At 62.5% G+C, this 57,671-nt stretch carries 46 protein-coding genes and 1 tRNA gene (2 of these 47 only partly in view); 16 read left to right on the top strand and 31 right to left on the bottom strand.

Annotation, left to right across the window (positions count from 1 at the left end):
- Positions 1–787, top strand: partial view of an alpha-glucosidase gene (locus tag IEV88_RS01915; RefSeq protein WP_188160510.1) — the final stretch only. The gene continues 806 nt to the left of window position 1, outside the view; 787 of the gene's 1,593 nt are visible here — the last part of the coding sequence; the start codon falls outside the window, past its left edge; it ends in the stop codon at positions 785–787.
- 17 nt (positions 788–804) lie between these two features.
- Here the strand turns inward: IEV88_RS01915 and IEV88_RS01910 are convergent, their stop codons facing one another.
- The 4 genes from IEV88_RS01910 to IEV88_RS01895 form a co-directional block, all read right to left on the bottom strand.
- On the bottom strand, positions 805–1,815 hold the full coding sequence (locus IEV88_RS01910) for a LacI family DNA-binding transcriptional regulator (RefSeq protein ID WP_188159604.1): 1,011 nt from the start codon (positions 1,813–1,815) through the stop codon (positions 805–807).
- Positions 1,816–1,896: 81 nt separating this feature from the next.
- Positions 1,897–3,489 carry a sodium:solute symporter gene (locus IEV88_RS01905; RefSeq protein WP_188159603.1) on the bottom strand — a complete coding sequence of 531 codons (1,593 nt, stop codon included), beginning with the start codon at positions 3,487–3,489 and terminating at the stop codon, positions 1,897–1,899.
- A 114-nt stretch (positions 3,490–3,603) separates the two neighbouring features.
- Entirely contained in the window at positions 3,604–4,698 is a 1,095-nt protein-coding gene (locus IEV88_RS01900) for an aldose epimerase family protein (protein WP_188159602.1), read from the bottom strand.
- 71 nt (positions 4,699–4,769) lie between these two features.
- The gene (locus IEV88_RS01895; RefSeq protein WP_188159601.1) at positions 4,770–6,341 is read right to left on the bottom strand and encodes a sodium/sugar symporter; all 1,572 of its coding nucleotides are present in this window, start codon (positions 6,339–6,341) and stop codon (positions 4,770–4,772) included.
- 314 nt (positions 6,342–6,655) lie between these two features.
- Here IEV88_RS01895 and IEV88_RS01890 point away from each other — a divergent pair, with 314 nt between their 5' ends.
- Genes IEV88_RS01890 through IEV88_RS01880 form a run of 3 tightly spaced genes read left to right on the top strand, consistent with a single transcriptional unit; the run spans position 6,656 to position 12,600 of the window.
- Positions 6,656–8,083 (top strand): TolC family protein, encoded by a 1,428-nt coding sequence (locus tag IEV88_RS01890; RefSeq protein WP_188481188.1) that lies wholly within the window; start codon positions 6,656–6,658, stop codon positions 8,081–8,083.
- A gap of 53 nt (positions 8,084–8,136) precedes the next feature.
- On the top strand, positions 8,137–9,366 hold the full coding sequence (locus IEV88_RS01885; RefSeq protein WP_188159599.1) for an efflux RND transporter periplasmic adaptor subunit: 1,230 nt from the start codon (positions 8,137–8,139) through the stop codon (positions 9,364–9,366).
- A 36-nt stretch (positions 9,367–9,402) separates the two neighbouring features.
- Positions 9,403–12,600: an efflux RND transporter permease subunit gene (locus tag IEV88_RS01880; protein ID WP_188159598.1), complete on the top strand. Its 3,198-nt coding sequence runs from the start codon at positions 9,403–9,405 to the stop codon at positions 12,598–12,600.
- 9 nt (positions 12,601–12,609) lie between these two features.
- Here the strand turns inward: IEV88_RS01880 and IEV88_RS01875 are convergent, their stop codons facing one another.
- Positions 12,610–13,425: a sterol desaturase family protein gene (locus IEV88_RS01875; RefSeq protein WP_188159597.1), complete on the bottom strand. Its 816-nt coding sequence runs from the start codon at positions 13,423–13,425 to the stop codon at positions 12,610–12,612.
- Between the two features lie 46 nt (positions 13,426–13,471).
- Here IEV88_RS01875 and crtY point away from each other — a divergent pair, with 46 nt between their 5' ends.
- Genes crtY through IEV88_RS01860 form a run of 3 tightly spaced genes read left to right on the top strand, consistent with a single transcriptional unit; the run spans position 13,472 to position 17,182 of the window.
- Complete coding sequence (crtY, locus tag IEV88_RS01870; RefSeq protein ID WP_188159596.1) at positions 13,472–14,680, top strand: lycopene beta-cyclase CrtY; 1,209 nt, start codon at positions 13,472–13,474, stop codon at positions 14,678–14,680.
- A 6-nt stretch (positions 14,681–14,686) separates the two neighbouring features.
- Entirely contained in the window at positions 14,687–16,207 is a 1,521-nt protein-coding gene (locus tag IEV88_RS01865) for a phytoene desaturase (protein WP_188159595.1), read from the top strand.
- A gap of 6 nt (positions 16,208–16,213) precedes the next feature.
- Positions 16,214–17,182, top strand: coding sequence for a phytoene/squalene synthase family protein (locus IEV88_RS01860; RefSeq protein WP_188159594.1), 969 nt, complete (start codon positions 16,214–16,216; stop codon positions 17,180–17,182).
- Here IEV88_RS01860 and IEV88_RS01855 read toward each other — a convergent pair.
- Genes IEV88_RS01855 through IEV88_RS01845 form a run of 3 tightly spaced genes read right to left on the bottom strand, consistent with a single transcriptional unit; the run spans position 17,179 to position 20,262 of the window.
- Positions 17,179–18,351 (bottom strand): ABC transporter permease, encoded by a 1,173-nt coding sequence (locus IEV88_RS01855; protein WP_188159593.1) that lies wholly within the window; start codon positions 18,349–18,351, stop codon positions 17,179–17,181. The genes IEV88_RS01860 and IEV88_RS01855 overlap by 4 nt on opposite strands.
- On the bottom strand, positions 18,351–19,319 hold the full coding sequence (locus tag IEV88_RS01850) for an ABC transporter ATP-binding protein (protein WP_188159592.1): 969 nt from the start codon (positions 19,317–19,319) through the stop codon (positions 18,351–18,353). Before IEV88_RS01850 ends, IEV88_RS01855 begins: the two co-directional genes overlap by 1 nt.
- 10 nt (positions 19,320–19,329) lie before the next feature.
- Positions 19,330–20,262 carry a polyprenyl synthetase family protein gene (locus IEV88_RS01845; protein WP_188159591.1) on the bottom strand — a complete coding sequence of 311 codons (933 nt, stop codon included), beginning with the start codon at positions 20,260–20,262 and terminating at the stop codon, positions 19,330–19,332.
- A gap of 127 nt (positions 20,263–20,389) precedes the next feature.
- On the opposite strand from IEV88_RS01845, the gene fni reads away from it, so the two are divergent.
- Positions 20,390–21,436, top strand: coding sequence for a type 2 isopentenyl-diphosphate Delta-isomerase (gene fni / locus IEV88_RS01840; protein WP_229731393.1), 1,047 nt, complete (start codon positions 20,390–20,392; stop codon positions 21,434–21,436).
- A 740-nt stretch (positions 21,437–22,176) separates the two neighbouring features.
- Here fni and IEV88_RS01835 read toward each other — a convergent pair.
- The 6 genes from IEV88_RS01835 to IEV88_RS01810 are packed head-to-tail and all read right to left on the bottom strand — an operon-like array spanning position 22,177 to position 28,947.
- Positions 22,177–23,982: an acyl-CoA dehydrogenase gene (locus tag IEV88_RS01835; protein ID WP_188159589.1), complete on the bottom strand. Its 1,806-nt coding sequence runs from the start codon at positions 23,980–23,982 to the stop codon at positions 22,177–22,179.
- On the bottom strand, positions 23,983–25,161 hold the full coding sequence (locus IEV88_RS01830; RefSeq protein WP_188159588.1) for an acetyl-CoA C-acyltransferase: 1,179 nt from the start codon (positions 25,159–25,161) through the stop codon (positions 23,983–23,985). It abuts the gene before it with no gap.
- Complete coding sequence (locus tag IEV88_RS01825; protein WP_188159587.1) at positions 25,158–26,093, bottom strand: SDR family oxidoreductase; 936 nt, start codon at positions 26,091–26,093, stop codon at positions 25,158–25,160. The genes IEV88_RS01830 and IEV88_RS01825 overlap by 4 nt, the downstream gene beginning before the upstream one ends.
- Positions 26,094–26,109: 16 nt before the next feature.
- The gene (locus IEV88_RS01820) at positions 26,110–26,580 is read right to left on the bottom strand and encodes a MaoC family dehydratase (RefSeq protein WP_188159586.1); all 471 of its coding nucleotides are present in this window, start codon (positions 26,578–26,580) and stop codon (positions 26,110–26,112) included.
- A complete protein-coding gene (locus IEV88_RS01815) occupies positions 26,577–27,716 on the bottom strand; it encodes an acyl-CoA dehydrogenase family protein (protein ID WP_188159585.1) in 1,140 nt (379 codons plus the stop codon). Before IEV88_RS01815 ends, IEV88_RS01820 begins: the two co-directional genes overlap by 4 nt.
- Positions 27,717–27,744: 28 nt before the next feature.
- Positions 27,745–28,947, bottom strand: a complete 1,203-nt coding sequence (locus IEV88_RS01810) for an acyl-CoA dehydrogenase family protein (protein WP_188159584.1) — start codon at positions 28,945–28,947, stop codon at positions 27,745–27,747.
- 204 nt (positions 28,948–29,151) lie between these two features.
- Here IEV88_RS01810 and IEV88_RS01805 point away from each other — a divergent pair, with 204 nt between their 5' ends.
- On the top strand, positions 29,152–30,966 hold the full coding sequence (locus IEV88_RS01805) for an autotransporter assembly complex protein TamA (RefSeq protein WP_188159583.1): 1,815 nt from the start codon (positions 29,152–29,154) through the stop codon (positions 30,964–30,966).
- On the top strand, positions 30,966–34,895 hold the full coding sequence (locus tag IEV88_RS01800) for a translocation/assembly module TamB domain-containing protein (protein ID WP_188159582.1): 3,930 nt from the start codon (positions 30,966–30,968) through the stop codon (positions 34,893–34,895). The genes IEV88_RS01805 and IEV88_RS01800 overlap by 1 nt, the downstream gene beginning before the upstream one ends.
- Here IEV88_RS01800 and eda read toward each other — a convergent pair.
- The 5 genes from eda to zwf are packed head-to-tail and all read right to left on the bottom strand — an operon-like array spanning position 34,892 to position 40,612.
- Positions 34,892–35,527 carry a bifunctional 4-hydroxy-2-oxoglutarate aldolase/2-dehydro-3-deoxy-phosphogluconate aldolase gene (gene eda / locus IEV88_RS01795; protein WP_188159581.1) on the bottom strand — a complete coding sequence of 212 codons (636 nt, stop codon included), beginning with the start codon at positions 35,525–35,527 and terminating at the stop codon, positions 34,892–34,894. The two genes, IEV88_RS01800 and eda, sit on opposite strands and share 4 nt — an antisense overlap.
- Positions 35,527–36,495 (bottom strand): glucokinase, encoded by a 969-nt coding sequence (gene glk / locus IEV88_RS01790; RefSeq protein ID WP_188159580.1) that lies wholly within the window; start codon positions 36,493–36,495, stop codon positions 35,527–35,529. Before glk ends, eda begins: the two co-directional genes overlap by 1 nt.
- 36 nt (positions 36,496–36,531) lie before the next feature.
- Positions 36,532–38,367 carry a phosphogluconate dehydratase gene (edd, locus tag IEV88_RS01785; protein WP_188159579.1) on the bottom strand — a complete coding sequence of 612 codons (1,836 nt, stop codon included), beginning with the start codon at positions 38,365–38,367 and terminating at the stop codon, positions 36,532–36,534.
- 12 nt (positions 38,368–38,379) lie between these two features.
- Complete coding sequence (gene pgl, locus IEV88_RS01780; protein ID WP_188159578.1) at positions 38,380–39,117, bottom strand: 6-phosphogluconolactonase; 738 nt, start codon at positions 39,115–39,117, stop codon at positions 38,380–38,382.
- Positions 39,107–40,612, bottom strand: coding sequence for a glucose-6-phosphate dehydrogenase (gene zwf, locus IEV88_RS01775; RefSeq protein WP_188159577.1), 1,506 nt, complete (start codon positions 40,610–40,612; stop codon positions 39,107–39,109). Before zwf ends, pgl begins: the two co-directional genes overlap by 11 nt.
- Before the next feature lie 214 nt (positions 40,613–40,826).
- Between zwf and IEV88_RS01770 the strand changes: the two genes are divergently transcribed.
- Positions 40,827–41,810, top strand: a complete 984-nt coding sequence (locus tag IEV88_RS01770; RefSeq protein ID WP_188159576.1) for a fatty acid desaturase family protein — start codon at positions 40,827–40,829, stop codon at positions 41,808–41,810.
- Positions 41,811–41,830: 20 nt separating this feature from the next.
- Here the strand turns inward: IEV88_RS01770 and IEV88_RS01765 are convergent, their stop codons facing one another.
- Positions 41,831–42,769, bottom strand: coding sequence for an alpha/beta hydrolase (locus IEV88_RS01765; protein ID WP_188159575.1), 939 nt, complete (start codon positions 42,767–42,769; stop codon positions 41,831–41,833).
- A gap of 184 nt (positions 42,770–42,953) precedes the next feature.
- On the opposite strand from IEV88_RS01765, the gene IEV88_RS01760 reads away from it, so the two are divergent.
- Positions 42,954–44,369 (top strand): sensor histidine kinase, encoded by a 1,416-nt coding sequence (locus IEV88_RS01760; RefSeq protein ID WP_188159574.1) that lies wholly within the window; start codon positions 42,954–42,956, stop codon positions 44,367–44,369.
- 162 nt (positions 44,370–44,531) lie between these two features.
- On the opposite strand, the gene IEV88_RS01755 is transcribed toward IEV88_RS01760, so the two are convergent.
- The 7 genes from IEV88_RS01755 to IEV88_RS01725 form a co-directional block, all read right to left on the bottom strand.
- The gene (locus IEV88_RS01755; protein WP_188159573.1) at positions 44,532–45,980 is read right to left on the bottom strand and encodes a class I SAM-dependent methyltransferase; all 1,449 of its coding nucleotides are present in this window, start codon (positions 45,978–45,980) and stop codon (positions 44,532–44,534) included.
- A 228-nt stretch (positions 45,981–46,208) separates the two neighbouring features.
- Positions 46,209–47,075 carry an HpcH/HpaI aldolase/citrate lyase family protein gene (locus IEV88_RS01750; RefSeq protein WP_188159572.1) on the bottom strand — a complete coding sequence of 289 codons (867 nt, stop codon included), beginning with the start codon at positions 47,073–47,075 and terminating at the stop codon, positions 46,209–46,211.
- A complete protein-coding gene (locus IEV88_RS01745) occupies positions 47,075–47,536 on the bottom strand; it encodes a MaoC family dehydratase (RefSeq protein WP_188159571.1) in 462 nt (153 codons plus the stop codon). The genes IEV88_RS01750 and IEV88_RS01745 overlap by 1 nt, the downstream gene beginning before the upstream one ends.
- 117 nt (positions 47,537–47,653) lie before the next feature.
- Positions 47,654–47,938, bottom strand: coding sequence for a hypothetical protein (locus tag IEV88_RS01740; RefSeq protein ID WP_188159570.1), 285 nt, complete (start codon positions 47,936–47,938; stop codon positions 47,654–47,656).
- 62 nt (positions 47,939–48,000) lie between these two features.
- Complete coding sequence (locus IEV88_RS01735; protein WP_188159569.1) at positions 48,001–48,444, bottom strand: phage holin family protein; 444 nt, start codon at positions 48,442–48,444, stop codon at positions 48,001–48,003.
- Between the two features lie 22 nt (positions 48,445–48,466).
- The gene (locus tag IEV88_RS01730; RefSeq protein ID WP_188159568.1) at positions 48,467–48,805 is read right to left on the bottom strand and encodes an ElaB/YgaM/YqjD family protein; all 339 of its coding nucleotides are present in this window, start codon (positions 48,803–48,805) and stop codon (positions 48,467–48,469) included.
- Between the two features lie 150 nt (positions 48,806–48,955).
- Entirely contained in the window at positions 48,956–50,392 is a 1,437-nt protein-coding gene (locus IEV88_RS01725; protein ID WP_188481186.1) for a TolC family outer membrane protein, read from the bottom strand.
- A 266-nt stretch (positions 50,393–50,658) separates the two neighbouring features.
- On the opposite strand from IEV88_RS01725, the gene IEV88_RS01720 reads away from it, so the two are divergent.
- From IEV88_RS01720 to IEV88_RS01710, 3 genes are all read left to right on the top strand, one after another.
- Positions 50,659–50,735, top strand: a tRNA-Met gene (locus IEV88_RS01720).
- A 189-nt stretch (positions 50,736–50,924) separates the two neighbouring features.
- A complete protein-coding gene (locus IEV88_RS01715) occupies positions 50,925–51,533 on the top strand; it encodes a trimeric intracellular cation channel family protein (protein WP_188159566.1) in 609 nt (202 codons plus the stop codon).
- A 226-nt stretch (positions 51,534–51,759) separates the two neighbouring features.
- Positions 51,760–52,188: a PRC-barrel domain-containing protein gene (locus tag IEV88_RS01710; protein WP_188159565.1), complete on the top strand. Its 429-nt coding sequence runs from the start codon at positions 51,760–51,762 to the stop codon at positions 52,186–52,188.
- 101 nt (positions 52,189–52,289) lie between these two features.
- Here IEV88_RS01710 and IEV88_RS01705 read toward each other — a convergent pair whose 3' ends face one another.
- The gene (locus IEV88_RS01705; RefSeq protein ID WP_188159564.1) at positions 52,290–53,666 is read right to left on the bottom strand and encodes an NAD-dependent succinate-semialdehyde dehydrogenase; all 1,377 of its coding nucleotides are present in this window, start codon (positions 53,664–53,666) and stop codon (positions 52,290–52,292) included.
- Positions 53,667–53,813: 147 nt separating this feature from the next.
- Between IEV88_RS01705 and IEV88_RS01700 the strand changes: the two genes are divergently transcribed.
- Positions 53,814–55,646 carry an ABCB family ABC transporter ATP-binding protein/permease gene (locus tag IEV88_RS01700; RefSeq protein ID WP_188159563.1) on the top strand — a complete coding sequence of 611 codons (1,833 nt, stop codon included), beginning with the start codon at positions 53,814–53,816 and terminating at the stop codon, positions 55,644–55,646.
- A 307-nt stretch (positions 55,647–55,953) separates the two neighbouring features.
- On the opposite strand, the gene IEV88_RS01695 is transcribed toward IEV88_RS01700, so the two are convergent.
- The 3 genes from IEV88_RS01695 to IEV88_RS01685 all read right to left on the bottom strand — a co-directional run.
- Positions 55,954–57,069: an NAD(P)/FAD-dependent oxidoreductase gene (locus IEV88_RS01695; protein WP_188159562.1), complete on the bottom strand. Its 1,116-nt coding sequence runs from the start codon at positions 57,067–57,069 to the stop codon at positions 55,954–55,956.
- Between the two features lie 10 nt (positions 57,070–57,079).
- Positions 57,080–57,448: a YkgJ family cysteine cluster protein gene (locus tag IEV88_RS01690; RefSeq protein ID WP_229731392.1), complete on the bottom strand. Its 369-nt coding sequence runs from the start codon at positions 57,446–57,448 to the stop codon at positions 57,080–57,082.
- A gap of 98 nt (positions 57,449–57,546) precedes the next feature.
- Positions 57,547–57,671, bottom strand: partial view of a hypothetical protein gene (locus IEV88_RS01685; protein WP_188159561.1) — the 3' end only. Its footprint extends 262 nt past the window's final position; 125 of the gene's 387 nt are visible here — the last part of the coding sequence; its start codon lies off the right edge, out of view; its stop codon occupies positions 57,547–57,549.

Raw genomic sequence — 57,671 nt, 5'->3', positions numbered from 1 at the left:
TTCGCTCGCCGAGATGAAGATGTTCACCGAGGGCGAGACCCGCCTCAACTCCGCCTACAGCTTTGAATACCTGTATGCAAAATCGCTGAGCGCCGAGCTCGTCCGTACAAAGACGCGGGACTGGCGCGAGGGCGATGGCTGGCCGTCCTGGGCGTTCTCGAATCACGACGCGCCGCGCGCCGTCTCGCGCTGGGCCGGCACCGTGCCGGTGGAGGATTATGCCCGCTTTGCCATGCTGCTGCTGATGAGCCTGCGCGGTAACGCCTTCCTCTATCAGGGCGAGGAGCTGGGCCTCGTCCAGGCCGATGTGCCGTTCGAAAAACTTCAGGACCCGGAAGCGATCACCAACTGGCCGGAAACGCTGGGCCGCGATGGCGCCCGCACGCCGGTGCCGTGGGACAGCGCCAGGCCCCATGCCGGCTTCTCCAGCGCGGAGCCATGGCTGCCAGTCGATCCGGCTCATGTTCCGTGTGCGGTCAACGAGCAGGATACCAATCAAGATTCCATGCTGAACTTCACGCGCCGGCTGATCGCCCTGCGCAAGATGGCGCCTGCCCTGCTCCATGGTTCGATCCGCTTCTTGGAGACACCGGGCGCAATCGTCGCCTTCATCCGCACATCGCATTGCGGCGATGAAATGCTGTGCGCGTTCAATCCGTCGGAAAAGACTGTTGAGTGGCAGGCGTGCGATGGCTGGACCATCGAGATGGCGGTCAATATCGGCGATGGTACGCACCCGCCGCAGCAATTGCCGCCAGCCGGCGGCTTCATCGCCCGGCGCGGCTGATCCTCACGGGCAGTCCGTCACGACCCGCAGCTGTCGCGTACGATCAAATCGGTCGGCAGCCGCTCCGACAGGGCGTTGCTGGTCGAGGCTGAGTTGAGCAGCTTCGACACCATCAGCCGCCCGGCCTTGGCCATGTCCTGGGCGATGGTCGTCAATGGCGGACTGGAATAGCGCGCGATCTGGATATTGTCGTAGCCGACTACCGCGATGTCGCTCGGCACCTTGCGCCCGGCCCGGCGGATCGCCCGGATCGCGCCAACGGCGATGAGGTCGGAGGCGGCAAAGACCGCGTCGAATTCCTGGCCGCTGGCAAACAATCCGTCCACGCCTGATTCAGCCGCCTCGATCTCGACCGGCCCGGACACGACGAGACCCTTGTCGACATCCTTGCCCGCCGCTGACAGCGCCGATTGATAGCCCTGGAAGCGCTGGGCGATTTCCGGCGCGTCGAGGTCGCCGATAAAGGCGATACGGTCGTGGCCAAGACGCAGGAGATGGTTCGTCGCCTTCTGCCCTCCCTTCACATTGTCCGATCCGACCGAGCAATATTGCTGGCCCGGCAACTCAGCGCCCCAGACGACGAAGCGGTTACCGTCGTCGGCGAGGCGGTTGAAGCGCTCATGCAGGAAACTCTGACCGAGGAAGATCACCCCGTCGGCCCGGTTGGCGGCGACGAGATTGCTGAGATCGTCATAGTTCTTCGGCGCCAGATGGGAGATCAGCACATCGCTCGAGACTTCGCGGGCGGCCTGGCTGACACCGCCGATCAGTTCCAGATAGAACGGGTCCGCCGTTCGCGTGTCGCGGCCCGGCTGCATCGGGATGACGATGACGATGGTCGATGAGGCGCCGGACAGCACTGCCGGCATGTGCGGGCGAAAGGAATAGTTCAACTCCTGCGCCAGCCGCCAGACCCGCTTCTTGGTCTCCTGGTTGACGTTCGGGTTGTCGTTCAGCGCCCGTGAAATGGTCGCCGTCGACAGCCCCGCCGCTTTTGCCAGATCCTGCAGCCTCGTCGATTTCGTCATCAGTCTTTTCCGGTCATTACGTTATCTGGCGTGACATTGCCTCAGTTCGAGCAAGAATTGCAATAATTTGCAAAGATTTTCCTACCGGAACAGGAAGACCAGCCCCAACGTTGCGGCAACCAGTGCCGCCGTCAGCACGTAATGGTTCTGCCAGAACGGCCTGCCTTCCTGACGCGCCAGATCGGCTTTCAGTTCATCGGCAGTCCAGATCAGCGTGCCGACATCCTCCGGCTGGCGCGTGTCTGGCGTCATCAGGCTGACGATGATCAGCGCCGCCGCCGAAATCACGAACAGGTAGAACGCCATGATCAGGAAGTGGATATCCATGATGCCGAGGATCTCGATCAGCACGAACAGCACAATGCCGCAGCCCGTGCCGGCGACAAGCGAGGCGATGGCGCCGTTGGAATTGGCCCGCTTCCAGAACCCGCCGACGAGGAACAGCGCGACGATCGGCGCGACCGTATAGGACAGGATCGTCTGGAGATATTTGAACAGCGAGCCGAAATTTTCGATCTGCGGCGCCCACAGGACCGACAATACCAGGAAAACGACGGTCACGACACGGCCGACCTGGCCCATCTGTTTCTGTGTCATCTCCGGATGGCGTGTGCGGATGAAGTCCATGGTGACAATGGTCGACGAAGAGTTCAGGGTCGAATCGATCTGCGACATGATCGCGGCGAGGAAACCGGCGAGAACCAGCCCGAGCACACCGGCCGGCAACAGGTCGAACATCAGCGTCGGATAGATCAGATCGCCATTCTCGAGGCCCGGATAGAGCAGGATCGCGGCAGTGCCCGGCAGCACCATGATGAACAATGTGGGAAGCTTCAGCGCACCGGCGAACAGCGCGCCCCAGCGGCCATGGTCCTCGTTCTTGGCTGACAGCACGCGCTGGACCATGAACTGGTTGGTACACCAGAAGTAGAAGCCGATCAGCGGCGCGCCGGTGATCAGCCCCAGCCATGGCACGCCGGGATCGTCCATCGACTTGATCAGGCCGAGCTTCTCCTGCGGCACGGTGTTGAGCACGGTGTCGAGCCCGCCCGCCGCATTGAAGGCGAAGATCGAGATGAGGATCGACCCGCCGATCAGGATCACCGCCTGGATCGCATCGGTAATCATGACCGCCGACAGGCCGCCCAGCACCGTATAGGCGCCGGCGACCAGCGCCAGCCCGGCGATGATGGTCCAGACCGGAATGCCCGGGAAGATCATCTGCAGGATCAGTCCGCCCGCGAACAACGTCGCCGCCGTGTCTACGACGATGGTCAGGAACAGGGTCAGAATGGAGAAGTAATAGCGCATGCGCCGGTCGTATCGCCGCTCCAGATATTCCGGCATGGTATAGACCCGGGCGCGCAGGATGAACGGCATGATGAAGATGGCAAAAAAGGCGAGGATAATCGCCGCAAGCCATTCATAATTGTAGACCGAGATACCCGTCGAATAGGCCTCGCCTGCCAGTCCGACCAGCGTGGTGCCGGAAATATTGGACGCAAACAGCGACAGGCCGATGATCGGCCAGGTCGAGCGCCGGCCCGCGAGGAAATAATCCTCCGCTGACTGATTACGACCGGCAACGGCAATGGCGATCACCGCCATCAGCACGATATAAAGACCGATGACCGCAAGGTCGATCGTCGACAATGTGAAAGTCAGATCGCCCATCTGGCCCCTCCCCGGGTATTGTTTTCATGAGCTTGCGGGAAGCAGTCTAGGCGAGATCGCCTGCAAAAAATACTGATCTTTTGCAGAAATTTGCAGTTGGTCTGCCGCATGCGCTCAGCGGCGGTTCTTCACCGTCGAGAAACGATAGAGCGTCTGCGAGCGCAGGGTGTCGCCGCGCTTCAGGATGGTCGACGGGAAATCAGGCTGGTTCGGTGAATCGGGGAAATGCTGGGTCTCGAGACAGAACCCGGTCCGTTTGCCGAACACCGTGCCTTTCCCGCGATAGCTGTCATCAAGGAAGTTGCCCGAATAGAACTGCACGCCGGGCTCTGTCGTCAGCACCTCCATTCGCCTGCCTGACTTCGGCTCCTCTACTTCCGCAGCCAGCTCAAGCCCCTTGCCCTTGCGGTTCAGGACGAAATTATGGTCATAGCCGGCACCATGGGACAGCTGCTCATCGCTGGCGTCGATTTCCTCGCCGATCGCACGCAGACGGCGGAAATCGAACGGCGTTTCCTTCACCGGCGCCAGGTCGCCCGTGGGGATCTGCGTCTCATCGGTCGGGGTGAACCGGTCCGCTTCCAGTCGCAGCAAATGCCCGGTGATCGGCGAACCCAGATCGCCGGACAGGTTGAAATAGGCGTGCTGGGTCAGTGCGACAGGCGTCGCCTTGTCCGTCGTCGCCTTGTAGTCGATCTGCAGCTCATTATTGTCTGACAGGAAATAGGTGACGCTGACGCTGAGCGTGCCGGGAAAGCCTTCATCGCCATCGGGGCTGACATGGCTGAGGGTCAGGCCCTGCCCATTGTCGGCAACAAACGGCACTGCATCCCAGACGACGCCGTGAAAGCCGGTCTTGCCGCCATGCAGCGTGTTCTCGCCCTGGCTCTTGACCAGCGCATAGGTCTTGCCGTCCAACGTGAAGGACGCGCCGCCGATGCGGTTGCCATAGCGCCCGATCAGCGCGCCGAAATAGGGCGAGTTGTCGATGTAGTCCTGCAGTGTGTCATAGCCGAGAACGACATCCGCGAACCGTCCGTCTGCATCGGGCGCAAAGAGATGGGTCAGGATACCGCCATAATTGGTGATCCTCGCCATCATCCCGGCCTTGTTGGTCAGGGTATAGAGGGAGATCTCCCTGCCGCCGGCCTCGCCGAACGGTTCAATGATCACCGATTTCGCCGCGTCTGGCGCTGTTTCGTTTGCCATATACCGGATGTCTCCTGCCCGTCCGACCGCGTGCAACGGGCGACGCGTCGGCGCCGCCCGTCTTCAGTGACTTACCACCAGACGGCGTATAGCACGATCAGGATGATCGTCACGATGATGGCGCCGATATTGAAGCCGGGGCCGGTCTTGAACGAGATGTCGCCGAGGCGGACGGTCTTGTCGTCCGGCTGCTGCTTTTGCAGGAACGACAGGACGATGCCGAGGGCCAGACAGATCAGGAAGACGAAGCCGACCCGGTTCATGAACGGCATGTCGGGGAAGATCATCGGCCAGATCACCGACAGCACGACCGAGGAGATCACCGCCGCAAGCCCGCCGATCTCCGTCGCCCGTTTCCAGAACATGCCGAGGAAGAAGATCGCGACAATGCCCGGGGTGAAGAAGCCGGTCCAGTTCTGGATGTTCTGGAACACCTGTCCCGACGCGCCAAGCAGCGGCTGGGCGAGGAACACGGCAATGACCAGCGCGACGAAGGATGCGATCCGTCCGATCATGACGAGGCGCTTCTCCGGCGCGTCTTTCGCCAGCAGCGGCTTGTACAGGTCCATCGTAAAGATGGTCGAGATCGAGTTCATCATCGAGCCGACGGACGAGACGATCGCCGCAACCAGCGCCGCAAAGATCAGCCCGCGAATGCCGACCGGGGCATAGGTCATCATCGTCGGATAGGCCTGGTCGGGCTTGCTGATGTCCGGGGCCAGCATGACCGCAGCAATGCCCGGCACGACGACGATGAACGGTACGATCAGCTTGAGGAAGGCGGCGAACATGACGCCGCGCTGGGCTTCCCTGATGTCCTTTGCGCCGAGGGCGCGCTGGATGATGTACTGGTTGAAGCCCCAATAGGACAGGTTCATGATCCACATGCCGCCGATCAGCACGCCGATGCCAGGCAGGTTCTGGAAGTCCTCCGGCCGGGTTTCCCGGTCGATGATCATGTCAAAGCGTTCGGGCAGTTCGGCCACCAGGGTCTGGAACCCGGCCACCGCGCCGGCGTCGCCGCCCAGCTCGCCGAGCACGATCCAGGTGATCAGCGCCCCGCCGAACACCAGCAGCACGACCTGGATGATGTCGGTCAGCGCCACGGCTTTCAGCCCGCCATAGATCGAGTATGCCGCGGCAAAGGCAGCGAGCGCCAGCATGCCGTAGAACATCTCAAGCCCGGTCAGCGTGTTGATTGCTGTCGCCCCCAGCCACAGCACCGTGGTCAGGTTCACGACGGTGTAGAGCACAAGCCAGAACACCGACATGACATATTTGACCGAGGAGCCGAACCGGCTCTCAAGGAATTGCGGCATGGTATAGATGCCGCGCTTGAGGAAGATCGGCAGGAAGAACTTGCCCACGATCACAAGGGTGATCGCCGCCATCCATTCATACGACGCGATCGCCATGCCGATGGCAAAGCCGGAGCCGGACATGCCGATGATCTGCTCGGCGGAGATGTTCGCCGCAATCAGCGAGGCACCGATCGCCCACCAGGGCAGCGCCTTGCCGGCGAGGAAGTAGTCTTCCGTATTTTTCTCGTGGCCCGCCTTCTCGCGCGAGACCCATGTGGCGATTCCGATCAGCGCCAGCGCATAGCCAGCCACGATCACCAGATCGATCAATTCAAGAGACATCCGGTCTGCCCTCCCGTTGATGGCGGCTTTCTTGCCGCACTGTTCCTCTACCTGTCAGGCCGACTGTTTCGCCCGAATCCCCCGGTTTTCAAACAGGTTTCTGCGTAATGGACCGACCGCACAGGCTGTTTTTCCGACCGTCTGGATGACGACGCCCCGGCGGCGCACAGACCCGGCAGATTAATACCACAATAAGCCCATTGACAACCGGTGCCGCGCCGCCGATTGCGACGCAGGCGTCGGACTTGCGTTGTTACGCCGCATTCTTCTTTCCCGTTCAATTGTTTGTGAGAAATCCGTCATTAAAGGCCTGTATGCATTTCTGCTATATCTACGTCGACATGAAGAGATTTTTTGCCACCACCGCGCTTGCCAGCATCGCGGCCAGTCTCACGGCGTGCACGTCTGTGCCGCCGGCAAATGATATGGTGCCCGATGCCGGGCAGTATTCCTTTCCGGCGGCGGCGACCGAAACCCGACCGGGTTCGCTGGATCAGTCATCGCTCAGCAGCCCCTGGTACGAAGCAGCCGTCGCACCGGAGCTGGCCAGCCTGCTGCAGATCGCTGCCGAACAAAGCCCTGCCATCCGCATTCAGGCCAAGCGCGTTGAACAGGCCGAGGCAAACCTTCAGTCCGCTGAAGCGAGCCGGTGGATCGACGTCGTCCTGAGCGGCAATGCCAGCGCCGATTACGATCTCGACAGCAATGACAGCACGGACTCCCGGCGCGCAGCGCTCGGGCTCGACCTGCCCCTCGATGTCAGCGGACGCCTGCGCACCCTGCGCGATGCAGCGCGCTATAATCTCTATACCAGCGCCGCAACCTACGACCAGACGCGCAACACCGAGCTGCGCGACCTGTCGCTGAACGTTATCGATGCCTCGGAATCTGCCCTGCTCTACCGGCTGATCGAGGAACAGATCGAGACGAGCCGCACCCTGCTGCAACTGACGGAGCTGCGCTTTGCCCAGGGCCAGGCTTCGATTGTCGATGTCCTCCAGCAGCGTGACCAGATCGCCTCGCTCGAACAGCAATTACCGCCGCTGCGCGCAAACCGCGTCAGCGCCATCGACGCGATCGCCACCGCGACCGGTACGCCGCCCGCTGAAGACGACATGCCGGCCCTGCTTGCCGATATCCCCGTCATCACGCCGGTCGATGCCTATCCGCAGGCCGACGTGCTGTTCGACACGCGGCCGGATCTGCGCGCATCGGTCTACGCCCTGCGGGCCGACAATGCGACCTATACCGCGGCCATTCTCAACCGGCTGCCGTCCTTTGGCCTTTCAGGGTCGGCCGTCTCTTCCCTCGTGTCCGGCAATGCCAGCGAGTTTGTGACCGCAACGGTGTCCGGCGCCCTGACGGTGTTTGATTCCGGCGCGAAGGATGCGGCCATCGATTTCAGCCGCGCCCGGTATGAAGAGAGCGGTATTCTGCTGCTGCAGGACTGGCTGGATGCCCTTGCTGAGATAAACGGGTTGATAAGCAGTGAAAATGAGGGGCTGGAGAATATCCGCCTGACCCAAGACAGACTGGAAACATCGCGGCAGCTGCTGGAATCGGCCCGCCGCCGCTATCGCCAGGGCGCCAGTGATTATCTACCGGTACTCGATGCCCTCAGTTCGATTCAGACACAGGAACGCCGTCTGATCAACCTGCAGGCGGAACAAGCTAGAATTCGTATCAGGCTGCATGCCGCTCTAGGCCTGCCTGCGCAGACAATGACCGAGAGGACGATTTGATGAACGGGGATCACCAACAGGGCGCAGAGAGAAAGAAGAGCCGGTTTAGGCTCATGACGGTATTTCCGGTGGTGCTCGCCGTGGGCTTCGCCGTCGCCATCCTGTTTCTCTATGCGACCCAGCCGCGCACCCGGATGCAGCAGCCGGAAGCGAAAAGACCGGTTGTCGAGGCGCTTGCCCTGCGGACGGAAACACGGGACGTCACCACGTCGGCCCAGGGCGTCGTTGCGGCGGCGAACGGTACCGTCGAATTGAGACCGCAGGTCAGCGGCGATGTCATCGCCACCCATCCGAATTACAAGCCAGGCGGATATATTCCGGCTGGCGAGACGCTTCTGCAGATCGATCGCACCGATTACGAGCTTGCGCTCGCCGATGCCCGCGCGGCCCTGAATCAGGCCAGGGCGACAGTCGATATCGAGAAAGGCCAGCAGCGCATCGCAGAAGCTGAATTCGAATTGCTCGAAGGCGATATCGAGTTCGATACCGCCTCTCGCGCCCTAGCCCTGCGCCAGCCGCAGCTGCAGCGAGTCGAAGCAGATTATGAAGCGGCGCTCTCTGCCGTGGATCGTGCCCAGCTGAATCTGCGCCGCACCTCGCTGAGCCTGCCCTATGATGTGGTGGTTCTTGGTGTTGACGCGATTGAAGGTGAATATCTGGGTGCACGGGAAGTTGCTGGCACCCTCGCCCGCGCCGATGAATTCTGGGTGGAATTGCGCGTCCGGCACGATGTCCTGGCACGACTGGATACGCGCAGCGCGGACGGCACAGGCTCTGCCGTGCGCCTCTCGCTGAATGGCACCGAATATCCCGGTGAAGTCATCCGCATACGGGCGGATGTTTCCGAGGAGACACGTCTCGGCGGGGTCTATGTCGGCGTCGACGACCCGCTTTCCATGCGCCCGGAAAACGAAGACCGCCCGCCGCTGCTGATTGGCTCCTATGTCGCTGCGACCCTTCAGGTAGGCAGCGTCGACGATGTCATCGTCATGCCGCGCCGGGCCCTGCAGGATAACAACATGGTCTATGTCGCGACGGCGGAGGACCGTCTCGACATTCGTCCCGTGCAGATAGCCTGGGAACTGGATGACGAGGTCCTGGTCCGCCCGACCTTCGAGGCCGGCGACCGGATCATCACAAGCCGCGTTTCAGGCATCGCTCCGGGCACGGAATTGCGCGTCCGCTTGAACGGGACCGAGACCGGCGGCAATGGCGAGGTTTCCGCCGTTGACTCGGCAGGCGATAGCGGCGCTGGCAGCACCGCGACCAGCGGCAGCAACTAGAGTTAGACGACGAGATCACCAGCGGAGACGGAACACATGGCTGAAACCAGCGGGGCGCCGGTAAAAAAGAGCAAGCACGGCTTTGTCGGCTGGATGGCGGATAACCATGTCGCCGCCAACCTCTTGATGCTCGCACTCGTTCTGGGTGGCATCTATTCCATGATGAACGTGCCAAAGGAAATCTTCCCGACCTTCGCGCCGAATTCCGTCGCCGTGTCCGTTTCCTATCCGGGGGCCAGCCCCGAAGAGGTCGAGGAAGGCATTGTCCTGCCGATCGAGGCCGAGCTGCGGTCCATCAGTGACATCACCGAGATCAATTCCACTGCCAGCGAGGGCTATGGCCAGGTCACGGCTGAACTGGCCGAAGGCGCCAGCATCGACCGTACCCTGCAGGATATCCGCAGCGCCGTTGACCGGATTACCTCCTTCCCGGACGATATCGAACCACCGCGTGTGCGCTATGATCAATGGACCCGCTCCGTCGTCGAGCTTGGCATTACCGGCGATATCTCCGAACAGGCGATGTATGACCTGACCCAGCGTGTGCGGGACGAACTGCTGATGATCGAAGGGGTTTCCGGGGTCAATATCAGCGGGCTGAGGGAGCCGGAAATCTCCATCGAGATCTCGCAACGCCAGCTGCGTGCTCTCGGTCTGACGCTGACGGACGTAGCCTCGATCGTGCGCAGTTCCGCCCGGGACGTGCCGGCGGGCGGGTTCGAGACCAATGAAGGCGAATATCTGCTGCGCACCGAAGGCCGCAAGGAACGCGGTCTCGAATTTGCAGAAATCCCGCTGAAGTCCGATGGTGACGGTTCCGTCGTGCGCCTGAAGGATGTCGCCAATATCAATGACGGCTTCACCGAAGCCTGGCGCTTCTATCGCTTCAACGGACAGCCGGGTGTCCGCCTGTTCGTGACACAGGCAGAGGGCGGCAATCCGGTCGATCTGGCGAACAGGGTCAAGGCCTATCTCAAAGAGGTCAACCGATCCCTCCCTGACGCGGTCCAGATCCAGGTCACGGATGATGACTCGGAGAATTATTCCGATCGCGCAAAGCTGCTGATCGGCAATGGTGTGGGCGGTTTGCTGCTGGTCATCATCACCCTTGGCCTGTTCCTGAACCTGCGTCTCGCCTTCTGGGTGTCGGTCTCGATCCCGGTGGTGATGATCGGGTCTTTCGTCCTGCTATGGCCCACCGGCCAGTCGCTCAACATCCTGACGATGATGACCTTCATCCTGACGCTGGGTATCGTCGTCGACGATGCGATCATTGTGGGCGAGAACATATACGCCAAGGCGCAACAGGGGCTGCCGACAAATCAGGCCGTGCTGGAAGGCACGAAGGAGATGGTGGTTCCGGTCACTTTCGCGGTCATCACCAACATCATCGCCTTCATCCCGCTGATGTTCATTCCCGGCGAGACAGGCCAGTTCATGAAGGCTCTGCCGATTGTAGCGTGTACGATCTTTTTCGTATCGCTCGTCGAATCGCTTCTGGTCCTGCCATCACACCTCAATGGCAAGGCGTCGCTTGCTGGCGGCAATCAGGCAAAGAGCTCGAACAGGACGTGGCGCCGTGTCGGCCTGTTCCGCCAGCGAGTCGCCCGCACCATGGACGATCTGCGCGACACGCATTACCGCAACGGCCTGGTCTGGGCGCTGAAGCACCCGGCCAGCATTATTGTCGGCTTCCTCGGCTTCGTCGCCGTGATCTTCGTCTGGTATTCCACCGACCGGATCGAACTCGGGTGGTCGCCACGCATCGCCTCCGACCGTGTTGACGGCGAACTGGAAATGCCGACGGACGCTACCTTCGATGAAACGCTGGAAGTCGCCCTGCGCCTCGAGGCAGCAGGCTTGCGTGCCCTCGACCAGCTCGGCGGCCGCGACCAGATCGAAAGCTGGGAAGTCTCCTCCGGCTGGGGCGGCTACACCCAAGCCGACGTCACCTTCCAGCTTAAACCCGAGACGGAGCGCAATTTCACCCAGGCCGAATTCACCAATCTCTGGCGCCAGGAAATGGGCGAAGTCCCCGAAGCCAAAATGCTGCAATTCGAATTCGTCTCCGGTCCGGGCGCCGGCAAGGCGCTGCGTTTTGCCCTGTCCCACCCCGACGAAGACACGCTTGAAGCCGCCGCCCGCGAACTTGCCGCCGGGATGGAGAATTTCGCCGGCGTGTTCGATGTCGCCGACGGCACGGCCGAAGGCAAGCGCCAGATCCGGTTCTCGCTGACGCCGGAGGGCCGCGCCCTCGGCCTGACGGAAGCATCGCTCGGCCAACAGATCCGGGCGACCGGGTATGGCGCCGAAGCGCTTCGCATGCTGCGCGATGGCAGCGAAGTGCGTGTCTTCGCCCGCCTGCCGCGCGAGGAGCGCCAGTCGATCAATAACCTGTCGGAATTCGTGGTCTTCGCGCCCAATGGCACGGAAATCCCGCTGCTGCAGGCTGCTGATATCGAGAACACGCGCGCCTTTACTGATATCCGCCGCGAGAATGGCCAGCGTGTCATCCGCGTCACCGGCGGCGTCAATGAGAGCGTGACCTCGATCACACTTGCCCGCCAGGGCATCGTCGATGGCCCGTTGCAGGATATTCTCGCAAAATATCCGGGCCTGTCTGCCGACGTGGATGCAGGCTTTGGAGGCCGCGGTGACCGCGACCGCGTGTTTGGCGCCATCTTTGCCGGGGTCGGCGGTATGCTGATCATCATCTATGCGATGATGGCCGCCCTCTTCCGCAATTACATACAGGGCCTGATCGTGGTACTGACGATCCCGTTCTCTGCCAGTGCCGGTATCGCCGGGCATATCCTGATGGGGTATGACATGGCCGCGACTTCCGTTTTCGGGATGATTGCGCTGGGCGGGCTCGTGGTCAACGGATCGCTCGTATTGACCACCCGATTCAACGAGGCGCTCAAGCAGGGCATGCCGCTGCAGGAGGCGATCATCGAGGCCTCGATCAGCCGCTTCCGTCCGATCGTCCTGACCTCCATCACGACGACGGTCGGCCTCATGCCGCTGCTGTTCGAGACATCGGGCTCGGCGCGCTGGCTGGTGCCGATGGCGATTGCCCTGTCCTTTGGCACGGTCTTTTCGACCTTCGTGACCCTGTTCCTGATCCCGGTCCTGCATGAACTGCACCAGAAGCTCAGCAATATGCTGGCGAACCGAGCCGGACTGGGCGAAGCCGTCGAGGAAATCGACCCGGACAAGCTGCTGGCCGAGTAAGGCCCGAGACTATTCGGCAGGCGCTGTTTCAGGCGTCTCGCCTTTGGTCGATACCGGCTTCTTCCTGACCGCGACGTCCATCGTGTCGGTGCCCATCACCTGGTCCCAGAACCGGAAATAGAGCCCGTAATTCCACGAGAACCGCGTGTGGTGCAAATTGTGGTGGGTCGCGGTGATCATCTGACGGCCTGGCAGGGAGGTCATCCACCAGCGCGGGAAGATTTCCCAGCCCGCATGATTGGTGATGCCGACGACGGTCATCAGCGTCAGCAGGAACAGCACGACGCCGATATGGATCGGAATGAAGACGGCGCAGAGCGGCAGCAGCCACGCCGTCGTCAGCGCCTCGGTCGGGTGGAAGGAAAACCCCGCCCAGGGCGTTGGCTGGATCGATTTGTGGTGGGTACGGTGCATCACCTCGAACAGCGCCGGATGGTGCATCGCCCGGTGGGTCCAGTAGAACCACGTGTCCTGGATCGCCATGTAGAGGAAGGCGCTGAGCGGCAGGTAGAGCCAGCCCCACAGCCCTGCAGGCATGCCGCCATAGATCGCCGTGCCGCCTGCCTTCCACATTTCCAGTACGAAGGCCGCCGGCGCGGCATAGATGAACGCCGAGATCAGCGACATGATGATCTCATGGCGCACCACGTCCCGCTTCGGACTGATCCGCGCGAGCCTGACCGCCCTGACCTTGTCCTCAGGCCTGCCCCAGAGCAGCCAGTGAAACAGCCCGGCAATGGCGACATAGCGCAACTGGATGATCAGGGTCAGCCCGATATAGCTGACCAGAAATCCGCCAAGTGTGACTGCGCCCAAACTCTCCATGAAACTGTTCTAGCATGGCCCGGCGCCACAGGGTAAGACTGAAACCATGACCGACGGGCAGGATCTGCGCCACAACACCATCACCGCCGATGTCGCCCTTGCCGGCGGCGGCCTTGCCAATGGCCTGATCGCGTGGCGGCTGGCACAGGCCCGGCCGGACCTCTCCATCCTGATCGTTGAGGCGGGCGAGACCCTCGGCGGCAATCACACCTGGTCGTTTCACGAGACCGATGTCACCCCCGGCCAGCACGACTGGCTGGAGCCATTCATCGTCCATCGCTGGGACAGCCAGCTGGTGAGCTTCCCCAAGAGACGGCGGCGTCTGGAAACCGGCTATCGCTCGATCACATCGGAACGGTTCGACGACGTCCTCCGCGGCGTGCCCAATATCAAGGTGATCTCCGGCACGCCGGTCGACTGGCTCTCGGCCGACGCCATCGGGCTGGCCGACGAACGCCGCATCGAGTCAGCGCTGGTCATCGACGGGCGCGGCTATGCGCCGTCCCCGCACCTGCAGCTCGGATGGCAAAAATTTCTCGGCCAGCATGTGCGCCTCGAACAACCCCACGGGCTCGACGCACCGGTGATCATGGACGCGGATATTCCCCAGGAGGGCGGCTATCGCTTCATCTATCTCCTGCCGTTCAGCGACACCGAAGTGCTGATCGAAGACACCTACTATGCCGATGACGACGCGCTCGACACGGATGCCCTGCGCCAGCGCATCGCCTCATATGCTCAGGCCCGCAACTGGCAGATCGCCGAGGTGATCCGCGAGGAGGACGGCATCCTGCCGATCACGCTGGGCGGCGATATCGAGGCCTATTGGGCGGACTACCTGAAAGCGCCGCCAGCGGGCCTGCGGGCGGCGCTGTTTCATCCGGTCACAGGCTATTCCCTGCCCGATGCGGTGCGCGTTGCCGACCTTATCGCTTCACGGCCGAGCCTGGCCAGCAAGGATGTCGGGGAGGCCCTGCGCACTTATGCCATCGAGACATGGCGCTCGCAGCGCTTCTACCGCCTGCTCAACCGGATGCTGTTCTGGGCCGCAAGGCCGACGGAACGCTACAAGGTGCTGCAGCGCTTCTATGGCCTGCCGCCGGGTCTGATCGAGCGCTTCTATGCCGGGCAGAACACGCTTGCCGACAAGATCCGCCTGCTCGCGGGCAAACCCCCTGTGCCGATACACCGCGCCCTGCCCTGCCTTGCCGGACGCCACCCCGACGGTATATCTCCCCCTATAGAGAGGGCATGATCTGATATGACGACAGCAGCAGTAATCGGCGGCGGCTTTGGCGGCCTCGCACTCGCCATAAGGCTCCAGGCCGCAGGCGTTCAAACCACCCTGATCGAGAAGCGCGACAAGCTCGGCGGGCGGGCCTATGTCTACGAACAGGACGGCTTCACCTTCGATGCCGGCCCGACCGTCATCACCGACCCGTCGGCGCTGGAAGAACTGTTCGATATCTCCGGCAGGAAGCTGGAAGACTATGTCGAATTGCGTCCGGTCGCACCGCTCTACCGGCTGCACTGGGAAGACGGCTTTTCCTTCGACTACACTCAGGATTCCGAAGGTCTGGAAGCGCAGATCGCGAAGAAATCGCCCGGGGATGTCGAGGGCTATCGCAAATTCTATCAGTATTCAGAGGAAGTATTTCGCGAAGGCTATCTGAAGCTCGGCCATGTGCCGTTTCTGAATTTCTGGTCCATGGTCCGCGCCGCGCCGCAGCTGATGATGCTGCAGTCCTTCCGCTCGGTCTATGGCCGGGTGTCCGACTTCATCAAGGACCCGCATCTGCGCCAGGCGTTCTCATTCCATACGCTGCTCGTCGGCGGCGACCCGTTCAAGACCTCGTCCATCTATGCGCTGATCCACGCGCTGGAGCGCAAATGGGGGGTCTTCTTCCCCAAGGGCGGCACCGGCGCGCTGGTCGCCGGCATGGGCCGGCTGTTCGAGGATCTTGGCGGTACGATCCGGCTCGGCGATCCGGTCAGCGCGATCGAGGCTGACGGCGACCAGGTCAAGTCCGTCACGACGCAAAGCGGCTGGCACGGCGAGTTCGATGCCATCGCCTCAAACGCAGACATCGTACATACCTATGGCAAGCTGCTCGGCAAGTCCGACCGCGGCCCGACGCGCGCCCGGCAACTGACCGGCATGCGCTTTTCCAACTCGCTCTTTGTCGCTTACTTCGGCCTGAAGAAGCGCCACGACAACGTCGCCCATCACTCGATCCTGTTTGGCCCGCGCTATCGCGAGCTGATCTCGGAAATCTTTTCCGGCCCGGCCTTGCCGGACGATTTCTCGCTCTATCTCCACCGCGCCACGGCGACGGACCCGGAGCTGGCGCCGGAAGGCTGCGATGGTTTCTATGTTCTGTCCCCCGTGCCAAATCTCGGCAAGGCGGAGATCGACTGGTCGGTCGTTGGTCCTCAGTACCGGGACAAGATTTTCAGATATCTGGAGGAGCACTATTTGCCCGGCCTGACAGAGGATCTCGTCACCCACCGCATTTTCACGCCGGACGATTTCGTGACCGAGCTGAACGCCCATCTCGGCTCGGCCTTCTCGCTGGAGCCGGTGCTGACCCAGAGTGCCTATTTCCGCACTCACAATCGCGACGACAAGATCGGCAATCTCTATTTCGTCGGCGCCGGCACCCATCCGGGCGCAGGCATTCCCGGTGTCGTGGGATCCGCCAAGGCGACAGCGGGTCTGATGCTGGAAGATTTCGGTCTCGACCGCAGCAATGCGCCGAAGGCTGCGAAAGGCGCTGCCTGATCGATCATGGCTGGGCACGGGAAACATCTGGCCGATCAGAGCCGTCAGGCGATCGAACAGGGCTCGCGCAGCTTTGCCCTCGCCTCGCTGCTGTTCACGCCGGACATGCAGCGCGACGCCCACATGCTCTATGCCTGGTGCCGCCATTGCGATGATGTCATCGACGGCCAGAATCTCGGCTTCTTCGACGGCGACCCGTCAGCGCAGGACGACACGCCGGAAGCGATGCAGGCCCGCCTCGCCCATCTTCAGGTCCAGACCATCGCCGCGCTGAATGGCGAACCGGTGGAGGGGCCTGAATTCGCCGCCTTCCAGCAGGTCGCGCTGGCCCATGACATGCCCCACCAGCACCCGCTCGACCTGCTCGAAGGCTTCCGTATGGATGCAACCGACTATCAGTACACGACGCTGCAGGACACGCTCGACTATTGCTATCATGTCGCCGGTGTCGTCGGCGTGATGATGGCGATCATCATGGGTGTCGACAGGCAGGACGAGGAGACGCTGCACCGCGCAGCCGATCTCGGCATCGCCTTCCAGCTGACCAATATTGCCCGCGACATCGTCGACGACGCGAAAATCGGCCGCGTCTATGTCCCCGCCGACTGGCTCGAGGGTGCTGGCGTACCCGCCACCCCTGACGGCATTCTCGATGAGACCAACCGTGACATGCTCGCCCAAATCGCCCGCCGCCTGCTGAAGGAAGCCGACCGCTATTATGATTCAGCCGGTTACGGACTGCGCCGGCTGCCCTGGCGCGCTGCTGCTGCCGTGGCCGCCGCCCGCTCGGTCTATCGCGACATCGGCCGGCTGGTGCGCCAGCGCGGGCCCGCCGCCTGGAACAGGCGCGCCTCGACCTCGAAACCGCGCAAGATCTGGTGTGCCGGCAAGGGCCTGACACTGGCCGCCGGTGCCAGCCTCAACCGCCGCCGGGCCCTGCCCGAACGCGGCGATCTCTGGACCAGAACGGTCTAGTAGCGGTTGACCGCCAGCCGCGCGATCAGCATCCCGGCAATGCCGGTCAGCGCCAGCGCGACGCACCAGGGCAGGATGGTCGTTACGTCCCCGCCCCTGATTACCACACCGGAAAATGCTTCGATCCCCCAGGCATTGGGCGTCAGCGCGCCAATCGTCTGGAACGTCTCGGGCATCAGGATGCGCGGCGCCATCGACCCGCCGAGCGCCGCCATCAACAGGATCAGGATCGTGCCGATGGAATGGGCCTGCCGCCGCGTCTGGCACAGGGCGACGATCGCGAGGGTGATGCCGGCCGCGGCGAGTGCCGCACACAGGACGATGACGAAGATCACCCATAGGTAATTCAACACCGGCACATCGAAGGCGAGCCAGCCGAGCGCGAAGATGATCGCGCCCTGCGCCAGCCCCTGCAGCGTCAGGAAAGCGAAGCTGCCATCGACGACAACCGCCGGGCCGCCCGGGCTGACCGCGAGCCGGTCGAAAATGCCGCTCTCGCGGCTTTCGATCAGCGTCAGCGCGCCCTGGAGCGAGGACAGGAACAGGAACAGCATCGCGACGGCGATCGCGTAATAGCTGGCCGATGATACCGCCCCTGCGACCGGCGTGATCGTCACCTGCGGCGCCGTGCTGTCGAGGTCGATATCGGCGGGATCGAGCTCGGACAACTGCTCGCCAATGGCCCTCTGCTGGTCCGGTGTGAACGTGATGACCTCCTCCTGGAGGAAGGATATCGCCTCCTGCAAGCGCGCCTGCGGCGCATTGCGCCCGGCCATCTCTGTCACCGCGCTTTCAAGCATGCGCTCGGCAATGCGGCGGCTGGGGTCGGAAACGATCTCGAATTCCAGCCTGTCATCCTCGCCGACCCGGACGATCAGTCCGGCATCGGCCTCGCCCAGCCGCACGGCCCGGCGCACCGGGTCTTCCGTTGTCGCCGTCAATACGATATCGAGCCGGTCGATGCGCTCCATGCCGCTGGCGAAATAGCGGCCCATCTGCGTATCAGGCACGGCGATGGCGGTCTTCACCGTCAGGTCGCCGCTGGTCGTGTTGGCGAAGATCGACGCGAACACAGCAAAGAAGATCGGTGGCAGGATAAAGGCCATCGCCAGCGCGCTGCGGTCGCGCAGCAGGTTCAGGAACAGGGTGCGGATGACGGCAAGACGCATCAGGCTATCGCCTTTGCTGTAGCCTGTTCGGCTGCGGGTTCATCGGTGACATGGCGATAGACATCCCCAAGGGCAGGATCGCGAACCGAGACGGCGCTGACCGGCGGCACCTCCTGCAGCATCGTCAGCCTGTTGAGGATATCCTCGCTGGTCTCGCTCAACCCCTGCCAGTGAAGAGAGTTGTCGGGCAGCGGGGCCAGCCCGAGCTGTTCCAGCCCCCTGGTACTGGCGGCCTCGACCGGCGTCGCGAACCGGGCCTCGACAATGCGGCTATGCCCGAAATGCTGCGTTTTCAGCGCGCCGAGCGTGCCCTCGGCGATCATGGTACCCGCCTTGAGGATGCCGACGCGGTCGCATACCGCTTCGGCCAGCACCATGTCGTGCGTCGCCATCAGGATGGCATAGCCTTCCTCGCGCAATCGCCGGATCAGGACAACCACCCCTTCCAGCGCCTTGACGTCGACCCCGACGGAGGGTTCATCCAGCAACAACAGCGCCGGGCGATGCATCACCGCCGCGGCAATGTTCAGGCGCCGCCGCATGCCACCGGACAGGCGCCCGACGCGCACGCCCGCCCTATCGCGCAATTCGGTCAGGCCGAGCAGGTCGCCGGCGCGGGCCTTCGCCTCTCTGCCGGACAGGCCGAACAGCTGGCCGAAGACTTCGAGATTTTCCCGCGCCGTCAGATTGTCGTAGAGCGCCAGGTGCTGGGGCACGAGGCCGATCGCCCCGCGCGCCTTCTCCTCCCGGCACGGATCCTTACCGAGGACTGCGACGCGGCCCTGGCTTGGCGCAAGCCGCCCGGCAATGGTGCGGATCAGCGTCGTCTTGCCGGCGCCATTTGGCCCGAGCAGGGCGAACACCTCGCCCGCCTGCAGCGTCAAGTCGATGCCGTTCAGTGTCTTCTGGCCGCGATAATGGTGATGAACGCCGCTGACGGTAAGGGGCACGTCGGTGCTGGAAGCCATGAATGCCTGTCTATTCCGCCGCGGTCCGGGCGAATTTCTCGTCGAACTTGTGGCTGATGAAAATGGCCAGATCAGCGAGCGGCGCATCGCCGCGACCGGCGCGGCGGGCATGGGCGATGGCCTCCTCGATATGCTGCTCGGCCATGGTGCGGGCCCTGTCGAGGCCATGCAGGGTGACGCTGGTCAGCTTGCCGGCATCGCGGCTGGTTGACTTGCCAGCCCCGGCGTCATCGACGACCTGGTCGAGGACGTCATCAAACGCCTGGTAGGCAAGGCCGACGGAGCCGGCGTAGGCGCACAGATGATCGGCAGTCAGGCCATCCGCGCCGGCGCATTCGGCCCCGGACAGGACGGCGGCGACGAACAGCGCACCGGTCTTGCAGTGATGCATTTCATCGAGGGTCGAGGCCTTGCGCGCGCCGGCCGACATCGGCTGGCTCATTTCCTGTTCGAGGTCTAGCGCCTGGCCGTTGACGAGCCCGGCCCAGCCGATCGAGGCGCTGAGGATATCGACCAGCCGCGTCTTCTGGCCATTGCTGAGCTGGCCGTCGCGGGCGATGACGCCGAACGCGCCGTTCATCAGCCCGATCCCGGCCAGGATCGCGACGTCCTCGCCAAAGGCGACATGGGTCGAGGGCACGCCGCGCCGCAGCGCCGCATCGTCCATCGCGGGAAGGTCGTCGAAAATCAGCGAGGCGGTGTGCACCATTTCCACGGCGCAGGCAGCATCGAGGGCATCTTCCTCGAGCCCGCCGCACTGGCGCGCCGCCAGCATGGTCATGATCGCGCGCAGGCGCTTGGCGGGCGAGAGCAGCGCATGGCGCGCCGCGCGGGCGGGGCTGCCCTTGTCCGGCACGAGATCGGCGAGGCGCGTCTCGGTCATGCTCTTCAGGCGGGCGAAATCCGCTTCTGTCAGACCGTGATGTTCCGGCGCGAAAGCCATGATACCTCTCCGGGAGCCCTGCATCCCTCACCCAATATGTCCACGATACGCGAACAACGGATTGATTGGCAACGCCATTGGTGCAAGGCTTCGCCAAGGTTCGGGCAGACAGGAGCACCGCCGCGCCGTGAGTGAAATTCAGTCGCGAAAACAGGATCATATCGACATTGTGCTGAACCGGGATGTCGGCTTTCCCGGTGTCACAACAGGGTTCGAGAAGTATCGATTCGACCATGTCGCCCTGCCGGAGCTGGCACTCGACGCCGTGTCGCTGCAATCCGCCTTCCTTGGCCACACCCTCGCCCTGCCCTTCCTGATCTCTTCCATGACCGGCGGGCCGGACAAGGCCGAGCAGATCAACCGAAATCTGGCCGAGGCGGCAGCAGAGCTGAAGATCGCCTTTGCCGTCGGCTCCCAGCGCGTGGCGCTGGAGGATGCGGGCGCGGCCGGGCTCGGCCGGGCGCTGCGCGATCTCGCCGGGACGGTCCCGCTGATCGCCAATCTCGGCGCGGCGCAGATCAGGGGCGCTGACGGGCCGGACCTTGCCGCGCGCGCCGCCGACATGATCGGCGCCGATGCGGTGTTCATCCATCTCAACCCGCTGCAGGAAGCGGTACAGACCGGTGGCGATACCGACTGGACCGGCGTCCTTTCCGCCATCGAGGCGGTCGCGACCTCCGGCCTCACCGTCGCGGTGAAGGAAGTCGGCTTCGGTATCAGCGGGCGCATCGCCCGTCAGCTCGTCGATACCGGCGTGTCGATCATCGATGTCGCCGGGGCCGGTGGCACGAACTGGGCCCGGGTCGAGGCGGCGCGGGTGAAAGACGACGACCGGCACGCCTTGATCAAGGCGCAGGTCGGCGCGGCCTTCCGCAATTGGGGCATCCCGACGGCGGAGGCGCTGGTCGAGGCGGCGATGGTCGCGCCCGACGCAACGCTGATCGCCTCCGGTGGTATCCGCGACGGGATCGAGGCGGCGATGGCGATCCGCCTCGGCGCGAGCCTCGCAGGCCAGGCCGCCCCGGCGCTCGCCCCGGCGCTGCAGGACCCGGAGAAGATCGTCGAGCATTTCACCGTGCTCGGCGAACAGCTGCGCACCGCGTGCTTCTGTACCGGGAGCAAGGACCTCGCGGCGCTGCGCACGGCGCAGCTGCGCGGGCCGGATGCGCCTTGAGCACAAGCAACGCCGCCACCAGACAGGTGCGAGCGTATGATGTAGACAGTCCGTCTTCGCTCTTCGAGCTACGGCGCGACGAGACTGCACGACGAGACGGTGGTCAGGCCGCCTGCACGAAAACCGCCGCCGAGCATCGCTCGCGAGCGTTTGAGACAGTCCGCCTTAGCTAAAGCTTCGGCGCGACAAGAGGGGGTCCGTGTGTAGCGGCCATTGCCTCTTTGAATAATAAAATGACTGGCATAGCTCTCGCTACACACGGCGGCGTTCGATGCGGGGCCAAAGTGCATAGCTCTCCCGCCCGGGGGCTACCCCGGGACGCCGTTCCGCCGGACGATGCAAAGCTGTACACACCCTCAATTGCCGGCAGAAACCTGATGCGCCAATCATCCGTGCAGGTCACACATCCGAACCGACGCCTCCACCCGGTCCTCACCGGGCTTGAATGGGGTTATACCTGCCTCTTGGAGGGTGGGGATAAGTTCTTCGTGTGCCTCAGTGTCATCCCGGCAAAGCGAAGCGCGAGCCGGGACCCATCTCTGATATGCGCCACGCGTGCGGAGAGCATTGAGCTTCTTTCGATCAACCACGCCCTACAAGCAAACACGGGTTCAGAGCTGGGTCCCGGATCGCCTGCGGCGTCCGGGATGACAAGAGGGGAGACATGTTCTCTTGTTCCACCGTATACGGATTCGTCAAGGGGCGCAGCCGGCTCTGTCGGCGGCGCAAATGCACTTTCGCTAAAACCACCCCTCATGCATCTCCATGCACGTCGTATCCAGCGTCGCCAGCAGGTCCAGCATCGGCGTAACGGACGGCAATTCGTAGGCGAAGAAATAGCGGCAGGCCTGCAGCTTGCCGCGATAGAAATTCTGCTCCGATGTGCCCGCCTCCATCGCCCGCGCGGCAATGATCGCCTGGCGCAGCCAGATCCACGCGACGACGACATGGCCGAAGGCATCAAGATAGATCGTGGCATTGGCGAGGTAGGCCTTCGGTCCTGCCACCCTAGCCTTCGCAGCCATTTCCATGGTCGTGGTCGTCAGCTTTTCCCAATACTCCAGCAGCGTGTCGCCGAACTCGCCGATATAAGGATAGTCTGTCTTGTGCGATGCCTCGTCCAGCGTCTTGCGGATTTCGGCGCCCAGCGCCTGTATCGCCGCGCCATCCTGCATCACCACTTTCCGGCCGAGCAGGTCGAGACCCTGAATGCCCTTTGTGCCTTCGTGGATCGGGTTGAGGCGATTGTCCCGGTACAGACGTTCGACCGGATAGTCGCGGGTATAGCCATAGCCGCCATGGACCTGGATCGCCTGGTCATTGGCGCGGGGGCCGTATTCAGACGGCCATGACTTCATCACCGGCGTCAGCAGCTCCAGCAGCAGGTTCAGCCGCGCCTTTTCGGTCTCATCCTCTGCCGTCTTCTCATCGTCGATCATGCGCGCACCGGTCAGGCACAGGGCGACGGCGCCCTCGGCATAGGCCTTTTGCTGCAGCAGCATCCGTTTCACATCCGCATGCTCGATGATCGGCACCATGGGATTTTCCGGGTTCTTGTCGTCGAGGGCGCGGCCCTGCCTGCGGTCTTTCGCGTAGTCAAGCGCGTGGAGATAGCCAGTATAGGCGGTCGAGGCCGCGCCGAGGCCGACGGCGATGCGCGCCTCGTTCATCATGTGGAACATGGCGGCAAGCCCCATGCCCTCCCCGCCGACGAGCCAGCCGGTCGCGCCGCCCGCGTCGCCAAAGTTCAGCACCGTGTTGACCGTGGCGCGATTGCCCATCTTGTGGTTGAGGCCGGCAAGCACGACATCATTGCGGTCGCCCGGGTTTCCATCCGCATCGGGAATGAATTTCGGCACGATGAACAAAGAGATGCCCTTCACACCCGCCGGGCCGCCCGGCACCCTGGCGAGGACCATATGGACGATGTTTTCCGACAAGTCGTGTTCCCCGCCGGAGATCCACATCTTGTTGCCGGTGATGTTGTAAGTGCCGTCCTCGCGGCGCTCGGCCTTCGTGCGGATATCGGCCAGCGACGAGCCCGCCTGCGGCTCTGACAGGCACATCGTGCCGAACCAGCGGCCCTCGATCATCGGCGCCGCGAAGCGCGCGATCTGCTCGCCGGAGCCATGGGCGATGATCAGCCGCGCAGCGGCACCCGTCAGCATCATGTAACCGGAGACATTGCCATTGGCCGCGCCCATGATCGCGCCGACGCCCTGGGAAATCAGATAGGGCAATTGCAGCCCGCCCAGCGCTTCCGGGAAGCTCATCGCCGGAAAGCCGGCCTCGACGTAAGCGTCCAGCGCTTCCCTGGTTTCCTTCGGCAGGATGGTGCGGCCATTGTCGAATTTGGGCTCTTCCCGGTCGGTCAGCGCCGCGATCGGCTGGAAGACATTCTCCCCCAGCTTTTCCGCCGTGTCCATGATCTGGTCGAACACTTCGCGCGAATGCTCCGCATAAAGCGGTTTAGTCGTCAGGCTTTCGGCATCCAGCATCTCATAGAGCAGGAAATCGAGATCGCGGCGCGAGATGATATTGGGCATCTAGGCGACCTCAAATAGGCCGGCAGCCCCCATGCCGCCGCCGACACACATGGTGCACACGACATATTTCGCGCCGCGCCGCTTGCCCTCGATCAGGGCGTGACCGACCATGCGCGCGCCGGACATGCCATAGGGGTGGCCGACGGAGATCGCGCCGCCATTGACGTTGAGCAGATCGTCGGGAATGCCGAGCTTGTCGCGGCAATAGAGGACCTGCACGGCGAAGGCCTCGTTCAGCTCCCACAGGCCGATATCGTCCATGGACAGGTTGTGCGCTTTGAGCAGCTTCGGGATCGCATAGACCGGGCCGATGCCCATCTCGTCCGGCTCGAGCCCGGCAACGGCGATGCCGCGATAGTACCCCAGCGGCGTCAGGCCGCGCTTTTCGGCTTCCTTCGCTTCCATGACGACTGCGGCGGACGCGCCATCGGAGAGCTGGCTGGCATTGCCGGCGGTGATGTAGGCATCCGCGCCCATGACCGGCTTCAGGCCGGACAGGCCGTCAAGCGTCGTCTCCGGACGATTGCCCTCGTCCTTCTCGAGGGTCACGTCCTTTTCGGAGATGGTGCCGGTTTCCTTGTCCTTGACCATCATCTTCGAGGGCAGCGGCACGATCTCGTCATCGAACTTGCCGGCTTCCTGCGCCGCGGCGGTGCGCTGCTGCGATTTCAGGGCGTATTCGTCCTGGGCCTCGCGCGAGATGCCATAGCGGGTCGAGACGATCTCCGCCGTCTCGATCATGGAGATGTAGGCCTTCGGGTGCATCTCGACGAGCGACTTGTCGGCCTGGATGCGGAATTCCGGCGTCTGCACCATGGAGATGGATTCAACGCCGCCGCCGACGACGATCTGCATATTGTCGGTGATGACCTGCTTGGCCGCCGTCGCGATCGCCATCATGCCCGACGCACACTGACGGTCAACGGACATGCCGGCGACCGTCACCGGCAGGCCGGCGCGCAGGAGCGCGTTGCGGGCGATATTGTTGGCCTGATAGCCCTGCTGCATCGCTGCGCCGAGAATGACGTCATCGACGTCGGCGCCATCGACCCCGGCCCGTTCGACAGCGTGGCTGATCGCGTGGCCGGCCAGTGTCGGCGACGGGGTATTGTTGAACGCGCCGCGATAGGCGCGGCCAATGGGCGTGCGGGCGGTCGATACGATGACGGCTTCTCTCATGATTGGTCTCCTGATTTTTTCTGGTGGGCCGCGATCTTGCCGAGGAAGTTCATGTTCGGCCCGTTTGAGTCCTGGTAGAAATTGATGGTCGATGTGTCGGATATGGCGTCCCAGTGCTCGGCGACAGCCTCGGGCGACAGCTTACCCGGGGGCAGATAGACACCGTCCGTCTCCGCCATAAAGGCGCGGGCAAAGCCGCCGGCGGCGCAGGACAGGATCGCTTTCGACGGGCCGTCCTTGCTGACCAGCCAGATCACCCCGGCGGTCACGGCTTCCGGTTTCATCTGCTCGAAGACCTGGTCCGGGATGCCGAGATCCTCCGTCATCCGCGTTGCCGCCGTCGGTGCCAGCGCGTTGACATGGATGTTGTATTTCGCGCCTTCCAGATGCAGCGCGTTCATGAAGCCGATCAGCGCCGCTTTCGCCGCGCCGTAATTGGCCTGGCCGAAAATGCCGTACAGGCCGGAGGGCGAGGACGTCATCATGATGCGCCCGTAATTCTGCTCGCGCATCACCGGCCAGACCGCCTTGGTGCAATTGGCGCTGCCGGTGACATGCACGTCGAGCACCAGTTCGAAATCGTCCATGTCCATCTTGGCGAAAGTCTTGTCGCGCAAGATGCCGGCATTGTTGATCAGGATATCGACGCGGCCCCACTCGTTCAGCGCATCGGCGACCATTTTCTCGACCTGGTCGCGATTGGTGACATTGGCGCCATTGGCGATGGCCTCGCCGCCCGCCATCCGGATTTCCTCGACGACCTTCAACGCAGCTTCGCTGGAGGCACCCGTGCCATCGCGCGCGCCGCCGAGATCGTTGACGACCACTTTAGCGCCGCGCTTGGCAAGTTCCAGCGCGTGGGAGCGCCCGAGACCGCCACCGGCGCCGGTGACTATCGCGACCTGACCGTCGAACCTGATTTCATCCGTCATCGTGTCGTCACTCCGTCTATTGCTGTTGCTGCACCACTTGCATGGTCAGCCATTCGGCGGCAAGGGCGGGTTTGTCCTCGCCCTCGATCTCTACCGTGACGCCAAATTTCAGGGTGAAGCGGCCATGGCTGCCCTCTTCCACCGCGCCCAAGACGAACCGTCCGCGCACGCGCTTTCCCGCCCTCACCGGCTGGACGAAGCGCACCTTGTCGAAGCCATAATTGATGCCCATGACGAGGTCTTCCAGCACCGGCATGCCCGCTGTCGCGGCCAGATGCGACAGCATGGACAGGGTCAGGAAGCCGTGGGCGACGGTGCCGCCGAACGGGGTCTTCGCCGCTGCCGCCTCATCGACATGGATGAACTGGTGATCATGGGTGATATCGGCAAACTTGTTGATCGTCTGCTGGTCGATGGTGCACCAGTCGGAAACGCCGACCTCGCTGCCGATCATGCCTTCGAGATCCTTGCGGCTGACGGTTCTCATGCTGCGTCCTTTCTCAGGCCGGTCAGCATTTCATAGCGGCGCTGGTGATAGTCGCGATTGCCGAACAGCGTGTCGAGCATGGTCGCATGCATGAAGTAGTGGCCGATGGCCATTTCCTCCGTAATGCCCATACCGCCATGCAGCTGGACCGCCGCCTCGCCGACGAACTTGCCGGTCTTGCCGATGAAGACCTTGGCCATGGCCGCGGCTTTCGCCCGCTCCTCCGGATCGGCATCGGCGAGCGCCGTGGCGCGGACGGCCATCGACTTCATTTCCTCGCCCGCCATGAACATGTCGGCCATGGTGTGTTGCAGCACCTGCTGCTTTGACAGCGGCACGCCGAACTGCTCGCGCTGGCGGGTATAGTCCACCGTCAGTTCGGTCATGCGTTTCGCAAGCCCGGTCATTTCCGCCGCGCAGGCGATGATGCCCCGGTCGACGGCCATTTCCAGCAGGGCGAGCCCCTCGCCTTGCGTGCCGATCAGCGTGGCCGGCGCCTTGTCGAGGATCACATCCCCGGCGGCGAAGCCATCGATGGTGCGATAATCCTTCACCGTCACGCCATCCGCCTGCGGATCGACCAGGAACAGGCCGATGCCGTCGCGGTCGCGGGTGCCGCCATCTGTCCGTGCCGAAACGATCAGCCTGCCGGCCAGCGGCGCGGCGAGGACGACCGATTTATGGCCGGCCAGCGCATAGGCATCGCCCGTTTTCTCTGCCGTCGTTTCGACATGGAAGAGATCGTAGCGGCTGCGCGGCTCGGCATAGGCGAGCCCCATGACCAGCTCGCCGCCGGCGATCTGCGGGATCAGCTCTTCGGCGACAGTGCCGCCGACGGCCTGCAGGATCGACCCTGCCAGCACCACGGTCGGCAGGTATGGCTCGACCACCAGCGCCCGGCCCAGCTCCTCCATCACCACCATGATATCCGTCGGTCCGCCATCGAGCCCGCCATGGGCCTCGGCAAAGGGCACGGCCATCAGGCCAAGCTCGGCCAGCTGCCCCCAGACCTCCGGGTTCCAGCCTGCCTCGGACCTGATGATCTTGCCGCGCGCCTCGAAATCATAGCGGTCGCGCAGGAACCGGGAAAGCGACTCCCGGATCATCTCCTGTTCGTCTGTCAGATCGAAATTCATCAGTGTCGCTCCTAAAAGCCGCTATCTTCTAAAGACCCAAGATCATCTTGGCGATGATATTGCGCTGGATTTCATTGGTGCCGCCATAGATCGTTGTCTTGCGCATGTTGAAATAGCGCGCAGCGGTCTCGACCGCGAAGTCCGGCCCCACCTGACTGTTGGAGGGGGGCGCTTCTTTGTGGCCGAGCTCGCGCTGGAACGGCAGTCCGTAAGTGCCCGCGGCGTCGAGGAACATGTGCGAAATGCGCTGCTGGATTTCCGTGCCGCGTATTTTCAGCAGCGAGCTTTCCGGCCCCATGCCGCCACCGGATTCTTCGCGGGCAAGCGCGCGCAACTCGGTGAATTCCAGCGCCGTCAAGTCGATCTCCGTCTCGGCAATGCGGCGGACGAAATCGGCATCCTCCATCAGGCTCGGCGCATCGCCATACAGGTCCTTGTCCGCAGCGATCTGCTTCAGCCGGTCGAGCGCGCGCCATGATTGATGCACGCCGGCGATGTTGGAGCGTTCATGGGTCAGCAGGAACTTGGCATAGGTCCAGCCCTGGTTCTCCTGCCCGACGAGATTGTCAGCCGGTACACGGACATTTTCGAAGAACACTTCGTTGACCTCGTGGTCGCCGCCCAGCGTGATGATCGGACGCACGGTGATGCCCGGCGACTTCATGTCGATGAGCAGGAAGGAAATCCCCTGCTGCTTTTTCCCGGCATTCGGGTCGGTGCGCACGAGACAGAAGATCCAGTCGGCATATTGCGCCAGCGTCGTCCAGGTCTTCGACCCGTTGACGATGTAATCATCCCCGTCGCGGACAGCCCTGGTGCGCAAGCTGGCGAGATCGGACCCTGCGCCGGGCTCGGAATAGCCCTGGCACCACCAGATGTCGCCGGACAGGGTCGGCGGCAGGAAGCGCTCTTTCTGCTCGTCTGAGCCGAAAGTGTAGATCACCGGGCCGACCATGGAGATGTTGAAGGGCAGGATCGGGAAGGCATCGGCGGCGGCGCATTCCTTGTCGAAGATATAGCGCTGCGTCGGCGTCCAGCCGGTGCCGCCATATTCCTCCGGCCAGGCCGGGGCGATCCAGCCGCGCGCATGAAGCTTACGGTGCCAGTCGAGGTAGTTATCCCGGGTAAACTCAGTCTTGCTGCCGCGTTTTTCAGCCGGCCACGCCTCGTCCAGAAAGGCTTTCACCTCCTGCCGGAATGCTTCTTCCCTGTCGCTGAATTTCAAATCCATACTCACACCTTCTTTCCCCGCGAGATGGACCCAACTTATCCGCTGCATGGGGGGTGTCAAAACAATGGTGCAGTTGGCACTGTAATTGCTCGAAAGCCCATAGATTACGGAACTTTAGAGTAGCTCGCGCTTTTCATGTGATATTAATCAGGGCGGCCTAGATATGGATAAGAATTCTTTACCGTTGTCAGTGTGATTTTGAAGTTGGGCCAGACCAGACCATTTCCCCGGTATCCCCGGCTTGCGACCAGTGTAGTCGTTGCTGCGGCCCTTGCTGTCGCCACGCCGATCCTCGCCCCCGCTTGGGCACTTGATTTCGAGCGCGAGGTGATCATCGAAGGGCTGACGAGCGATGATCTGCGCCGCGAGCTGCGCGCCCTGTCGAACCTTGTCGGGACCGACCGCACCTATACCAGCCTTGCCTCCATCCGCCGCACTGCGCAGGACGATGCAAACCGTATGCAGGAAGCGCTCAACTCGAAGGGCTACTACGCCGCCTCGATCGCACCAATGGTCGTGCGCAGCGATGACCGTGCACTGATCACCTTCGAGATCGACCGCGGCCCGCGCTTCGACATCACCGATTATCGGATCGCCTATCAGGACGAAATCACCGCCGACCGCCCGCAGACATTCGCCGAAGCCGATGTCACCACCGGGAACGATCCGAGCGGCGACGCCCTCGCCCGGCTGGAAAACCGGCTGCTGACCTGGCTGCAGCAGAATGGCTATCCCGCGGCGCGGGCCAACCGCCATTTCGTCGAGGCAAATTTCGACACCGGCAATGCCGTGGCCGTATTCGAGATCACCTCAGGGCCGGAAGCCTATTTCGGCGAGGCCGTCGTTCAGGAAACGGACCGCACTCGGGAGACCTTCATCGCTGCCTATGCCCCATGGGAAGAAGGCACGCTTTATAACCGCGATGAAGTCGTCGATTACCGGGAAAAACTGGGCAAGACCGGCCTGTTCCGGGAGATCAGTGTCGAGCCCGGGCAAACGCAACCGGACGGGCGAACGGACCTGATCGTTACCGTCAGCGAACGCGACCACCGCACCGTCGGTGCTGGCGTCTCCTACGCCACCGATGTCGGTCCCGGTGTCAGCCTGTACTGGCAGAACCGCAATCTGCTGCGGCGTGGTGAAACACTGACTGCCCAGACGAAACTGTCCGGCCCCGAACAGATCCTTGGGCTGACTTTAGGTAAGCCGCTGCCAACCCTGCCTGGCCGGTTCGAGAGCGAGATATCCTTCACCAACGACATCACCGATGCGTTCGACGCGCAGACGCTTGAACTGTCGTCATCCCTGAGCAAGACGTGGTTTGCGGAAAAGCTGGAAGCCTCCGGCGGTCTTGGCATCGCCTATTCGCAAGTCGAGGATGCCCGCGCCCGCCTGTCGTCGACGGACAGGTTCAGAACCGCCACTTTCACCTATGCCAAGATTCCCTTTTCGCTTTCCTGGAACAGCGACAATGATCTGCTGAACCCGACGCGCGGCTTCCGTGCCGGTATCGGCCTGACGCCCTATGTCGGCGATGTCAACTTCCTGCGCGGCACACTGACCGGCGCGACACGGACGACGCTGGGCGAGGACAACCAGTACACACTGGCGGTGCGCGGTCTGATCGGCTCCAGCTTTGGGGTTGATACCTTCGATATACCGGCCACGGAGCGTTTCTATGCAGGTGGCGGTGGATCTGTTCGCGGTTTCGCCTATCAGGAAGCAGGCCCTCTCAATGTCCGAGGCAACCCCATCGGCGGCGCATCGATCATCGAGGTCAATACCGAGGCGCGGTATAATCTCCGCGAGAAGATCCAGCTTGCCCTGTTTCTCGACGGCGGCACGGTGTCCGACAGCGAAGTACCTGATTTTTCCGAGGAAGTGCTGTGGGGTGCTGGTATCGGCGCGCGTTACCTGACGCCCATCGGGCCCTTGCGCGTCGATCTCGCCACGCCGCTCAACCCGCGTGACAGCGATGATGCTATCCAGTTCTATATCGCGCTGGGGCAGCCTTTCTGATGCGGCTCGCGTTCAACATAGTCCTTATCATTGGTGCCTTGATCATCGGCGCGGTGATCGTCACGTGGCTCTATTTCGTGCATACGCCGCCGGGCCGCGATTTCCTGAAGACCCGCGCCGAAAGCATCGCCCAACAGGTCGTGCGTGACCAGCTGCAGAGCGAGCTGACCATCGGTGAACTGGAGAATGGGCTGCCCGGTCGCATCGCAATCAACGACATCACCCTCAGCGCCGATGGAGAGGTCTGGTTCGAGGCAGATCGCGCCGTCATGCTCTGGAACCCCTTTGCCCTGATGAACCGCAAGGTGCTGATCCGCGAATTCACCCTGCAGGATGCCGACCTCCATGCCCTGCCGCCGGACCGTCCGGCCCCGGAGGAAGAGACCGGGGACGAACCCTTCTCCCTGCCGCAGGAGCTGCCCTGGATCGATATCGAGCGCATCACGATCTCCTCGCTGCGCCTTGCAGAGGGCATTGCCGGGGAGGCCCGCACGATCCGTGCCGAGGGGCGCTTCTCCACCGCCGATAACCGCCTGTCGTCGGACCTCACTATCACCACTGGCGACAATGACGACCTGATCCGTATGCTGGTCAAAACCCAGCGCCGGATCCTCACTGTCGACCTGACGGCCAGATCCTCCGAAAATGGTCTCGTCAATTATTATCTCGATGCCGGCGGGCCGGTGGAAATTGCGCTGACCGGCAAGGGGCCGCTCGGCGCGTGGGCGGGCACGCTCACTGCTGAGGCTGCCGCTTATGGCACGGCAGAGCTGGAATTCAGCGGCGATCTTGCCTCCCGCGACAGCCTCTCCCTGACCGGCAGCGTCTCCCCCGGCGCGCAATGGCCGGAAGCGGCGCGCGAAGCGGCCGGCGACGCGCTGATCCTCGACCTTGCCGTCACCACGAATCTGGGGCGCCGAACGGTCAGAATGCAGACAATCGAAGGCGCGTTCGGCACCCTGTCTGGCGAGGTCACCGGAATCGGCGATGACGGCACTATCGACAATGGCGAGATCGACCTGACACTGGATCTCGACCGCGCCTATGCCGGGACCATCGGGGCCAGCACGATCGCCGGACAGAATGTCCTGACCGGGCAACTCGCCTATGATGCCGATGGCGCTGTCGCCGCGACGGGCACGCTGGCAACGCCGGCCGGCCAGATTGACTTCACCGATCTCGATTACGCCGAAGAGACCCTGACCGGCGACATTTCCGTCAGCATGGCGCGATTGCCGGTCGATGACGAAACCCTCAACGAGCTGTTCCCGCGCGGCCTCAACGCCAGCGCCGACATCACCTATGGCGCGTCTCAGCTGCGGGCACAGAATATCGACCTCTACGCCGGCCAGCAGCGCGGCAACGCCACTATCGTGCTCAACGGCAATGCTGACTATGACATGGACGCCGAGCGCGTTTCCTCCTCCGGCTCCCTGAGCGTTGCGCCAGCCATTATCGCGGTCTTCACCGACGCAGTCAGCTTCGATGGCCCGATACGCAGCCGGTTTTCCGTCAGCGGTCCGCTCGACACTCTGGCGCTGGAGCTGACCAGCGATTATGCCGCGGGCTCGCTGTCGGATCAGGCCTTTGCTGCCGGCGTCCTTCAAGCGAGCTTCAACGGCCTGCCGCAGCGGCCCGATGGCAGCCTGAGCCTGCAGTCGGCTGACAATTCCTATACCGGGCGCGTCGTTCTCGATACGCTGCAGTCTGACGATATCGTCGCTCGCGATATCTCCTTTTCGTCCGCGCTTCTCAGCGTGTCTGGCGATGCCCGGGTCAACCCGGAAACCATGGCCGCGAGCGGCGATCTGCAACTGGAAACCACCGGCGATGTCGCCATCAGCGCCGACCGGTCTGTTTCAGGCACGGCGAGTGTGACCTTCGACACCGCCATGCAGGGCGACACCCGCACCATCAGCGCCGATATCACCGCAACCGATCTGCGCACCGCCGACGCCGCGCTTGAGTCCCTCGAACTGACGGTGCGCGGCACCGCACAGAGTGCCGATATCGACCTCACCGCCGTTAACATCCTTCTGCCCAATGACTATCTCGTCACCAGCCTGACCAGCGAGGCGACGGTCGGACAGACCGCGGACGGCTTTACCGCCGATATCGCGAGCTTTGTCGCCCGCACCGGGGCCGGTACGCCGGACGAGACGATCCGCCTGCTCGAGCCGACCCGCATCGCCTATAGCAATGGCGTCGTCACCTTCGCCGAGACCCGGATCGACAGTTTCGACCGCAGCGAGTTCATCATTGCCGGTCAGTATGGCCCCGACCGCTGGGTGCTCGACGCATCGGGCACCGCCGTGCGTGTCCCCGGCCTGCAGTCGCCACTCACCTTCGAGATCGATCTCGATACGGATGAGGCGGTGCCCGGCACGCTTACCCTCTCCGGCGAAGTGCAGGACCAGAATGACGAATTGCACCGCCTGACCGCGCAGGGCGAGTGGAATGGCGAAACGCTGTCCCTGCGCGCCCGCTTGCGCGATGCCGACAACGACTTTCCCGGCGAACTGACCATGTCCGTGCCGGTCGCGCTGATACGCGGCGAGAGCCTGTCGGTCGGGACCGGCGATGGCGCCATCGATGGCCGCTTCGTCTATGATGCAGGCATCGAGAATATCGTCGCCTTCGTGCCGCTCGACGAGAATTTCCTGACCGGCCAGCTGGTCTCCGAGATCGATATCGGCGGCACGCTGGAGCAGCCGGAGATCGCCGGCAATGCGCGGCTGGTCGATGGCCGGTTCGAGGAACCGCGCTCCGGTGCCGTGCTCAACGACATGAACGGCGATCTGTCCTTTTCCTACGACGCCAGCGGCTCGACCGGCTCGTTCTCGGTAACGGCGAGCGATGCGACGGGCCGGGCCGATGCATTCGACCTGACCGGCGAGCTGCTGTTCGGCGGCGTCGCCGGGGAAGCAGGCTCCAGCGTCGAGGGCACGCTGGTGCTCGATCGGGCGACACTGATCGAATCCTCCGATCTCTCCGTCACCGTCTCCAGCAATCTCGACGTGACGGGCACGGCGCGCGAGATGCTGCTTGCCGGCGACATCAATATCCGGAACCTCGACGCGATCATTCCGGAGACACCGTCGCGCAAGAGCTATACGCCGGTCACGGTCGTTCGCGTCGACGAAAACAATGAACCGATCCGGGCGGACCGCGAGGAGGCAGAAGCCCCGACACCGGTCACCATCGCGCTCGACCTTTCCATCACCGCTGACAATCAAATCTATATCAGCGGCCGCGGCCTGCAGAGCGAATGGCAGGCCGATCTCGACGTGACAGGCACGGCAACCAAGCCGGTCCTCAACGGAGCGATCGAAAATGTCGACGGCGTGTTCGAATTCGCCGGGCGGCGTTTCAATATTACCAATGGCGAGATCATCTTTGCGGAGCCGAACGGCCTGACCCCGCGGCTCGACCTCGCGGCAAGCTATGAGACCAATACACCGGCGCGTGGCGACATCACCGCAACGATCCGGGTCACCGGATCTTCGGAGTCGCCCGATATCCGCCTGACCTCCACCCCGACCCTGCCGCAGGAAGACATCATGTCGCTGATCCTGTTCGGCAAGGACCCGGGCCAGCTGACCGCCTATGAATCCCTGCAGATCGCCCAGTCGGTCGCAGCCCTGACCGCGACCGGCCCGTTCGGCGGCGGCGGCATCACCAATTCCCTGCGCCGGTCTGCAGGCCTCGACACGCTGTCCTTCGGCGAGGATGCGGAAACCGGCGGCGGCACGCTGACCGTCGGCAAATATGTCTCGGACGAGGTCTATGTCTCGGCAACGCAGGGCCTGGGCAACGCCGGCAATTCAGTCAGCGTGACCTATGAAGTCTCCGATCACATTACCGTGGAATCGACGCTGGAAGAGACCGGTGCCCAGAGCGTCTCGGCCAATTACAAGAAGGACTACTAGCCCTTTATCTCTTTGTACAGAGCAACCGCCGCTTTCGACGTGGCGGTGATCTCGTCCCATTTGTGCCCGTCGATCATCTGCCTGGTCGCGATCCACGAGCCGCCGGCGCAAACGACATTCGGCAGCGACAGATAGTCCTTCGCATTGTCCGGCGACACGCCGCCCGTCGGGCAGAAGCGAAGGGATTTGAGCGGCCCGCCCAGGGCCTTGATATAGGGCGCGCCACCAGCGACCTCGGCGGGGAAGAATTTCAGGGCGGTGAAGCCATGATCCATCGCCGTCATCGCCTCGCTCGCCGTGGCGATGCCGGGCAGGATCGGCACGGACTGGGTTTCGGCAAAGGAGAGCAGCGGCAGGGTGATGCCGGGCGAGACGATAAAATCCGCACCATGATCGACGGAGGCCTTGTAGTCGGCTTCGTTCAGCACCGTGCCCATGCCGGTGATCAGTGACGGCGCGGCTTTCTTGATCGCAGCCAGCGCATCGAGCGCGGCGGGCGTGCGCATGGTCAGCTCGATCACTTCCAGTCCGCCATCGAGGAAAGCCCGGGCAAGGTCACCGGCGACGCCTGCATCAGCGATCTCGATGACCGGGATGATGGTCGCCTTGTCGAGTATGGTGTCGATCGTCATTATCCGAAATCCTTCAAGAGCTTTGCGGCCCCGATCAGGGCAGTATTGGGCGATGTGATGAGATGGACGGGGATGTCGTCGAAATAATGGTCCATCGGCGACTTGTCGGAGAATGCCTGGCGGAACGTACTGGCCTCGAAGAATTCGCGGATCTTCGGCAGGATACCGCCGGCAAGGCTGACCCCGCCCCGCGCCCCGGTCGACAGCACGATATTGCCGGCATAGATGCCGAGCGCGTCGCAGAACATGTCCAGTGTTTCCTCCGCCAGCTGATCATTATGCTCGAGCGCGGCGGTCGTGACCTGTTCCGGTGTCTTCAGGTCGCAATGGTGCTGGTCGATGGCACACAGGGCGCGATAGGTGTTGAGGATGCCCTTGCCGGAGACGATCCGCTCGAACGTCACATGGCCGAACATGCGCGTCAGGTGCTGCAGCACGGCGATCTGCCGCTCCGTGCGCGGGGAGAAGCTGACATGCCCGCCCTCGGTCGCGACGACGCGGTAATTCCCCTCGAACGGCACGATCAGGCCGAGACCGAGACCCGTCCCCGGCCCGAGTACAGCCCGCGGATAATCCGGCAGGATGTCACCGGGCTTGATCTCGACCCTCTCGTCTTCGGGCAGGAACAGCGTGCCATAGGTCATGGCGCGGAAATCATTGACCACCATCATGTGGTCGAGCGACAGGCTCTTCTCCAGCCTGTTGCCGTCAAGCATCCAGGCGGAATTGGTGAAGTCCACCACCCTGTCCTTGATCGGCCCGGCAACCGCGAAACACGCATCTTTCAGATCGCTTTCTGAAATGCCCCCGAGATAATCGTTCAGCGCGTCTTCCAGCTTGTCATACTCGCTGGATTTATAGTCCTTGCGCTCGAAAAGATGCACGCCATCGGCAGAATCGTCGAGCGTGGCGAGGCAGAAGCGGGCATTGGTGCCGCCAATATCCGCGATGAGAAAAGGCTTACTCAACGATTTCTTCCCTATTCAGTTCGTGCCGTGACGGCTTCAGAATGCCACGGCGGAGGCAAAGGTGATCGCCCCGGTTTCGGCGGTCGAGGCGACCTGGCGCATGCCGGCGAAGAGCTCGCGCCCCATGCCGGTCTCATTGGCGATGATGTCGGATGGCGGCGCCTCGCGCGCGGTCAGCTCCTCGTCGCTGACATCGACGCTCAGCACGCCATTGACGGCGTCGAGCGTGATCATGTCGCCATCGCGAATCTTGCCGATAATGCCGCCCTTGACCGTTTCCGGCGACAGGTGGATCGCCGCCGGCACCTTGCCGGACGCGCCCGACATGCGGCCATCAGTGACCAGCGCGACCTTGTAGCCCTTGTCCTGGATGACGCCGAGCGGCGGCGTCAGCTTGTGCAGTTCCGGCATACCGTTGGCACCCGGCCCCTGATTGCGCACGACGGCGATGAAATCGCATTCCAGCTCGCCTGCCTTGAACCGCGCCAGCAGATCGGCCTGGCTGTCGAAGACGATGGCCGGCGCCGTGACTTTCTGGTGTTCCGGATTGACGGCGGAGATCTTGATCACCGCCCGCCCGATATTGCCGGACAGAACCTGCAGCCCGCCGCTCGGCTGGAACGGCTTGGCATAGGGGCGCACGATCGACTCGTCCTTCGATTCCTTTTCGGCTTCGACCCAGTGCAGCTTGCCGTCCTTGAGGAACGGCTCGGACTTGTAGTCCTCCATGCCGCCGCGCGACACGGTATTGACGTCCGTATGCAGAAGGCCGTTTTCCATCAGCTCGCGCATCATGAACGGCAGGCCGCCGGCCTGGGCGAAATGGTTCACATCCGCCGGACCATTCGGGTAGACGCGGCACAGCAGCGGCGTGACGCCCGAAAGCTCGGAGAAATCGTCCCAGTCGATGATGATCCCGGCGGCGCGGGCAATGGCAACGAGGTGGATCGTGTGGTTGGTCGATCCGCCGGTCGCGTTCAGACCGATCATCGCATTGACGATCGATCTCTCGTCGACGACCTCGTAAAGCGGCGTGTATTCATTGCCATGCTTGGTGATCTCTGCAACGCGCCTGGCGCTTGCCGCCGTCATCGCCTCGCGCAGCGGCGTGCCCGGATTGATGAAGGCAGAGCCCGGCAGGTGCACGCCCATGACCTCCATCAGCATCTGGTTCGAGTTCGCCGTGCCATAGAAGGTGCAGGTGCCCGGCGAGTGATAGGACGCGCTCTCGGCTTCCAGCAATTCCTTCTGGCCGATCTTGCCTTCGGCATAAAGCTGGCGGATGCGGACCTTTTCCTTGTTCGGCAGGCCGGAAGGCATCGGCCCCGCCGGTACGAAGACGAATGGCAGGTGACCGAAGCGCAGCGCGCCGATCATCAGTCCGGGAACGATCTTGTCGCACACGCCAAGGCACAGCGCCGCATCGAAAACGTTGTGCGAGAGCGAGATCGCCGTCGCCATGGCGATGACATCGCGCGAGAACAGCGACAGCTCCATGCCGGGCTCGCCCTGGGTGACGCCATCGCACATCGCCGGTACGCCGCCAGCGACCTGGCCGACGGCACCGACCTCGCGCAGGGCCTTCTTGATGATATCGGGATAGGTGCCGAGCGGCTGGTGCGCCGAGAGCATGTCGTTATAGGAGTTGACGATGCCGACATTGATATTGTCGCCATGCATCAGCGCCTGCTTGTCCTCGTCAGGGCAGCCGGCGATGGCATGGGCAAGGTTGCCGCAGGAAATGTCATTGCGGCTCGGCCCTTCCGCGGCGGCCTTCTTCATCAGGCTGACATAGGACTCGCGGCTCTTCCGGCTGCGCTCCTGGATACGGTCGGTCACCTCTGCGATGACGGGATGGAGGCGGTCACTCATGGTTCTTTCTCCTCACGCCGTCCAGCATGGCCAGAATGGCAGGGAACGGCTCTCATGCACTCTCAATAGGGCACGCACGGGCATGTCTGCAACAGCACCCTCGCCCTGCGCCTTTTCATAGGCCTCGCGCTTGCCCTCGCCCTTCATCATCAGGACGATCAGGCCGGACTCAGCGACCGGCGGCAGGGTCAGCGTCATGCGCTGCAGGAACTTGCCGGTCACCTCGCTCCGGGTCGCGGTGATCGCGGCGGCACGGTCGCTGCCCTCGGGATCAAGGGCGGCGTCGAGGCCCTCGGCGTGCGGAAACCACGAAGCCGTGTGCCCGTCGCCGCCCATGCCCAGCACGGTCACGTCGAGCGGGAAGGAAATGCCGGACAGGCAGGCTTCCATGGTCGCCAGCCCCTCCGCAGGCGTGGCCGCCTTGTTCTTCATGCCGGTCAGGCGCGCCGCGGCAGCGCGGTCCTGCATCAGGTTCTCGGCAATGAAGGTTTCGTTGGAGCCTTCCTCGCCGGGATCGACCCAGCGCTCATCGACCAGAACGACATCGACTTTCGACCAGTTCAGGTCACGCTGCGACAGGTGCTGATAGAGCAGCTTCGGTGTCGAGCCGCCGGACACGGCGAAGCTCGCCCTGCCCTTGTCCTCTACCGCCGCAGCGAGCTGCGCCGCGATCAGGTCGGCAAGACGGGCAGCCATCGCCGCCTCGCCCGGAAAGGTGATCAGTCCCGTGTCACCGCCCTCATGCGCCATCGAACCACTCCCGTCCGTCACGGTCGAGCAGCACAGAGGCCTGAACCGGTCCGTCCGTTCCTGCCGTATAGAGATGAACCGGCACATCGTCCCGCGACCAGGCGCCGAGGATGGTATCGACCCAGCGCCATGCGGCCTCGACCTCGTCCCTGTGCATGAACAGGCCAAGATTGTTGCGCACGACGGCCATCAGCAGGCGCTCATAGGCGTCGGGATAGCGCGGCGCAAAAGTCTCCGCATAGGACAGGTTGAGCGGCACATAGCGCAGGCGCATGCCGCCGGGGCCGGGATCCTTCGTCATCAGCATCAGCTTGACGCCTTCGTCCGGCTGCAGGCGGATGATCAGCCGCGACGGCTGCACGCGGCCCGACTCAGGGGCCAGCATCAGGTGATCGACCGACTTGAACTGGATGACGATCTCCGACCAGCGCCCGCTCATGCACTTGCCGGTACGCAAATAGAACGGCGTCTCCGACCAGCGCCAATTGTCGATATGAACCTTCAGCGCGGTGAAGGTTTCGGTATCGGTCGGATGGCCGACCTCCTCGGCATAGCCCTTTTGCGGCTTGCCCTTGACCGAGCCTTCCTTGTACTGGCCGCGCACGGTGTCGGCGCGGACCGTGCCGCTGTCGATCTTGCGCAGGGATTTGAGGACCTTGATCTTCTCGGCACGGACGGAATCCGCCTCGAGGTCGATTGGCGGCTCCATGGCGACGAGGCACAGCAGCTGCAACAAATGGTTCTGCACCATGTCGCGCAGGGCGCCTGCCTTGTCGTAATAGGATGCCCGTTCGCCAGCCGCGACGGTCTCCGCCACGGTGATCTGGACATGGTCGATATGACGCGAGTTCCACACCGGCTCCAGCAGGGAGTTGGCAAAGCGCAGGATCAGCAGGTTCTGTACCGTCTCCTTGCCAAGATAATGGTCGATACGGAAGATTTTCTCCTCGTCGAAGACCTCGCCGACGGAATCGTTCACCTCACGGGCCGACTCAAGGTCGGACCCGATCGGTTTTTCCAGCACGATGCGGGTGCGGTCGGTCTTCAGGCCATTGGCATCGACATTGGCGCTGACCTGGCCATAGATGCCCGGCGGCAGGGCAAGATAATAGATACGAAGCTTCTCGTCGCTGCCGTCGAGCAGGTCCTTGAGATCGTCCCAGTCATCACTCTTCTGATCCAGCGCATCGACGCCGACATAATGGATATGCTCGGCGAACGCGTTCCAGGTCTCCTCCGCCAGCTTGTCCTCCGGATAGAACTCCTCGAACTTGTCGCGCACCAGCTGGCGGTATTCCTCGCTCGACATTTTCGTCCGGGCAGAGCCGATGATCTTGGAGGTTGCCGGAATCTGCTGGTCCTGCCAGCGGTGATAGAGGGCCGGCATCAGCTTGCGCAGGGCCAGGTCACCCGATCCACCGAAAACGATGATGTCGAATGGCTCGACCGGCAGGAACTTCGAACTGCCACTGTCGGCTGAGGTCTTTGTGCTCATGAAACCTTCTCGTGATTTGGCGTTTGTCTGTCGCCCCAAGCTCTAGAGTAATATGATATCTCGCGGCAAGCCGGAAAGGCGCGGTTATACGCTGTTATAAAGCATCCTGCGCCAAAATAGGACACCCGAATGGCCCTTTGTTAACCACTTATGCGTTGTTATCCACGCGCCATTGTTTTAAAATTTAAGCTCTTGTTAACCATTGGCGATTGCGGTGATACCGATCAAAATTCTCGACCTGGGCCTTTTTGAAAGCGGTGAGGGAAAACTCGCCGCCAACCGGCTTGCAGGCAAATATATGAGCCGCGAGATCGACTGGCGGACGATCGTGTCCGGCACTGTCGCCTTTGCCGGCCTGGTGGCGGTCTATGCGCTCGGCAGCCAATTGGACGCCCTCTGGCAGAAGGCGCTGCTGGGCATGACCGTGCAGACCTGGCTCGTGCTGTTCTGCTTCAATATCAGCCATGAAGTCGGCCATGACCTCATCTTCCGCCGTCGGCCGCAATATGACCGCCTCAACAAGGTGTTCGGCTATTTCATGGCAACACCGACCCTGCTGCCCTATCACGCCTTTCGCGAGACCCATCTCGATCATCATCGCAATGTCAACGATCCCGAACGCGATCCCAATCACTGGATCGTCCGCGGCAGCCTGCCCTTCGTGATCTTCAAGATCATGACCGTGCTGGTCGGCGACCACATCGCCCTTGCCCGCTACTCGTTCAGGCGGCGGGATCTGAAGATCGCCCGGCACTATATCGCCTTCTGGATCGGATCCGTCGCCCTTGCCGTCGCGCTCGGGATGACCGCCGGCTGGTGGAATCTTCTCTTCTTCTGGCTGATCCCGGCATGGATGAATTACTCGCTGGTCTTTACCGGCGTTGCCGTCATCCCGCACCGCCAGTCGCCGGATGCGCCGGAAAAGCAGATCATGAAAATCGCCCTGCTGCCCCAGGGCCTGCAGCAGATCTCAACCGTGCTGCATGCCAGCCACAATTACCACCTGCTGCATCATCTCTATCCGCGCGTCGCCAGCTATCACTATCCCGCCCTCGCCAAGGAGCTTTACGCCCTGCAGGAAGATCCGTCCTTGCTGGATGGAAGACAGGCGGAAAACCCGTTCGCCGACAGGGCCGCAGCCGCCGGCAGGATCGCCGGCGCCGCAACCGGGGAAGACCGGATCTACGCAGCGCAATAGGCGCCTTGCCAGGGTCCCTGCTATCGCCGGATGAAGTCGGCAATATCCTCGTGACAGGCCCGCGCCTCGGGCAAGGACCAGTGCAGGTGGAACATGTGGAACATGCCGTCGAAGACGCGCAGCGCCACATCGACGCCGCTGCGCCGCGCCTTTTCCGAGAGACGAGCGCTGTCGCCCAGCAGGGCTTCGCGCGAGCCGACATGGATCAGCATGGGCGGCAGGCCGGTCATGTCGCCATTGATCGGGGAAATGCGCCAGTCGCTGAGATCGGCGCCATTGGCATAATAGCGGAACACTGATTTGAGGCTGTTCGGCCCCTCGATCCTGATCAGCGGATCGTGTTTCTGCATGGTGATGACGGTGTCGCTGGAGGCCGTGCCATCGAGGCAGGACGAGATGAACACAGCGCGGTCGGGCAAGGCAATGCCGCTGTCGCGCCAGGACATCATCGATGACAGGAGCAAATTCGCGCCGGCTGAATCACCGATTCCGATGATCTTCCTGTCCGGGCCGACCCTCTCGCGAAGGGCAAGGTAAAAGCTGGTGACATCGTCGAGGCCGGCGGGAAACGGATGCTCGGGTGCCAGGGCATAATCGACACCCCAGGCCTCGCACCCGGCAAGGTGGCATGTGGGCAGCACCGCACCGGCATTGATTTCAGCCGAGCCGCACACGAACGCGCCGGCGTGAACGTAGAAGATCACCGGGCAGTCCGGCGCGACCTCGCCGGCGCTGATGCGCTGGCCGGGGACGCCGCCAAGGCTGCAGGCCTCGACCGAATACGGGAAATCGACCTCGTCGCGGGCGGCACGCCAGACCCGGTGGACCAGTTCGCGCGCAAGGTTTCGCGTCAGCTTGTTGGAGAGGCCGTCAAAGGCGCCGTAGCTCTTCAAATTGGGATACAGCATCTGCGCTTCAGCACTGATACTGGTACAGATTTTCGAGCGTCGCTTGAACATATTCACCCTTTTCAGACAGTGCATGGCTAAAGGCGAAAGGTAAACATTTCGCTAGACCGTCACCCGGATTCTGGCCAATCGCAAGGATTCATCGCGCCATCGCCATGTCAGGGCTCCGGGTGGGTATGCCGCGTTAAAGCTATCTCAACAAAACAGCGATATTCATGCCTCAGGACAGGCACCGATGACAGTTGAGACCCAGAAGAAAAACCGCCTGACGGCGAAATTCCAGGATCCGCATCTGGAACACGCCTATCAGGAATATTCGCGCACGTACTTCACGGGCAAAGACCGCGTGATGTTCTACGTCGCGATCCTGGTCTATCTCCTGTATGTCATTCTCGACTACTTCACGCTGCAGAATGCCAGAACCGAAGTCATCGGCCTGAGGATTGCCCTGTCGCTCGGGGCGCTGGCGGTCATCGGGCTGACCTATCTCGATTTCGGCAAGAAGCATATCCAGTATCTGTGTTGCGGCCTGATGGCGACGGGGGGCGTTTCCATCTCCTACATGGTCTGGCTCGAGGGCTCGGTTTCGCCGCCCTATTATGTCGGCCTGATCATGACCGCCATGATCCTGAACAATTTGGTGCGGATTTCCTTCCTGCTGAGTTTCGGTGTCCTGTTGCTCAGCTATTTTTCCTTCATCTTTGCGGTCGCCGGAATCCCCTATGGCCGCGACGTGTTTGCCGCGCACTTCTTCATCCTGAATGCGTTCATGCTCTCCTCCATCGCCATCTATTTCCTGGAAATAGCGCGCCGCGACGAATACATGAAGTTTCTTCTGAACCAGCAATATGCACAGAAACTGCAATACATGTTCGAGGACGCCAATCGCTCGATCAAGCGCAAGAATGCCGTCCTCAACACCCTGACCCACATTTTCAAGACACCGCTGCACCAGATCATCGGCTATGCCCAGATCCTTGAACAGGAATCGCTCGGGCAGCACGAGGCGACCGAGTACAAGGAATTCTCCAGCAACATCCACGCAGCGGGCCAGGGGCTGCTCCGGACAGTGCAACGTATACTGACCTATTCACGTCTTGATTCCGGCAGTATCAAACTGAGCCGCCAGTCGACGACGACAGCAGAGCTAATCGATTGCGCCCTGTCGCGCCTGGTCGATGAAATGGAAGCCCGGAATCTGGTTCTCGAAAAGCCAGACCGCCACTTCCGTATCAAGGTCGATGGCGCGCTGATGGAACAGGCAGTTTACGAATTGCTGGCCAATGCTGTCGAAGCATCACCCGACAAGGGGATCATCAAGATCTCCACTGAAGAAGCGGAGGATGTTGTCAGCATTGTCATCACCGACCAGGGCACGGGGATCGACCTCGACAAGCTGGATGAGATCGAGAACACGCTGGAGCGGACAGAAGAGTTTCTCGGCGTCAGCGACAAGATCAGCCTCGGCATCACGCTGACGAGCCGGATCGTCCAGACCCATTCCGGCAGGATTTCCTTCGCCCATGCCGAGGATGGCGGTACCATCGCGACACTGACACTGGACCGCACGGAAAACGAAGCCGCGCTGAAGCCGCCGGCGGGAGAACCGGGCACCGCCGCGCAGGACAAGGGCTTGAGGCGGGCCTCATGAAAAAGCCCGGCCTGAGCCGGGCTTTCATTCAGTCGGCAAAAGCGCCGCCGGTCAGACCGGCCTGGATCAAGCAGCGTTCCACTGTAATCATTTGAACGCAGAAAGTTGATCTACTTCAATGATGCAAAGCATCTTCATGTCCCCGGCCGGGCGCACGATGCTTTAGGCCGGCTTGGTGACTTTCAGCATATAGACGGCGCCGGACTCATCCATGTCGATCTCGACATCCGCGCCCTTGCAGCCAGCGGACATGTCCAGCATCTGCTCCCGGTTGCGGAAATAAAGCGTCCAGTCGAGGATGAATTCCATCGGCCAGTATGTCCCGTTGGCCGCATCATTGACGTTGCCGATCAGCAGCGTGCCGCCGGGGCGAAGATAATCATAGAGCTTGGCACAAAGACGACGCGACAGGGCCGGGTTGAGATAGTCGAGCAGGCCGGCGGAATAGATCAGGTGCTGCTGCGGAATATGGCGGAACGTGCTCATCGGGCGCAGCATCTCGGTGAACGAGGTGTGCATGCCAGAGACGATGACATTCGACTGGCTCGGCGTCAGGCTGCGATAGGCCGTCGTGATCGCGTAATCGAGCGCCTGCTTTTCCTGGTCGACGAGAGTGAAGGAATATCCCTCCCCCGACTGATAGGTGGTTTCGAGGAAGCGCTGCACTTCGCGCGCCGGGCCGGACCCGATGCTCATGACGTGATAGAGATCGCTCTTGTCTTCCTGGTCATTCAGCCGGTCCAGCGCCTCGGAGATATACTCCATGCGCGAGACGATCGGCCGGCCGCTGATCAGGCCGAGAATGTGCAGGTAACGGCTATAGATCGAGGTGCCTTCCGGACGATGATCATACATGTAGTTCATGATCTGGAAGTCGCCGGGATAGCCCATCGGCTTGAAATAGCTGCGATGCCAGTTGCGTCCGCCGACCAGCTCACGGGTGACCAGCCGCTCGGTGAATGTCTTCAGGTCCTGCTTGGCTTTGGCATCGTCGATGAAAGGCAGGACAAGATCATTGCCGCGAAACCAGATGTCGGACCATCCCGCCTTGCTGCTCTCTTCCAGCTGGCCGCAAAGCTCGTGAGTTTCGACCTCCGACAGGCCGTCCTCATACGGAGCGATATGGCTCTCGATGAACTGGCGCTGATCGGCGATGTAGTCGAGAACCTCGGTACAGTAGACCTTGTACTCCATCGGTACCTTGTAGGTGATTGTCGGCTTTTTCGATTTCGCCTTCGCCCGGGCAAGCGCCATGGAGTTCTTGCGGGCGATCTGGTTAATATCGATGCCACGCTCGTCGAACAGCACGCGCAGCTCGGTCTTGTCCGGTGTGCCGCCGGCGATAACGACCTTGCATTCGAAAAAGGTTTCACCACCCTGCTTCAGTTCGAGGGTCTGGGCAGTGCGTATCTCGGTAACGCAAAGCCCCTCGGGCACAGACAGGGTAAGCCCTGTCGAGGAGATGCTTGAAACGGTGAAATCGATGTTGAGGAAACTCGCTCGCGGCACTGCGCCCTTGAACAGATCTTCGGCGGCATAGACCGGGGCGGAAACGCGCACTTCGCTTGAATCGCTGCCCTGCAATTCCTGGTAATGCTTGATGCTAGACATGACTTAACCTTCTCCACAAGAACGGGGCAGAAATTTTCTTGCGAATTTCTCTCGCTGGCCCTGAGTTACCCTATAATGTGGATAATGAAGCATTAACCCTGAAATGCAAACAAAAACACTCCGCGTTAACCCTTTTTCAACAAATGTCTGGAACTGCCGTTAACCTTGATTAACGAGAGTTTATTTGTGTTACATTTTGATACATGACTGTTCCGCACGGAACGTATTTTAACTTTTTCCGCCCGATTCCGCTTTGGCGAGTATCTTCTGGGCGATGCGAAGATGGGGCATGTCGAGCATTTTTCCATCAAGGGATGCAACGCCGCTGTCGGATTCCCTCAATAGGGTAATGACTTTCTTCGCCCACTCGATTTCTTCGGGCGTCGCCTGGAAGGCGTCGTTGATCGGCTTGACCTGTGCCGGGTGGATCGCCGCCTTCGCCTCGAATCCGTCGCGCCGCGCCTTCTGGCACAGGCTGGTCAGACCGGCCTCGTCCCGGAAATCGGCAAACACGGTATCGATAGGCACGACGCCCGCCGCCCGCGCGGCAATCAGGCAGAGATTGCGGGCGAGCCTGAACGGCTCGGTATAATCACCATTATCGTAATTGACGGTCGCGCCGATCTCGGCGGACAGATCCTCGGCGCCCCACATCATGCCGGCCAGCCGCGGCTGTACCCATCCCGGATTGGTCAGCGCCAGCACGCCCTGCGGGGTTTCGGTGACAATGGCGATGATCTTTGTACGGCTAATCGCTTCTTCCGTTTCATGGCTGGAGATCAGCGCATCGAGCGACTTGATGTCATCGGCACTGTTGCATTTGGGCAGGACGATGCCGTCAGGCCGCGCCGGCACCACGGCGGCGAGGTCCTCCCTGATCCATTCGGTGTCGAGGCTGTTGACCCGGACATAATATTTGCAGATCGACCGGTCGGCGTTTTTCAGCGCCGCGCGGGTGATCTGCCGCGCCTCGGCCTTGCGGTCCGGCACGACGGAGTCTTCCAGGTCATAAATCAGGATGTCGGCGCCGGATGCGGCGGCCTTTTCGATCTTGCGCTCGCTGTCACCCGGCACGAACAGAAGGGACTTGAACATCAGGCACTCTCCGCCGGTTTGGCGCGCATCAGCGCGGCTCGTTCGCAGACGGCGACGATATCGCCCTTCTGGTTCAACGCTTCATGTTTGAACGTCACGATCCCCTGCCCGGGGCGGGACTTGCTCTCGCGCACCGACACCACCGTCGTGCGTGCACGGATCGTATCGCCGTGGAACACCGGGGCGGGAAACTTCACCTCGCTCATGCCCAGATTGCCGATCGTGGTGCCCAGCGTCGTGTCTCCCACGGTCATGCCGATCAGGAGCCCCAGGGTGAACAGCGAATTGACCAGCGGCTTGCCCCACGCGCTTTTCGCGGCAAAATCGGCGTCGATATGCAATGGCTGCGGGTTCATCGTCATCAGCGAGAACTGCATGTTGTCATATTCGGTGATCGTGCGGGACAGCGCATGGTCGAACACCATGCCTTCCTCGAATTCTTCCAGCCACAGACCGGCCATGGTCCACTCCCTGCCAACGCGCTTGATTCTTCCTGCTTCTAGCACAGGCAGCGGGGCCGATCACACCCCCAACGGGCGTCGATTTGGTTCGGGGACTGGCGGGGCCGGCGCCGCGGTTCAGTTCGTCTCGGTGCCGTCCGGCGTCGTCTTTTCAAGGGGGAGGCGCAAGAAGCCGGGAAGCCATTGCTGGGCCTTGCGGATCTTCTCTTCCATATGCGGATGACGGCTGCGGAAATGGCGCAGCCAGAACGCAAAGGCGGCATTCGTCGTGATCAGCATGCTCAGGCCGATCAGGATCAGCACGACCCCGAACGGGACCGGCGACGGCATCACGAGCAGCCCCGCGAGAATGAAAAAGATGGCCACGAAGGTCGCGACAATATGAAGGAATTTTGAAAACATGGTCAGACACACTCCCGCAACTTTGCCACTATAGGGGCCGGACGACCGTCGGGTGAGGCTCATCAGTCGGACCCGCGTGCCTCCATCATGCCCATGACCGTGCCAGCTGCAACAGCCGCCGCGACCGTGCGGACAGGATGCTCCTTGAACTGTTTCTCCAGCAACCCGCTAGCCAGCCCGTTCATCAGCAGCGCCTCGTAATTCGTGCCGCCGGACGATGGCGGGGCGGAAGACGCTTTTGCGGACCGGACTTGTGCAGGCGAGGCATGGTCGCCTGACAGGGCCTGGGCGGCGAAAAAGAAAACGCCGGCGAGCAGCAGCAAAAATATGCCGCCGCAAAGAACTGCCAGCCCCTGCCCGACAAGCGGTGTCAGGGAAATGACAATGGCGACGGTCACAAAAAGGCTGGCCATCGCGGCAAACAGCCCGGCATAGACCATGAGCGCCCCCCGCGTCGCAACGCGGGCGGCGTCCTGTTTCGTCGATCTGATCAAACCATTCAGCATGGGAACCGATCTGTTCTCTTCGTTATTTCAGGATCGTGCGGCCAAGGATCATCCCGGCAGCAACTGCGAGCCCCAGGGAGGCTACGGGATTCTCGCGCACCGTGTCGCGCAGGGATTCTGTCTGCTCTTCGGCTTCGTGCTTGAATTTCTTCGCTTTGTCGCGGCCCATCTTGATGGCCTTCTCGGTCGCATCCTCGACCTTGTGCTGGGCATTATGCATGCTGGCGGAGCCGAATTTGCCGGCGTCCTTCTGCAGCGTGTGCATGTCCTTGCGCAGGTTCTCGAGATCGCCTCGCAGCTCCTTGAGCATCGATGCGAGGTCTTCGTCGTTCTTGGTGGAAAGCTTGTCAGTAAAAGCCATAAGTCACCTCCATTGCTATGCCGGGAAGCGATACATGACGCAACGCACCCCCGCCGAATAATACAGACTAAACACGAAAGGTTTAGGAGGAGTTCCATCTCCGCCAGAAAGGGAATTTCCTCAACCCCTGTGTTTACGCGGCGTTAAGACCTATTCGCGCGCCGTCCCCGTGCCGAACCAGCGTGCCGCGACATCGTCGCGATTGTCGTTCGGGTCGTAATAGTCGACATCGAGCGCCAGCGCCTCGGCGGTCAGCAACCCGGTCGCCTGCAGCAGCCGGAAGGCGGACAGGTAATAGGCCTCGCGCGCCTGCAGCCGGGCAAGACGGACGCTGAGTAGTTCCGCCTCGCCGTCGAGCACATCGAGCGTCGTACGCTGGCCGAGACGGCCCTCGAGCGTCAGACCTTCAAACGCAAGCTCGGCCGCCGACAGCGCCGGCGCCGTCGCTTCCCACGCGGCGCGGGACGCTTCGAGCTGGCGCCAGGCCGTTTCCACCTGTTCGCGCAGCTGGCGCTCTGCCTCGCGCAGCCGCCACCGGTCGGCTGTGTGCGCCTCCCGGGCCTGGCGAATGCCCGAATAGGTCGCGCCGCCCTGATAGAGCGGAATGGTGATCTGCGCGCCGAGCGTCGCATTCTCCGACTGGTCGCCGTCGAGGAACTGATTCTGGGCATAGCCATAGCTCGCCCGGGCGGTGACGGTGGGGGCGAGATAGCCCTTGGCGACCTTCACGCCACTCGCCGACGCCCGTTCCTGCTCCCGCGCCGCAATGATGGACGGGTTGGCGCCCATCGCGATCTCCAGCGCCTCGTCCAGCGTCGCCGGCATTGGCGGCAGCGGCGGGGTCGCTTCCAGCGTGCCCGGCATGCGGCCGGTGATGCGCTCGAACCGTGCCCGCGCCGTGGTCAGGGTCGAGCGCGACCGGATCAGGTCGGCATTGGCCTGCGCCGCCCGCGCCTCCGCCTGGGCGATGTCGGTCCGCGTTGCCTGGCCGTTGTCGAACCGGGCCTGGGCGAAATCGCGCTGGCCCTGCAGCGAGGTCAGCGACGCCTCGGTAAAGCCGGTTGCCTCTTCGGCGGTAATGACGCCGAGATAGGCGCTGATCGCATCAAGGAAGAGTTGCTGCTCGGTCGCGATCAGCTCGGCCTGTGCCGCGTCGATCTGCGCCTCGGAGCGCTCGATGGAATTCTTCACCCGAAAGCCCTGGAAGAGCGGCTGCTGCAGCTCGACGCCGACCTGCCTCGTGCCGGTGCCGCCATTGCCGGTCAGCGCCTCGTTGATCAGGTCCTGCTGCCCGCCCTCTTCCGGGTCGTCGCCCATATCGGGGGGCGGCATGTCACCGCCGAACAGATCGGTCAGGTCGCGGCCAGGATCGTAATTGCCGTCGGCGGTCTCGTAGGACAATTGCCCGTTCAGGGTCGGACGCCCCTCGGCCCGGGCCTGGGCGCCGAGTTCATCGGTCGCGCGCAGCTGGGCGCGGCCCGCCTTCAGCGCCGGGCTCGTCTGATAGGTCAGCTCGAGCACTTCCCTGAGCGTCTGCGCCTGTGCCGGCAAGATGCCAGCCGCACCGAAGACAACAGCGCAAGCCACTGAGGTAAATAGGATTTTCTTCTTTGACTGTGCCATCGTCCCGCCCGGAATTGCTCTGCGTGCCCGACCATACATGCTGCCCGTAAGCAGGCGATTAACGGCCATTTACATTATCCTATTTAGGCGACAGAACGCCGCGCCGCCACCGTGCAAGCCGCAGAACGGCTATGCGCCAATCCTCAGTTGACAAAGCCGACGGGATCGCCTTTATACCGTCGCTCTGTCCGGCAGCGCCGGATCGGCCTGTACAGGCCCGGGCCCTTTGGGGTGGAGTAGCTCAGTTGGTGAGAGCGCAGGATTCATAACCCTGAGGTCGGCGGTTCAAGCCCGCCCTCCACTACCAGCCTTCCGCAATCGCAAGTGGGCCCTTCGGGCTACGGCTCGGCAGGCCAGCCCCCACACCGATCTTTCAAGCGCGAAGGCGCGAAGGCGGCCGCGCCGCAGCGAAGCGACGACGGGCGCAGCCTGTGCTGAGTTATTCTTGTCTCGGGAATCCCGCTACCGTCCTGCAAAACTGCGGGAGGATCCGCCCATGCCCTTCGACCTTTTCCTTGAAATTGCCGACCGCATCGGGGTTTTCGTGTTTGCCCTGTCGGGCGGCATTGCGGCGGTGCGCCGGGACATGGACCTGTTCGGCGTGATCGTGCTCTCCTTCCTGCCTGCCGTCGGTGGCGGGACGCTGCGCGATCTTATCCTCGACGTGCCGGTCTTCTGGCTCGAGGACAACCTGTCCCTCCTGCTCGCTGGCCTCGGTGGCATCACCGCGTTTTTCCTGCACAAGTCGATCGAGGACTTCAAACCCCTGCGCTGGGCTGATGCCGTGGGCCTTGCGGTGTTCGCCGCGACGGGGGCCGCCAAGGCAGCCGAGCTCGGCCATTCCTTTGCCATCGTCATCGTCATGGGCGTGATGACGGCGACGGTTGGCGGGATTGTCCGCGATATCGTGGCCGGCCGCGAGAACCTGCTGATGAAGGAGGATATCTACGCGACCGCCGCGCTGCTCGGCTCGACCGTTTTCGCGGCGCTGTATTTCACCGGTTTCAACGACCGCATCTGCCTCATCGCCTGCATCGTCAGCGCCTTTGCCTTGCGCGGCTGCGCCATCATCTTCCCCCTGTCCCTGCCCAAGCCGAGACGGTGAGCCAGCGGGCCATCGCCGGAAATATTCGCATAAGGGCTGTCTGTGCCCCTTGCATATGTCGGTTCCCATACTGATGTTTAAGGAGCGTCAGAGTCGCGGCCCCGATCGCGGGCGCGCCACACGGCGCCATCACCCCGGCCACAAGGGCTCCATATCCCCGCCAGCTGTCGCGATGCCCCGCAATTTTTTCAAGGGAGATTGGCGCCACGCGCCAAGACAATCGCCAATGCACAAGATCGCAAGAAATATCCTTTTCGCCGCGCTCGCGAGCGCAACAGCCGCCAGCCCGCTCGCCCTGTCCCTCGCCCAGACGTCCGGCGAGACACTGGCGCAGATCACCTCCCCCGCCGACGTCTCTGTCAGCCGCGAAGCTGCGCTGATTGGCCTGCCGGTGATCGACATCAAGGGCGTGAAGGTCGGCATTGTCGACAATGTCGTTCTGGGACGCGCGGACGGACCCTTCGTCGTCATCAAGCTGGACAAGGCTTTCCTGCGCGGCCACCGCCTGGTCGCGATCTATGATTCGAGGCTGCAAAAGGTCGAGGAGAGGTCCCTGGGGATCTCGTTGCAGCTGACCCATCTGCGTAAAACCGACATCAAGGACTTCCCGACCTTCAGCTATACCGACGACATGCAATTGGCCGCACCGCGATAGGCGGGCGGCCCGACGGCGCGCAACAACCATGCCGCAAGACAAAAGCCCCGCAGGTCATGCGGGGCTTTTTCGTGACGTCGTCAATGGCGGCGAAAACCGCCTCAGAAGACCGTGATGGCCTTGGCATTGACGAATTCCTTCATGCCGAACCCGCCATGCTCGCGGCCGTAGCCGGAATTCTTGACGCCGCCGAAGGGCATGGTCGGCGTCGCGATGCTGAATCCGTTGATGAAGATCATGCCGGTATCGAAATGGTCGCGCGCGAGCGTGATCGCCTTGTCCTCGTCCTTCGAGAAGATACCGCCGCCCAAGCCATAGCGGCTGTCATTGGCGATGCGCATGGCATCCTCGTCGTCTTTCGCGCGGATGACGGAAGCGACCGGTCCGAACAGCTCGTCATCATAGGCCGGCTGGCCGGGCTCGACATTGTCGAGCACCGTGGACGGATAATAGAAGCCCTTGCGGTCCGGGACCTCGCCGCCGCAGCGGATGCGCGCGCCGTTCTTCACGCTTTTCTCGACCTGGTCAGCCAGCGTGTCGCGCAAATCTTCCCGCGCCATCGGGCCGAGATCGGTATCGTCATCCATCGGATCGCCCATTTTGATCGCCGCCATCTGGTCGACGAAGCGCTCGACGAAGGCGTCATAGACCTTGTCGGTGACGATGAACCGCTTGGCATTCACGCAGGTCTCGCCATTGTTGAAGATGCGGCCCTTCACGCAATGCTCGACCGCGATATCGAGATCGGCATCTTCGAGCACCAGGTAGGCATCGTTGGAGCCGAGTTCGAGCACCGTCTTCTTCAGCGCCCTGCCGGCCACCTCGCCGACATGCCTGCCGGCGCCTTCGCTGCCGGTCAGGGTGACGCCGCGCACGAGATCGTTCTCGATGATCCTGTCCGACTGGTCGTGGTCGATCAGCAGCACGGTGAACAGGCCTTCCGGCAGGCCGGCGCGCTCATACAGTTCCTTCAGGAACAGGCCGCTGCCGGTGCAGGCCTCGGCATGTTTGAGCAGGATGCCATTGCCCGCCATCAGGCTGGCGATGGAATAGCGCACCGCCTGATAGGCCGGGAAGTTCCACGGCTGGATGCCATAGACGACGCCGATCGGGCTGTAGGTGACGATGCCAGCCCTGGCGCCGTCGACCTCGCGCTCCTCATCGGCCAGCGCCTTGACGCCTGTAGCGGCGGTATAGTCGCAGATCGCGGCGCACAGCTCGACTTCCGCCGCGCCGTCGCCGATCAGCTTGCCGGTCTCGCTGGTCATCAGCTGCGCGAACTCCTCAGCGCCGGCGCGCAATTCCTTGCCGATATTGCGGATGATCGCCGCGCGATCCTCGAGGCTGCGATGGCGCCATTGCAGGAACGCCTCGTGACAGCGCTCGACGGCGGCGAAGGCCTCCTTGTCGGACATGCGGTCATAGGTGTTGAGGGTCTCTTCCGTCGCCGGATTGATCGTGGTGAGTTTGTCGGTCATTTAGGGTCTCCTGAAATATCGGTTGCAGGCCCAATGCGAGGGAGAGCCAGCCGTTCCGTCACGGGCGCGTGACCTGTCGTCAATGAACGCGGTGCCGGGTGCACCGCACCCCTTCCCTTTTGGCCCGCCAAGCCCTACCTCACACCCATGCCAAGGGGATCGCATCGACAATATGGCCTGCATGACGGCGAGGCGAGCTCGCTCAAGGAGCAGCTTGCGTCGGTGCGGGCGCTGCTGCCGCATCTGTGGCCGAAGGACAAGCCGAGCTACAAGCTGAGGGTCATCGCCGCCTTCATCGTCATCCTGCTCGGCCAGGTCGTGTCTCTCGGCGCGCCGATCCTGCTCGAGGAAGTCGTCAACGGTCTCGACCAGTCGAACCCGGCGGTGATCGCCGTTGCCACCATCACGTCCCTTGTCGTCGGCTATGGCATCTTCCGATTGCTCAGCGTTGCCGTGCCGCAGCTGCGCGAATTCCTGTTCGCCCGGGTCGGCCAGAACGCCCAGCGCGAGGTCGCGATAGACGTCTTCCGCCATCTGCACGCGCTGTCGCTGCGCTTCCACCTGGAGCGGCGCACCGGCGGGCTGTCGAGGATCATCGAGCGCGGCATCCGCTCCATCGACTTCCTGTTCCGCTTCCTCCTGTTCAACATCATCCCGACCTTCATCCAGCTCGGCATCATCGCGGTCTTGTTCTCGATCCGCTATGACCCGGTCTATGCCGTGATCGCGGCGGTGACGGTGATCGTCTATGTCTGGTTCACCGTCGCCTCGACCGAATGGCGGCTGAAATTCCGCCGCGAGATGAACCAGCAAGACACGGAGGCGAACACCCGCGCGGTCGACTCCCTGCTCAACTACGAGACGGTGAAATATTTCAACAATGAGCGCTGGGAGGCGGACCGCTATAATGATGCCATGGCGAAGTACCAGGAAGCGGCGATCCGCTCCAACAACTCGCTCGCCATCGTCAATATCGGCCAGTCGCTGATCTTCAATGCCGGTATTGTCGCCATCCTGATCCTCGCCACCCGCGCCATCGCGGCGGGCGAGATGGAGGTCGGTGTCATCACCGGCATCTCGCTGATCATGATGCAGCTCTACCAGCCGCTGAACATTCTCGGTTTCGCCTATCGCGAGATCAAGCAGTCGATGATCGACATGGAGAAGATGTTCAGTCTGCAGAAGGTCGAGCCCGAGGTCGAGGACAGGCCCGATGCCCGCCCGCTGGCCGTCGACGGGGCAGCCATCGTCTTCGACAATGTCCATTTCCGTTATGAGGAAGACCGCCCGATCCTGAAAGGCGTCTCCTTCGCTGCGCAGCCGGGCGAGAAGATCGCCATCGTCGGCCATTCCGGCGCCGGCAAGTCGACCATCAGCCGCATCCTCTATCGCTTCTACGATATCGACGAGGGCAGCGTGACAATCGACGGGCAGGATATCCGCGAGGTGACGCAGGACAGTCTGCGCGCCGCCATCGGCATGGTGCCGCAGGACACGGTGCTGTTCAACGAGACGATCGGCTACAACATTGCCTATGCCAGGCCCGGCGCGACGCAGACGCAAATCGAACAGGCCGCGCAGATGGCGCAGATCCACGACTTCGTCGCCGGGCTGCCCAAAGGCTACGACACGGTCGTCGGCGAGCGCGGGCTGAAACTGTCAGGCGGCGAGAAACAGCGCGTCGCCATCGCCCGCACCATCTTGAAAAACCCGCCGATCCTGATCCTCGACGAGGCGACCTCGGCGCTCGACAGCGTGACCGAGCAAGGCATCCAGACCGCCCTGCGCAATGTCGCGGAGAGCCGCACCACCCTCGTCATCGCCCACCGCCTGTCGACGATCATCGACGCCGACCGCATTCTTGTGATGGATGACGGAAAGATCATCGAACAAGGGACCCATGCGGAGCTTCTGACCAAGGGCGGCGATTATGCGGAACTATGGCAGAGACAGCAGGAAGACCGGCAGGCGGCGGAGTAGTTCGTGGCCCGGCGTTGCCGGGCACCTCACAATGAGGCGCCTCATCCTGAGGTGCCGCGAAGCGGCCTCGAAGGACGAGGCAGGCTGAATATTCTGCAAATTGGCAAGCAAGGTCTGTAAGGACAGACCTGTCCTTACAGACCTTGGTGGTATTCTGATTTCAGGGAAGGAAAGCTGTCAAGGATGAAACCCTGCGGGCACGCAGTGTCCTTGACAGCTTTCCTTCCCTGAAATACACGCCCCGGACTGCCTCGCCCTCCGTGGGCTGCTGCGCAGCCACCTCAGGGTGAGGCCGGTCTCTCAGCCCTCATCCTGAGGAGCCTCGCGCCAGCGAGGCCACGAAGGACCCGATCGCCATGCTCGCCGTCAGGCCCGGCGACTCGATGCCGAACAGCTGGATCATCCCCGGCACGCCATGGACCTGCGGCCCGTCGATGCGATAATCCGCCCAGACGCCCGGCGACGTGATCTTCGGCCTGATCCCCGCGTAAGACGCGTGCAGCTTGTCTTTCTCGAGCCCCGGCCAGAACTTCACCGCGTCCTGCCAGAACCGGTCGCGGGCATCGGCCTCGACATCGTAATCGCCCAGTTCCACGCCCCAGAGCACATCCGGCCCCAGCCGCCCCTGCCCGCCAAGATCGCGGGTATAGTGCGTGCCCTGACTGTCGGCGCTCGGCATCGGATAGATCAGCCGCTCGAATGGCGCCTTGCCTGAATAGGTGAAGTACCGCCCCTTGGCGTAGCGCGTCTCCGGCACCTTGTCCGCCGGAAAGCCCTCGATCATCCGCGCGACCTTGCTCGCATGCAGCCCGGCGCAATTGACGACCAGCGCCGCATCGAGCGTCACCGCCGCCTCGCCGCCAACATCGATCTCGACGCCGCCCTCCCGCACACGCCCACCAACAACCGGCGCGTTGAATACCGCCATGCCGCCGGCATTCTCGATATCGCCGAGCAGGCTGAGCATATAGGTGTGGCTGTCGAAGACGCCGGTCGAGGGCGACCAGATCGCCGCCTCACAAGACAGCGCCGGTTCCATCGCCTGCGCTTCTTCCGCGCTCAACAGGCGCAAATCGCGGACGCCGTTCTCCTCTGCCCGCGCCATCAGCTTTTGCAGCCCCGGCACTTCGGCGGGCGATGTCGCCACGATCAGCTTGCCGCAGTTCAGGTGCGGCACGCCGCGCTCGGCGAGATAGGGATAGAGCATCGCCTTGCCGCGCACGCACAGCCGCGCCTTGAGGCTGCCCGGCTCATAATAGATGCCGGCATGGATGACTTCGGAATTGCGCGAGGAGGTTTCGGTGCCGAAGGCATCGTGCTGTTCCAGCACCATCACCTCGCGGCCCGAGAGCGCCAGCGCCCGGGCGACGGCGAGGCCGACGACGCCCGCCCCGATGACGACGCAGTCGACGCGCTCGCCCATCAGCGGGCGCCTAGCTGGTGGTGGCGATCCATTCGTCGTCGTCCTGCACTTCGCGTTCGAACATCAGGAAATCGTAATAGCCGCAGCGGGTCTGCGTCGGGAAGGTGCGGCAGATTTCAGGCCGCGCCTCATAGATCGTGCAGTTGCGCGTGTCGAGATCGAGGAACTGGCAGATCGTGTCGAAATGCTCGTCGTCCTGGTGGCGCAGCACGAGCGGGCTTTCCTTGTCGCCCTTCTTGATGAATTTCTTGCGCGCCTTTTCCCACGACACATCGAAATGTTTCGCCAGCCGGGTGATGTCTTTGTCCGTCACCGGAATATGCGCATAAGAGCAGCAATAGGCGGGACATTTCAGACAATCATATTTATTCCTGGCCATGGTCATTCTTTCGGGCAGCGCGGCGATACAGGCTACAAGCCTTATGCCGCGCTGACGCCATGGTCAAGAAGAAGGGCGCAAGCCTCGGCTGTGGCGCGCTACCCGTCCAGACGGTCGTCGAGATCGCCGCTGCCGGTCTTGCCGAAGAAGGAGGAAATGTCGAACCAGACTTCCTCTGTATACCCGTCTTCGGTGACCAGCGTCACGACATCGACCGGGGTCG

It is taken from the genome of Aquisalinus flavus, assembly GCF_014640095.1.
Lineage (GTDB): Bacteria > Pseudomonadota > Alphaproteobacteria > Caulobacterales > Parvularculaceae > Aquisalinus > Aquisalinus flavus.
Note: the sequence above shows the minus strand (reverse complement) of the source record. Positions and strands in the feature narration are given on the sequence as shown.

Bases quoted from the DNA above. Each gene is read 5' to 3' on its own strand.
- IEV88_RS01740 (WP_188159570.1), bottom strand. From the start codon at position 47,938: ATGTTTTCAAAATTCCTTCATATTGTCGCGACCTTCGTGGCCATCTTT.
- IEV88_RS01710 (WP_188159565.1), top strand. From the start codon at position 51,760: ATGCACAAGATCGCAAGAAATATCCTTTTCGCCGCGCTCGCGAGCGCA.
- IEV88_RS01735 (WP_188159569.1), bottom strand. From the start codon at position 48,444: ATGCTGAATGGTTTGATCAGATCGACGAAACAGGACGCCGCCCGCGTT.
- IEV88_RS01855 (WP_188159593.1), bottom strand. From the start codon at position 18,351: ATGCGTCTTGCCGTCATCCGCACCCTGTTCCTGAACCTGCTGCGCGAC.
- IEV88_RS01800 (WP_188159582.1), top strand. From the start codon at position 30,966: ATGCGGCTCGCGTTCAACATAGTCCTTATCATTGGTGCCTTGATCATC.
- IEV88_RS01810 (WP_188159584.1), bottom strand. From the start codon at position 28,947: ATGGATTTGAAATTCAGCGACAGGGAAGAAGCATTCCGGCAGGAGGTG.
- edd (WP_188159579.1), bottom strand. From the start codon at position 38,367: ATGAGTGACCGCCTCCATCCCGTCATCGCAGAGGTGACCGACCGTATC.
- zwf (WP_188159577.1), bottom strand. From the start codon at position 40,612: ATGAGCACAAAGACCTCAGCCGACAGTGGCAGTTCGAAGTTCCTGCCG.
- IEV88_RS01830 (WP_188159588.1), bottom strand. From the start codon at position 25,161: ATGAGAGAAGCCGTCATCGTATCGACCGCCCGCACGCCCATTGGCCGC.
- IEV88_RS01900 (WP_188159602.1), bottom strand. From the start codon at position 4,698: ATGGCAAACGAAACAGCGCCAGACGCGGCGAAATCGGTGATCATTGAA.
- IEV88_RS01820 (WP_188159586.1), bottom strand. From the start codon at position 26,580: ATGAGAACCGTCAGCCGCAAGGATCTCGAAGGCATGATCGGCAGCGAG.
- pgl (WP_188159578.1), bottom strand. From the start codon at position 39,117: ATGGCGCATGAGGGCGGTGACACGGGACTGATCACCTTTCCGGGCGAG.
- IEV88_RS01750 (WP_188159572.1), bottom strand. From the start codon at position 47,075: ATGTTCAAGTCCCTTCTGTTCGTGCCGGGTGACAGCGAGCGCAAGATC.
- IEV88_RS01815 (WP_188159585.1), bottom strand. From the start codon at position 27,716: ATGAATTTCGATCTGACAGACGAACAGGAGATGATCCGGGAGTCGCTT.
- IEV88_RS01890 (WP_188481188.1), top strand. From the start codon at position 6,656: ATGCATTTCTGCTATATCTACGTCGACATGAAGAGATTTTTTGCCACC.
- crtY (WP_188159596.1), top strand. From the start codon at position 13,472: ATGACCGACGGGCAGGATCTGCGCCACAACACCATCACCGCCGATGTC.
- IEV88_RS01865 (WP_188159595.1), top strand. From the start codon at position 14,687: ATGACGACAGCAGCAGTAATCGGCGGCGGCTTTGGCGGCCTCGCACTC.
- IEV88_RS01760 (WP_188159574.1), top strand. From the start codon at position 42,954: ATGACAGTTGAGACCCAGAAGAAAAACCGCCTGACGGCGAAATTCCAG.
- IEV88_RS01755 (WP_188159573.1), bottom strand. From the start codon at position 45,980: ATGTCTAGCATCAAGCATTACCAGGAATTGCAGGGCAGCGATTCAAGC.
- IEV88_RS01730 (WP_188159568.1), bottom strand. From the start codon at position 48,805: ATGGCTTTTACTGACAAGCTTTCCACCAAGAACGACGAAGACCTCGCA.
- IEV88_RS01860 (WP_188159594.1), top strand. From the start codon at position 16,214: ATGGCTGGGCACGGGAAACATCTGGCCGATCAGAGCCGTCAGGCGATC.
- IEV88_RS01850 (WP_188159592.1), bottom strand. From the start codon at position 19,319: ATGGCTTCCAGCACCGACGTGCCCCTTACCGTCAGCGGCGTTCATCAC.
- IEV88_RS01700 (WP_188159563.1), top strand. From the start codon at position 53,814: ATGCCAAGGGGATCGCATCGACAATATGGCCTGCATGACGGCGAGGCG.
- IEV88_RS01690 (WP_229731392.1), bottom strand. From the start codon at position 57,448: ATGGCCAGGAATAAATATGATTGTCTGAAATGTCCCGCCTATTGCTGC.
- IEV88_RS01880 (WP_188159598.1), top strand. From the start codon at position 9,403: ATGGCTGAAACCAGCGGGGCGCCGGTAAAAAAGAGCAAGCACGGCTTT.
- IEV88_RS01695 (WP_188159562.1), bottom strand. From the start codon at position 57,069: ATGGGCGAGCGCGTCGACTGCGTCGTCATCGGGGCGGGCGTCGTCGGC.
- IEV88_RS01745 (WP_188159571.1), bottom strand. From the start codon at position 47,536: ATGGCCGGTCTGTGGCTGGAAGAATTCGAGGAAGGCATGGTGTTCGAC.
- IEV88_RS01885 (WP_188159599.1), top strand. From the start codon at position 8,137: ATGACGGTATTTCCGGTGGTGCTCGCCGTGGGCTTCGCCGTCGCCATC.
- eda (WP_188159581.1), bottom strand. From the start codon at position 35,527: ATGACGATCGACACCATACTCGACAAGGCGACCATCATCCCGGTCATC.
- IEV88_RS01715 (WP_188159566.1), top strand. From the start codon at position 50,925: ATGCCCTTCGACCTTTTCCTTGAAATTGCCGACCGCATCGGGGTTTTC.
- IEV88_RS01705 (WP_188159564.1), bottom strand. From the start codon at position 53,666: ATGACCGACAAACTCACCACGATCAATCCGGCGACGGAAGAGACCCTC.
- IEV88_RS01905 (WP_188159603.1), bottom strand. From the start codon at position 3,489: ATGGGCGATCTGACTTTCACATTGTCGACGATCGACCTTGCGGTCATC.
- IEV88_RS01895 (WP_188159601.1), bottom strand. From the start codon at position 6,341: ATGTCTCTTGAATTGATCGATCTGGTGATCGTGGCTGGCTATGCGCTG.
- IEV88_RS01875 (WP_188159597.1), bottom strand. From the start codon at position 13,425: ATGGAGAGTTTGGGCGCAGTCACACTTGGCGGATTTCTGGTCAGCTAT.
- IEV88_RS01910 (WP_188159604.1), bottom strand. From the start codon at position 1,815: ATGACGAAATCGACGAGGCTGCAGGATCTGGCAAAAGCGGCGGGGCTG.
- IEV88_RS01825 (WP_188159587.1), bottom strand. From the start codon at position 26,093: ATGACGGATGAAATCAGGTTCGACGGTCAGGTCGCGATAGTCACCGGC.
- IEV88_RS01765 (WP_188159575.1), bottom strand. From the start codon at position 42,769: ATGTTCAAGCGACGCTCGAAAATCTGTACCAGTATCAGTGCTGAAGCG.
- IEV88_RS01835 (WP_188159589.1), bottom strand. From the start codon at position 23,982: ATGCCCAATATCATCTCGCGCCGCGATCTCGATTTCCTGCTCTATGAG.
- IEV88_RS01845 (WP_188159591.1), bottom strand. From the start codon at position 20,262: ATGGCTTTCGCGCCGGAACATCACGGTCTGACAGAAGCGGATTTCGCC.